This window comes from Pirellulaceae bacterium (genome assembly GCA_029243025.1).
Taxonomy (GTDB): Bacteria; Planctomycetota; Planctomycetia; order Pirellulales; family Pirellulaceae.
Genome location: JAQWSU010000032.1, coordinates 57,672 through 115,342, shown reverse-complemented (window position 1 = coordinate 115,342; position 57,671 = coordinate 57,672). Strand labels below are relative to the sequence as shown.

The window sequence follows — 57,671 nt, the reverse complement described above, 5'->3', positions numbered from 1 at the left end:
CCCTCGGTTTGAAGCCGATTGAGGAGCGTCACAAGGAATTGACGGTAGATCTCGCTGGACGCATCCATACCAATCTCGACACCCAAGCGTGTTTTGACTCGACCTGGTTGCCAATATTTTGCGAAAACCACAAGTTCATCCATGGCGTGATTACCCTGTCGAATGAGAGAGAAGTCGTCGCAACAGGACGCCATTGACGCGTCCCCGAAAACGGATTTTTCCGTCAATTTCGACCACGGGGACGCAACAATCAAAGCGTTGGCGCAATTCAGCGTCGTTATCAATATCGACCATCTTGGGGCGGATACCGTGCTGGAGAACCAGCCGTGCTGCGTCTTCACAGAGATGACAGCCTTGCCGCGTGTAGATGACAACTTCGTGTGAATTAACGCCGTTTGCCGGTCTTAAACTTTCTTTTAGCCTTCGTGCCAACTCAAAGATTCCTAGTAGTTTCATCGTGCTCGTCTCGACGAGAAGTGGTTCCTATCCGTCACACGAATGGCATGCGAGCGGATCACTCCGTTAGGGTAATGGGCTTTTTGCGAGCTTACTAGAGTGTGCCAACGGGCTTAGACTCGGCGGGCTGGCATGCGGCGTTCGCATTGGCCTGAGCAAGCTGCGAGTTGACCCGTGAGCCGGCCATTTTCTTGACTTAATCAGCGCAATTATCCTGTTTGCGAATCTTAACGTAGATGGGATTCTGATTCTTCCGGTTGCAAAATCCTCCTTGTCGAGTGTTAAGGCGGTTGTTCGTAAGGTGTTTGGGAATAGGTATTTAGTGTTGTTCACTTGAATTTTCAGCTGAGATCCCTCTAGCATGTAAGTGGTCTCAGTATTTCGAAATCGTTCTGTTTCATCGAAAGTTGAGCAAAGATCCTGTCTCGAGCCCTGCCATGACGAATCGAAACCCAAAGAAACCGACGAAGCGGATCGCACGTCCCACACAACACTTGGGGAGTTCGAAACGATATCGACATGGGGCAGCTTTGAGTCAGCGGACTCGTGGGATGGAGAAGAACGAGCAGTTTCCGTTTGCACCACCTGAAGACTGGTACGAAGTGGGAGATGTGCCAGGCCGTTCTTACGAACTCGTGATCCAGGCACCCGGCCCCGGATACCGGCACGTCGTTACCCCCGAGGAAATCAGAGATCGTTTGTCGGAGTTGCCCGATCAGATGCTAGAGCCGCTCGCTGTCATTCAGTTGAGCCGGATGACCCGAAAAAAGCAAAGTTTGCCTTGTTATGGCATGCAGTGGGGAAATGCGCTCTATCTTTATCCGATCGAGAATAGTTTGATTGAGTACTATTGCCGGCCTCCGAAGCCAGCTCAACGGACGGAGGCTCGCATGTTTGGGGGACGCTGGTATCAATCGGGGCCATCCGAGTGGCAATTGATTTGGAGCAAGGCTGCGGTAAAAGATTTTTATCTTAATAACATTTTGATTCACGAATTGGGCCATTTACTCGACAATCGAAATCGAAGCTACACCGATCGAGAACGTTACGCCGAGTGGTTTGCGATCGAACACGGTTACAAACAAAGTGATGGTTCCAAAAATGTCCGCCGCGTTAAGAACAAGCAGAAGCGAATTGTCAGACGTCATCATACGTCATGAAGTGGTTGATCGATCTCGACATCTTGCGAGATGTTTCCTTCGATTTGTGTTGCCGGCGTTGATTTTTTGTTGGGGCAGCAGCCCTGGCGTCCAACAGGGCATTCTTTCCGCTGCTGAAGCGGCTGATCAACCGAGTTGGGCACAGATACGCGCCGACTTGCGTCAAGCTGGCAAACTGTATCAGAGTGGTCAATTTCAAGATGCGGCTGATTTGGTGAAGGCCGTTCAGTCGCGATTAACGACCCTGTCGGCGACAACTGCCGCAGAGCAAGCTGAACAAAAAGCGGTCTATCGTTCACTTCAGAAAGCACAGACTTTGCTTGAACTGGAAGGGATTTCGCTGCCTCAAGTTGCAAAGCCTTCTACCGTCTCGCGATCTGGAATCAGTTATACGAAACAGATCGCACCTCTTCTGGAGAAGCGATGTGGTAGCTGTCACATCAACGATACAAAGGGTGAGTTGAGTATGGCGACTCACGCTGATTTGATGCGAGGAGGTTCTGCAGGGCGTGCCGTTCGGTCTCGCCGTGCGAATGCAAGTTTGATCGTTCGCCGAATTCGTGCAGGCGAGATGCCGCCGGATAATCCCAGTGTGACGAAGAGCGAGCTGAAACTGCTTTCATCGTGGATCAATCAGGGCGCGCGGTTCAATGGAAAGGTAGAGCAATCAAGGGTTAAGCCTGCTGACAAGACTGACCGTCCCTTGTCGCCGGAGATCGATGGTTCTGTGAGTTTTTCGAATCAGATTGCCCCATTACTTGCTGCACAATGCGTCGCCTGCCACGGTTCGAACAATCCACGTAATAATTTGAGCTTGAGCAGTTTTCGACGCATGGAACGCGGCGGGGATGGGGGACCACTTTGGGATTTGCAGAAGCCCGCCGACAGTTTGCTGGTCAAAAAGTTACGGGGAACTGCAGATGGGCAGCGGATGCCACTGAATCGGCCCGCATGGTCTGAAGCTCAAATTGCGACGGTACTCCGTTGGATATCCGAGGGAGCCCTGTTTGATGGCGATAGCCCAGCACAAAGCGTCGAGGATTTGGCTCTTGTGTCGAAATTACGGAATGCGACTGCAGCCGAATTGAGCTCAGAACGGGAGCGATTAGCAATCCAAAATTGGCAGTTGGTGTTTCCGTCCCATCGCCCCGATCTGGTCAAGTCGGAGCACTTCTTATTGGTGGGGGATGTCTCCGAAAAAAGGTTGACCAAAATTGCCGAGCTCGCGGAGAGTCTCCGAACGCGGATCGACCGCATTTTACAGCTTTCATCACAGGCTCAGGCAAGGAAGGGGCGAATTACGATCTTCCTCGTGCGAGATAGTTACGAATACAGTGAATTCGCTCAAATGGTAGAAAAAAGAGCGGTGCCGGTTTCCTGGAGGGGGCACGCAAGGACGGCCGGGCTCGATGCCTATGTCGTGCAGTTGCTACCGAAATCGGAGCAGCGAGACGGGCAATTCGATGCTGAACTGTGCCGAGGGATCGTCGGAGCCATGTTGCAATTGACCGGTGATTTGCCCGATTGGTTTATCGTGGGGGCAGCCAATGCGGTGGCAGCCAAGGTGGCTCCCCGATCGTCGTTGGCAAAACGTTTATCGCAGGAATTGCCGTCAGTTGTCGCGAGAATGGATTCCCCGGAGGAGTTGTTGAAGTCGAAATTATCTCCGGAATCTCAGGAAGTTGCTGCTGCTGGCTTGTTGCAAGCGATGCTTAAAAACGGTCGTCGATTCGGGCAAATGTTGCAGGATGTGGAAGGTGGTCAACCTTTCTCCGAGGCGATCTTGCAGCGTCTGGGGCAACCGATGGAAGCCATCGCTGAAAATTGGTGGAAGACGCTGGCGAATTGATCATGAACGCCAATCCGAATTCATCGGCGTCAATTTTCTACTCGGAAAATAGTTTTTTTGTCCATCTTGAAATGCTTGGCGAAGGCAATCATAATGCGTGCATCATGAGAAACTGCTTCCGATACTTTTGGTTTTTCTACTTTACGAGCCGTGGTCGTGGGCCCGGAGGCGCTTTGTAGAGATCCAATTGCATCCGAAGCGAAAAAGGCCCTGAGACCCAAAACGGATCTCAGGGCCTTTTTTGTTGCCGATGCGAATGCTGTGATCAGCCAAAACAACCCAAGACAATGATTCCGTTCATCCGATTCTTAGGTTTTCGTGTTAAACAGACGCGACCCGATCTCAGCCGACGTCGATGAATTATTTCGACTACCCTGACACAAAAAAAATACGGAGTTGATTCGATGATTGTTGTAATGAAACACGGAGCGTCGCAAAACGAAGTGGAACACATGGTGGAACGTGTCGAACAAATGGGTTTGAAAGCCCATGTGATTGTTGGCACGGAACGAACTGTGATTGCGGCCATTGGCGAAAAAAGAGAGGAGACGCGTCAGTCGCTGGAAAGTGGACCAGGCGTGTCGGAAGTCGTTCCCATTTTAGCTCCCTATAAGGTTGCTAGCGTCGAGGTTAAACCGGAGCCAACGACAATCAAGGTTGGCAGCTTGACCGTTGGCAATGGCAAGATTGGGATGATTGCCGGTCCCTGTAGTGTTGAATCGGAAGAACAAATTATTAAAACGGCCCATGCTGTTCGTGCGTCAGGGGCAACGGCACTGCGAGGTGGTGCTTTCAAACCACGAACAAGCCCCTACAGCTTTCAGGGCATGAAGGAAGAAGGGCTCAAGTTACTGGCTGCGGCGCGGGAAGAAACGGGCCTGGCTGTTGTCACGGAGGTGGTCTCGACAGATGATGTCGATTTGGTCGCACGATACGCCGATGTTCTGCAAATCGGTGCTCGGAACATGCAGAATTATCGATTGTTAGAGGCCGTAGGAAATTGTGATCGGGCCGTTTTGCTAAAACGAGGTGCAAGTGCCACACTTGACGAACTTCTGCTTGCCGCAGAATACGTGCTCAATGAGGGAAACTCAAACGTCATGCTTTGCGAACGGGGAATCCGAACTTTCGAAAGTCATACCCGGTTCACACTTCCATTAGCTTCCGTTATCTATCTGCATCAGAAGACACACTTGCCGATAGTGGTTGATCCTTCCCACGGTACGGGCCACGCGAGTATGGTGCCCGAAATGTCGGTTGCAAGCGTTGCTGCGGGAGCTGACGGGTTAATTGTTGAAGTGCATCCCGACCCGGAAAAGGCGCTGAGTGATGGATACCAATCCCTGACTTTCGAGCAATTCGAGGACACAATGCAGCGTTGTCGCCGAGTTGCTGAAGCGATGGGTAACTCGTTCTAATGCGTTTGAGTTGCAAGTCCAAATGAGTGGGATTGCAGCAAAAAATGCTGTGGTGGACGGTTCGTCTTGTTCATTTTCGCGTCGAGTGCATAATGCGACGCATGAACAGTCATACGCATCGTGCCTCCCAGCCAAATCTGCCCTTGATGCGAGATATTTCGTTCTGGGGCATGTCGATCACGCAGTTTCTCGGTGCGTTCAACGATAATCTGTACAAGCAGCTTGTGCTGCTACTTTCGATTCCGGTTGTGGTCTCATCGTTCCAACAGGATCAGCAGGATATTGCGACGATCGTGTTTTCGTTGCCATTTGTCCTGTTTTCGGGCTACGCCGGATACCTTTCGGATCGGTACAGTAAGAGACGAATCATCGTTGCCAGCAAAGTGGCCGAAATCGTCGCCATGTTGCTTGGGTTGCTTGCATTTATTCTCTATCGATCGAGCGGTTACCCCGGGTTGCTGGTTGTGCTCTTCTTAATGGGGACGCAGAGCGCTTTTTTCGGGCCAGGCAAATATGGCATCTTACCTGAATTGTTTCGGTATGAAGATTTGCCACGAGCGAATGGAATCATCCTGATGCTGACCTTCTTGGCGATTATCTTCGGGACTGTTTCAGCTGGATATCTGAAGTACTTGTTGGTTGACGTAAATCAGCCCCTGGCTGAACAGGCTCACCATTTGGCGATTGGTTCGGCTGCCTGTGTGGTGATTGCGGTGATCGGTACGGTCATCGTGTTTATTGTCCGAAAGGTACCAGCGGCAAAGTCTGATTTGAAATTCGTTTGGGCTTCCTTGTTTGTGCGGCGCGATACGTTGCAGATTTTGCGGGCAGATCGACCGCTGGTTGCTGCTCTGCTCGCGTCGAGCATGTTTTGGCTTGTCTCCGGGATTGCGATTCAAGCAGTCAATTCTTTAGGAATCGTGCAGTTGCGTTTGAACAGCATGCTGACCAGTGTCATGACAGCGATGGTGGGCCTGGGGATTTCCGTGGGGGCCGTCATTGCCGGGAAACTTTGCCAGGGACGTGCTAATCCCAAAGTCGTTCGAGTCGGACTCTGGGGGCTGGTGAGCTGTCTGGTTTTGCTTTCGATTTCCTGGCCGGTAGGCCCGGCTCAAGCAACGGGAGTCAAAACGCATGATCGTCAGTTAGGCTCCGCGGTCAGCATGCAATCGACCGCTGAAACGGCCGCTGCTGGCAGCAAGACAGGCTCAGCACCTGAGTATCATCATCTACTTGGCTTTCAAGGATCGCTGGTTGTGCTCGCCCTGTTGGGCGTGGCGGCTGGATTCTTTGCGATACCGGTGCAAGTCTTCATCCAGTCTCGGCCTCCAGACGAACAAAAAGGCAGAATGATTGCTGTGATGAATCAGGCCAACTTTCTGGCAATCTTGCTTTCCGGAGTTCTGTACGGGCTCTTCAGTCGATTCATCGTGGAGATGGAATGGCCTCGCAGTCCCCTGTTCGCGCTGATGGCCATTTTGATTTTTCCGGTGTTGTTGTTTTACCATCCGACTTTGAGCGATTCGGATGCGTAGACTGCGGGGGAATCGATGACGCTCTAAAGGATCCAGATGCCGAAGACCACGAGGCAGGCGGAAATGGCTAGCATCGGAACTTGGTATCTTCACACATTTTTGACGTAAGAGAGAAAGCACATGCTAGGAGCCTTGCTGGACCAACGGGAATATATTGATCGCTTACAGGAAGAATTGTCTCGCATCGATCAGGCCGCGATGCAACGCTGGTCAGATTTGACCTACGATGCCTGGGAGCAGGAACGTTTTGTTTACGTTTTTGGTAATGGTGGTTCGGCGACCACGGCGACCCATTTTTCTGAAGACCTTGGTAAGAGTAGCCTGCGGGAGAGCGACCTGCAGGACGAGTCTAAAAAGCGGCTCAAGATTATGAGTTTGACGGACAATGTTGGTTGGATGTTGGCTGTCGGCAATGACGTCGGATACGAAGACATTTTTGTGCAGCAGCTGATGAATTATGGGCAGGCTGGCGATCTCGTATTGGCAATCAGCGGTTCGGGAAACAGCCCAAATATTGTGAAAGCAGTCGATTGGGCAAATCGTCATGGTCTGACAACCTTTGGACTTTCAGGTTTCAATGGCGGCAAGTTGAAGCAAATGCAGACGGATGGTTTGCACGTTGCTTTGGATGATATGGGAATGGTGGAGAGTGTTCATTTGTGTTTATTTCATTGGGTCTTGAACGACGTGTTCGCTCGAATTAATCACGAAGGTAGACATGCTCAATGATTCTCGGGATTGAAATCGGTGGGACCAAGCTGCAGTTCGGCGTGGGCGATTTCCAGCCAGCTGATGCACAGCTTGTCGCGTTGGAACGTTGTTCGATTGACCGTGATGAAGGTGCCGAGGGAATACTTCGTCAAATCAAGATTTTGGCACCCAAGCTGATCGAGAAATATCAAGTCGCTGCTCTTGGGATTGGATTTGGAGGGCCGGTTAATTGGGAGCAACGGTCGACGATCACGAGTCATCAAGTCCAAGGCTGGGATCAATTTCCTCTTGGTGAGTGGTGCAACCAGCAGTTGGGGATGCTACCCGATATTGGTAACGACTGTGATGTGGCCGCCTTGGCCGAGGCCACGTTGGGGGCAGGGCGCGGTGCGCGTCGCGTGTTCTATGTGACGATCGGTACCGGGATCGGGGGAGGATTGGTGATCGACGGCCAGATTGATGGACAAGGACGACCGTCTGTCGCCGAAATTGGCCACCTGCGACCGGGCCTCGAAGCAGTCGAATTGGGGTGCACGGTGGAATCATTCGCAAGTGGTTTAGGGATCGAAACTCAAGCCCTACAGCTTCTATCCGATTCGCTCGCAGGCTCGGACCAGGAGCTTGCTGAGCTGCGAAGTTTGCAAATTGAGTCGCAGCTGTCCGCGAAGAATATCGCTTCGCTTGCCTTGGCTGGTAACGAATTGGCTGCCGGAGTATTGAACCAAGCTGCCCGCCATTTGGGTTGGGCGATCGCGCAAATGATTACGCTCGTCGCGCCTGAACGAGTCGTGATCGGCGGAGGGGTGGCCTTGATTGGCGAACCTTTGTTCGCACGTCTGCGATCACATGTGCAGCAGTATGTCTTTCCACCGTTGGCCGATTCCGTTTCATTGCTACCGGCCGCGCTTGGCGAAGAGACTGTCGTGCATGGTGCGATCCAGCTGGTTCGGGGTAGGCAATAGGCTTTTCAGGTGGCTATTGCTGGGCCTCTCGCTTCAGTTTTTCGATGACCTCGGGTAGCGGGTAATCGATGATGGCAAGCTCTTGCCCCGAGATTTCTCGAAGTCGCCGCCAGCCACGGCTGACCAGCTGCTCGCGTTGTTCAACGAATGCTGGGTCGAGTTGGCGTTTGTCGAAATCGCCCTCTACGAAAATCGAAGGGAATTCAGCGTCGACAATGAATTGGGCTAGGATCGGATTGCATCGCAAGTGACGTTCTTGCGACGTATGCAGCAGTTCTGGATCGATGTCGCCGATGACGAACAGCAAGTAAAGTTGGCTGTCGGTCACCTGACTAACATCATCACCGCAGACATCGCAGAGGTAACCTTCGTCGCACTTTGCCATTGGGTCCCACTCGTGAATTAATGCCTGTTGGTGTCGCGCCCGACACGGGAAACGTGCCATTCGCACGGTTTAGCACACGATGCACCTAGCCAGGACTTACAGCTGGAGTACGTCATTCATGGAATAAAAGCCCGGCTGCTGAGTGGCGACGAATTTTGCCGCTTCAAGAGCTCCGAGTGCGTAGCAATCTCGATTGGTCGCTTTCACCGACAACTCAACGGTCTCGCCGAGCAAGCCGAAGACAATCGTGTGCTCGCCCGGGTTGTCTCCGGTTCGCAGTGCGTGATAACCGATTTCGTGTTGAGGTCGGGCTCCCGGACGCCCCTCGCGACCATGCACATGCTGATTCTGTCCCATCTCTTCGGCGATCAATTCGCCAAATCGCAACGCGGTCCCGCTGGGCGAGTCTTCCTTGTAACGATGGTGTCGTTCAATGATTTCAACGTCCGCTCCCGGGCCATAGGAGGCAAGTTTCTGGGCGGCAATTGTGGCAAGTTTCATGGTTAGATTCACTGCCAAGCTCATATTGGGAGCCCGCACGATTGGAATGACCTTCCCTGCTGCATTGACTTGTTGATCGACCTCGGGTGAAAGGCCCGTCGTGGCAAGGACTAAGGCCACCGACTGTTCTTGGCATGCGGAAACAATGTCTGCAACGGCCTCGGCGGTCGAAAAATCGATGACGGCCTCGGCGGTCTCGGGTAGCTTGGAACTGATCGGTACGCCCAGCCTGCCGATCCCCGCCAGTTCACCTGCGTCTCGTCCTTGGTCCGGGTGTTCCGAGGATTCGAGCGCTCCCACAATTTGCATCGCACCGTCGTTGGCACCGAGGGCAATGAGTCGCCGCCCCATGCGTCCGGCGGCACCATGAATGACAACTCGAGTCGGTTCGTTTTGGCTGGCCATGAATCCTCCTGTGTGCGGCCGATGTCGACTTTGCCACTAACTGTAGAGCTGAATCGCTCGAATGATTTCATCCAAATCGTTTTGGACGGCAATAGCCCGATTTGCAAACGAAGCTCGTTGGACTCCACGGCTGCCCAGGATCTCATTGAACTTTGCCTGATCCGTCGTGTGATAAGCTACGGTCGCGGTGGGATCTTTCAATTGGTGCCCGGTCAGGATGCAGACCACGCGATCGTTGGCTGCAATCACACCCTCCTCACGCAAAAGTCGCGTACCCGCCACACTGGCCGCACTCGCCGGTTCACAACCGATACCGCCTGCGCCTACTTTTGCCTTTGCGTCAAGAATTTGCTGATCGGTCACGCGTCGAACCACGCCATCACAAAACTCTAACGCTCGAATGCATTTATTGAGATTTACCGGACGATTGATTTCAATCGCACTCGCAATGGTTGATGCTTTGCGCTGCTTCTGGTCCAGCTCGTCATAGTAGTGACACGCTACTTCCGCATTGCTGTTACCACCCCGCCAGCGCAAATCGCGATTCTCGTAAAGTTCGTAGAGCGTGTCGGCCCCCGCCGCATTGATGATTGCCAGTCTCGGGACGCGATCGATGAGGCCAAGCTCCTTCAGTTCCATGAACGCTTTGCCAAACGAACTCGAGTTTCCCAGGTTTCCGCCGGGAACAACAATCCAGTCTGGGATTTGCCAACCGAACGCTTCCAGCACCCGCAGCATGATCGTCTTCTGTCCCTCAAGACGAAACGGGTTGACGCTGTTGACCAAGTAGATCCCCAGACGCTTGGAGATTTCGCGAACACGTGCCATCGCATCGTCAAAATCGCCCGCGATCTGCACGGTGAGCGCTCCATATTCCAACGCTTGAGACAGCTTTCCGTAAGCGATTTTTCCAGACCCCACGAAGATGATTGCTTTCATCAGGCCGGTCACGGAGCAGTACATGGCAAGCGACGCACTCGTGTTCCCCGTCGATGCACAAGCTGCTTTTTCGGCGCCAATCATATGGGCGTGTGTGAACGCTGCCGACATTCCGTTGTCTTTGAAACTACCGGAAGGGTTCATTCCCTCGTATTGCAGGAACAGCGAACCGGGCTTCATCTGGGCGTATTCCGCCACGCCGTTTGCTTGCTGCAAAATCGTTTGCCCCTCTCCGACCGTGACGATCTTGTCGCCGGGGGCGAATGGCAAGAGATCACGGAAACGCCATACACCGCTGAAATTGAGCGGATTAGACCGTTTTGACCACTTCGATTCGAAATCCGACAGCTTCTTCGGGACGGGCAGTCGATCCCAGTCGTAGACCACATCGAGCAGATTTCCACAGCTCTCACAGGCGACGAGGACCTGCTCGACCCCGTAGGTCGCACCACAAGCGGGTGAAATGCAACGTTGGAAGGCAACATCGTTCGATGGCACGACGAATATCTAACGGTAAAGGAAGAAGGGGTGGGTTGGTGCGGTTCGCTCGGCGTAGTCTAGGACACGAATCTGAGCCCATCAAGGGCGAGCAGTCGCGACGGCCAACCGTTTGGGGCCACGCAACCGCCGTTTTTTCCAGTGAAATGAATCATTTCTGTTGGTAGACCGTTCTTTTTCGCTCGGATGGCGGTGTGCCGCCTGTCGGGCGGTCCGGACCAAATCGTCTCCTCGTCAAGCGGTGCTAACGCGCCAAGGTGAGCTGTCTTGGGGATTTGATCGGATGAGGTAAGTTATTTGATAATAAGCGATTACATCTGTTTCTTTGGCTCTGCCAAAGCTGCTGCGATATTTGACAGTTGAGATATTCCTTCTTAGAATGGAGTGGATAGAGGCAGGAAATGGCACCACAGGGCTTTGTTTTTGGAGCAGCGTCGATCGGCATGGTCAAACGGTTGATGAAAAAAGCGGATATGAAGGTCTACAAGGAGCGCCTCCTCGAACTCCGTGCTCGTTTACGGGGAGATGTTTCTGCGATGGCCGAAAAGACACTGCGCGACAGTGGCGGTGAGTCGAGTGTGCCGCTTCACATGGCGGACGTTGGCAGCGATAACTTCGAGCAGGAATTCACGCTCAGTTTGATGGCGAACGAAGGGGATACCCTGCAGCGGATCGAAGCCGCTCTTGAACGGATTGAAGACGGTGTCTATGGTTCCTGTGACGAGTGCGGGAGTGTGATCCCGAAAACGCGTCTCAACGCGATCCCATACACTCCTTTTTGCGTGAAATGTGCGGAAAAGCTTCAACGCTAGAAGAGTTGGCCACCTTGGAAAAGCAGCTTCTGCTGCTTGGTTAAGGCGCGGTCGGCGGGCCACCAATGATCGATACCAAGGATGCCAGCGATCGATTTGCCGTTCAAGTCGCACCGGTAAGACGTCTCTTGCTTTTTGCCGCCGTTGCTGGCCTGGGCTGTGCTCTTGACCTGTTCTCGAAACACTTGGTTTTTCAGTGGCGAGGAATGCCTGGCGAATTGCCCGTCTGGTGGCTCTATCCGGATCTGGTGGGGATCGAGACCTCTTTGAACACCGGGGCGCTTTTCGGACTCGGGCAAGACAAAGTGATCTTCTTAGCTGTTTTCTCGTTTGTGGCGCTGTTCTGCCTGCTGATTTGGTTCATCTGGGGAGGCGGTGGACGAGACTTGTTTTTGACGCTGATCCTTGCCTGCGTGACGGGCGGTATTCTCGGAAATCTTTACGATCGACTGGGATTGTGGGAGCCAACCTTTGCTGTTCCGGCAAATCAGCAGATGGCCGAGGAATTGGCTGAAGGGGGTGAGTTTGTCTACGCTCGCAACGCGGTACGCGATTGGATTCGTTTGAGCTATGGTCGTTTTGTTTGGCCAAACTTCAACGTTGCCGATTGTTTATTGGTGTGTGGAGCCGTTGCCCTGATTTGGCATTCGTTTCAGACCTCCAAGAATCAAAAATTGGGCTCTGTCTCGGTCGACTCGCCGAATTCTGAAGCCTGACGCTCGTCAGCTGCAAAGTGTAGATCTGAGATCGAAATTACGGGAGATCGATCCGTCCCAACGAGATCGCTCAACACGATCACGATTCGCCTGCAGGTCGGCTGGTAGTTTGCGTGGCCTTGGAGTTTTTGTGTGACTGGGAGGTTTGACAGGGGATTGTAGCCCGCCTATATTGTTTGCCGTCGCGTAGCCACTTCTAGACGGTTGGCTATGGGTCCCGCGTCGTGTGTTGGGGGCAGCTCGGAGGCTTGACCACGTTCTGTTGGTGTGATGTTAGGAATCGACTGATTGCCTCAGCAACCCCAAGAGGTGTCGTTTTCTGTCATCTGTTGATTGGCAGCATTTGAGCATTTTGTCAGAAAGCGGGGCGTGACGATGAAACTGTCACGTACAGTAGCGTACGCAATTCAAGCGACGCTCCAGCTAGCCGAGTCAGATAGCAAGAATCCAGTCCCCTGCAGCAGGTTGGCTGCCGAGGGCGCGATGCCGGAGCGATTCTTATTGCAGATTTTGAGAAATTTAGTCACTCATGGGATTCTGCAATCAACGCGGGGCGTCGAGGGAGGGTATACTCTGCTTCGAAGGCCGGACGATATTTCCGTCCTTGAAGTAATCGAGGCGATTGATGGGCCGTTGGGTTCGGAGGTTCCGGTTTCGGACGGGCTCAATTCGGAGTCCCAGGCGCGGCTTCAATTCGCGCTACGGCAGGTGACCCGAACTGCCCGGCAGCAACTCGAGGCGATTAAGTTATCGCAAATCGTTCGGTCGGAGCCGTCCGAAATAGCCACCTAAAAACATTTGCGCAATGGATGCCAACATGAGTGCGGAAGCGGCAATCTCTGCTCGCTTGCAATTCGCCCGTCTCGCGGCGAAACAAGCTGGTCGCTTGGTCATGGGACACTATGACCAAGATGTCGCGGTGGAACGAAAGTCCGACAACAGTCCCGTGACGATTGCCGATCGCGAGGCTGAACAGTTGATTCGTCGGCTGGTTGCTGAGGAGTTCCCAGACGACGGCGTACTGGGAGAGGAATTTGGCGAGCAGCCTGGCATCAGTGGCTTTCGGTGGATTCTGGATCCGATCGATGGCACCAAATCCTTCATCGCGGGTGTGCCGTTGTTCGGCACGATGGTCGGTGTCGAGTTTGAAGGGCAGTGCATCATTGGCGTTGTCGAGTTTCCAGCATTAGACCAGCGAATTTATGCGGCCCGTGGACAGCACGCTTGGTGGCAGATCGGCGAGCAGCGGGCAATGAAGACTCATGTTTCCGCAGTTGATCGACTCGCCGACGGTTTGTATGTAACCTCCGAGGTCCGCTCCTTTGCCGAGCGAGATGCAATGTTGGTGCATGAGCAGTTGGAAGCCGCTTCCTGGTACAGTCGCACTTGGGGCGACTGTTATGGCTACTATCTGTTGGTGACGGGCCGAGCTGTGGTCATGCTCGATCCGGTTGTCAGTCTGTGGGATACGGCCGCGTTATATCCCATTCTCAAGGAAGCAGGCGCCACCGTGACCGATTGGAAGGGCAATGATTCGTATACGTCAGGTGAGCTCTTGGCCACCAATGGTGCCGTCTTTGACGAGGTGCTCACGATCATTGCCAACGCCCGTTGATGCCTCCTGGAATACGGTGACCTGGAATAAGGTGTCGATCACAAGGCCAGCATGGATCTACTCTTGACGCTGAAGGTTCCCGTTGGGTTGTGTGCGATTTCTGTCTGGGGGAACGGTGGATCGACCGAATCGTGGTTGGCCGGGGATTTCGCCGCCATTTTTTCACGGAAAAGTGTCTGTAGTGAGTTCGTGTCTGGCAGTTGGTCGGGGAAACCGCCGAGGGGCGGGAGCCAAGAGGCTTTGCTACCTGCGGTTGCGACGACGGCCCTATCGGATATACTGGCGGCTTGGCTGATACAAGTAAGTGTTTAAGAGGAAATACCGATGGCTCGGGAGTGTCAGATCTGCGGAAAACGTGCCCAGATGGGGAATAGCGTGGAAACACGCGGTAAGGCCAAGTATCTGGGGGGGGTCGGTACGAAAGTGACGGGAATCACGCGTCGCAAATTCAAGCCTAATCTGCAAAAGGTGAAGGTGGCATTGAACGGCGGCGGAGCGAAGGCGATGCAAGTCTGTACGCAATGTTTGCGGAGCGGTGCTGTTCGAAAAGCTGTCAAGCGGGCTCCGTTTAAGCTAAATCCTGCCGAAACGAAATTGTCCGCCTCTTCTTAATTTTCTTTGGGAGCACGGCTCGCAGGTATTTGCCCGATCTCGAGTTGCAAGCATGAGTCTCACTCGCCAGGAAGTCGAAAAAGTGGCCCTCTTGGCTCGTCTCCAACTGACGGAAGACGAGTTAACGACGATGACCAGTCAACTGGGGCAGATTCTTGAATACGTCGACCAACTGGGGCAGCTTGACACGGAAGGTGTCGAGCCGATGGCCCACGCAATCGAGATGAGTAATGTGTTCGCGGAGGACGAAGTTCTCGCGAGTTTGCCGCGTGACGAGGTTTTAGCCAATGCACCCAAACGCGATGATGAGTGTTATCGCGTTCCGGCGGTCCTTGGTGATTGAGTTTCTTGGCCATGTCTATCACGAATCTTTCGGCCATCGACCTTCGCCAGCAAATTGCCGACCGTAAGCTATCCTCCGTCGAAGTCACGCAGGCATTTCTGGATCGCATTGCTCAAGTGGATGACCAGGTGAAAGCCTTTCTGCAGGTTGACGCCGAGCGGGCACTCGACCAAGCGCGTCAGGTCGATCGGCGGCTTGCGAATGGCGAGACGGTGGGTTGCCTGGGAGGGGTCCCTGTTGCGGTCAAGGATCTCCTTTGTACGCAAGGAAGTGTGACAAGTTGTGCGTCGAAAATGTTGAGTGAGTTTCGACCGCCCTACAACGCGACGGTCGTGCAGAAATTGGCCGACTCCGGTGGTGTTTTAATCGGTAAGACGAACTTGGACGAGTTCGCGATGGGCGGATCAACGGAGAGCTCGGCTTTCCATCAAACGTGTAATCCATGGGACACGTCACGCGTGCCTGGTGGTTCCAGCGGTGGCGCGGCAGCAACTGTTGCTGGGAGCATGGCGCCACTTTCTGTTGGTACGGATACGGGCGGATCAATTCGGCAGCCGTCTGCTTATTGTGGTGTTGTCGGGCTGAAGCCGACCTATGGCCGTGTCAGTCGCTATGGACTGGTCGCGTTTGCGAGTAGTCTTGATCAGATTGGCCCGCTGGCTTGGTCGGTAGAGGATGTTGCTCTCTTGTTGGAAGCGATTGCCGGCCACGACAAACGCGATTCGACATCGGCGCAGCGCACCGTACCGGCCTACACGCAAACCGTCAGTCAGCCGCTGAAGGGGCTACGATTAGGTTTTCCGAAAGAACATTTCGAAGCCGGGCTAGATGATCAAGTTGCTGCTCAAGTTAACGCCGCGATGGATGTTTATCGAAGTTTGGGCGCCGAGATCTGCGAGATTTCTCTGCCACACAGTCGATATGCCATTGCTGCGTACTATATCATCGCTCCGAGTGAAGCCTCGAGTAACTTGGCCCGATATGATGGAGCGCATTACGGCTTTCGAACGGATGAGCAAAAGATGTTGCGAGAGTTGAAGCAGCAACGTCGTGAACTCGAGGCAGCCGGCCAGCATGATGCGGCGGGTGATCTTGATTCTCCACTCGTTCGTATGTATCGCCGGACTCGGGCTGAGGGATTTGGTGCTGAGGTCAAACGCAGGATCATGTTGGGAACCTACGCCTTAAGTTCCGGCTATTACGATGCCTATTATCTCAAAGCCTTGAAAGTGCGACGACTCATCCGGCAGGACTTCGATCAAGTATTTGAGAAGGTTGATTTCATTATTGGTCCGGTGACGCCGACACCTGCTTTTAAATTGGGTGCCATGGCAAACGATCCACTGTCGCTTTATTTGCAGGATCTTTACACCGTCAGTGCCAATCTGGCCGGTATCACCAGTATCTCAGTGCCGTGTGGGTTTACGAACGAAAACTTGCCTGTCGGGCTGCAATTGCAGGCTCCTCCGTTTGAGGAAGAACGGTTATTGCAAGCAGCGAATATGTATCAACGCGAGACGGATTGGCATTCGCGGAGGCCCTCGTTGTCATGAGCGACCTTCCCTACGAAATCATTGTCGGGCTTGAAGTTCACGTCCAACTTGCGACGAAAACAAAATTATTCTGTCGCTGTAGCACTCAGTTCGGAGCTGATCCGAACACCCAAACTTGCCCGGTTTGCACAGGGACGCCCGGGGCACTGCCGGTTATGAATCGACACGCCTTTGAATTGTCTTTGGAAACTGCATTAGCGCTCAACTGCGACATCCCTCGATTCACAAAATGGGATCGCAAGCAGTATTACTATCCCGATTTACCTAAGGGATATCAGATCAGTCAGTTTGATCTGCCGATGTCTGAAAAGGGCTGGCTCGAAATTAGTGATCCCAAGGATGCTTTTGCGCCGAAAATAGTCCGAATCACTCGCGCTCATCTGGAAGAAGATGCTGGCAAGAGCATGCATGATGAGGCGGCTGGTAAAGCGGATACACGCATCGATCTAAATCGTACGGGTACTCCGCTGCTCGAAATTGTCAGTGAGCCCGACATGCGTTCGCCCATGGAGGCAAAGGCGTATTTGACCGAGTTGCGATTGTTGCTCACCTACCTCGGCGTGTCTGATTGCAACATGCAAGAAGGCAGTCTGCGGGTGGATGCCAATATCAATTTGGGGGTTGAAACATCCGAGGGTGAGATTCGTACACCCATCGTCGAAGTGAAAAACGTAAACAGTTTTCGCGCCGTCGAGCGGGCGCTCGCTTATGAAGCCGAGCGACAGTTTTCGGAATGGCAGGATTCGGGCCACAAGATCGGTGATGTCCCCAAACAGACTCGCGGGTGGGACGATCAGGCACAAGTCACGAGAGGCCAACGAAGTAAAGAGGAATCGAGCGATTATCGCTACTTTCCCGATCCGGATCTCGTTCCTATTGTCGTCACTGAGGAGCAGATAGCTGCCGTTCGGGCAAAACAATCCGAGCTGCCGGCCGCACTCCGAAAGCGAATGCAGGATGAGTATGCTCTCTCGCACTACGACGCCGACGTGATGGTTAACCACGGACGCGACTTAGTTGACTACTTCGTCTGTGTGGCCGACCGTTCGAACGATCCCAAGCGAGCGGCGAATTGGATGCACCAGGACGTCATGCGAACCTTGAATGAACAAGGAATCTCGATCGCAGATTTTCCAGTCTCCGCGGATTCGCTCGCCGAATTGTTGCTCTCCGTGAATAATGGCGAGTTGGATGGTAGCCGATCGAGGGATGTCTTTCAGCAGATGTTATCGGCGGGTCAGGATCGAGTCACTGCGATGAAATCGCTCGGAATCGAAAAAGTCGACGATTCGGTACTGGTCGATTTGTGCCGCTCTCTGCTGGAAGCAAATCCGAAGGTTGTTTCGGACGTTCAAGATGGAAAAATGCAGGCCGTCGGCGCACTGATCGGTCAGGCAAAAAAGAAAAATCCGAACGTGAATCCTGGCCAGGTGCGTGAAATCTGTCTGCAGTTGATCCAAGAAATGACATCCTGATTCCTCGTTGGAGTCTCATTTGATGTTGATCACATTGCTGACTGATTTCGGTGAGGGCAGCCAATACGTCGCCCAAATGAAGGGCGTGATTCTTGGTCTTCATTCAGAGGCGCGGATTGTGGATGTCAGTCATTCCGTGCCGCCGCAAGCAATCCGGCAAGCAGGCCGGCGACTCGACGCAATCGTCGATGCTTTTCCTGCCAACAGTTGCCATCTAGTCGTAGTGGATCCGGGAGTCGGAACAAAACGGCATGTGTTGCTGGCACATCTGCACGACCAGTTCTTTATCGCGCCCGACAATGGTGTGCTTACCGCTGTGATGGAACGCTGGCGACCTGATTGGGTTCGCGTTATTGATCAGCCGAGATTTTGGAGAAAGCCCGTTTCATCGACGTTTCATGGTCGAGATATCATGGCACCCGTCGCAGCCTATCTTGGGGAGGGCGTTCCCGCAGCAGAACTGGCTTCTGAGGTCGATGATTGGGTTAGCGACCCCAACTGTCAGCCCCGAGTGTCCACGAATCGAATTGAAGCGACGATTGTCGAAATTGATAGTTTCGGCAATCTGATCACAAATGTTGGCCAAGATTGCTTGCCCACCGATGGTCGGTCGATTTCTATCAGCTTGCTGGATGGGAGCAAAATCGAACGCGTCTCGACCTACGGTGATCGCGGGGTTGGCTGTCGGGTGGCGTTGATCGGTTCGGGGGGCGATCTCGAGATCGCGATCGTGAATGGGAACGCGGCCCGACTGCTGCAGGCAAAGCTAGGCGATTCCGTCCTGATTTCCTGGTGAGTTCCGTCTCAATGACTTCAGTGTCTTGTTTTTTGACTCCTTTCCAACTGTTTGCCCAGAAAACAGGATCGCTGACCTAAGCTTGGCTGTCTGGTAGCAACTCTTTACAATGAGCCGAGAGTTCACAAGCGGCAACCATGCACATGTGACGTCGGAGACAGGTATTTTGGGCGGATCACTGAAGGGTATTGTCGTAAGCATCACGGATGCAGGTGATGCCGTGACGGATATTTCGATCGATCAGTTGGCGGCTGTTCCCACAGACGATCGAGTTTCGATCATGTGTGATGGCCACGTGACGAGTCGCATTTTTCCAGCGGATCACCAGCAGGCCGAGATGACCTTTCTTGTCGTTCAAGGGGAATCCGGCTTTTTAGAGCTATTGCTGGTTGGTGATAGTGCCAGTGCATTTTTGGGGTTTAAGCCTGGCAGCGTGGTTGCCCTTAAGTGGTAGTCGCGGTCCATTCTTTCCGATGAGCCGTCTCGGCTCGTCATAATCTAATTACGATCAAAGTCTGCACAGCCGGTAGCCGATAAGAGCAGCAGATCCCCGGCTATCTCCCAATTGAGCCAGATGAATTATTTCCCAGGGGGGGAACAAGTGTCCGGAGCTGGTCCCAAGAGGACCGCCCGGACTACTTTTTTGCGCCCACATAGCTGGCATAGCAGCTGCGGGTCTCCCACAAATCGACTTGAACCACAGGGAAACCGTGTTCTCGGGCGAAATCAAAGATCAGTTTCGCGATGTTTTCAGCGGTCGGATTTTCATCGACCAGATACATCGGTTCGCCCAATTCTGTCAGAAATGGTATCGCTGGGTCATCTCGGTGGAGAATCATGCGGTGATCGAGGCTTTCGTCGATCCAGCGGCTGACAACCTGCTTGATTTCAGAAAAATCCAACACCATGCCCAGCGAGTCAAGCTTGTCGTTTTCGATTGAAATCACCGCCCGGCCATTATGGCCGTGGAGGTGCTTGCATTTGCCATCGTACTGAAGCAAGCGGTGTCCGTAGCAGAAATCGATTTGCCGCGTGACGCGAAACATTGTCTCTCCTTGTTTCCATTGTTTCGAATTTGAAACCTCCGTGGCAGCATGCAGTGGTAGCTGTGCGTCAGGAAGGCGACTCAAGATCTGAAACACGCTAGCGATTTGTGCGGATTGGAGCAAGTCTGGAGACGTTGGAACGGAGCCAGCAGGGGCGATCTTGAGGCATCGGGGCCAGATCACTACACTGCCGGCCTTCTTTGGCGTTTTCGCCGATCGGCTCCTTATCCTCAGCAGAGGTGGAGCATTCGGCGCAAGTCCCGCGGGGACTGGCGTTTCGGTAATTAAGTACTTGAATCGAGATCCTGTGCTTTTAGAATGGAACAGAAGAGTTCCTAGCTCGATTCACGACATCAAGGCCCCTGAGAATAGGTGACTTATGCGTGGGAAAATGTTGGGACTCCTCGGCGGTGTGTTGATAACGGGAATCGTCCTTGGGACAATGGCCGATCATCGCGACGTCCACGCGCAACGTGCGCGTGGTTCGGACTCGCGCGTGCAGTCCGGTGATGGTGTAACCGCGATCCACGGCACCACCGTTAACGGTCAACAGCTGATCGTTTTGATCGACGATCAGCAACAAACGATGGGCTCCTACTTTGTGGATGAAAAGTCGGGGCAGATATCGTTGCGTTGTATCCGGAATTTTGGCTGGGATTTACAGATGAGCGAGTTCAACGGAGCTGAGCCGTCACCTGAGCAAATCCAAGCTCTACTTAGATCGAGATAACTTTGACTGACGGGTGGCCAGAACTTTCCTCGTGGAAGCTTCGGGACGACGTCGGTGAAAGACGTATATCCTGGAGTCCTTGAATGGCCAAACTGATTCAACTAGAAGACGCCGCTAAGATGCTCGGTATGAGTGCCGACGATCTGACGGAGATGCGGAGCCGCAACGAGATTTTTGGGTATCGCGACGGCGCCACCTGGAAATTCAAAGAGACCGAGATTGAGCGAATCGCAGAAGAAAAAGGAATAACACTTGGCGCTGCGTCGTCCGACGAGCCTGCGGATGAATCAATTGACTTTGATTTGGGTGACGGTGCTGATTCCGATTCTATTCTTGTCAGTGACGAAGAACTTGGTCAGTCTGACGAATCGACGGCAAGTACGATCATTGGTGAAGCGGATGATTTACTTCCCGCTGAAAGTGATCTCCAACTGGATGAACCGGGGCAGGGAAGTTCGGCTCTGCGACTTGCGGGTGATTCCAATTCGAAATTGAGTGACGTCGAGTTGTCGATTCAAAGTTCGGATGTCTTGGATTCGGGAGATAAAGAAGCTGGGCCGTCCGACACCGCAAATATCGATGTAGCCTCCTCCTCGATTGGGGATGAGCTTTCGATGAACTCCGACAGCGGCTCTTTGGAGCTCTCGATGGACGAATTGTCCGATAGCGGAAGCGAACTAAAGCTTTCTGATGCTAAATCCGCTGGCAATAGTGGATTTGGCTCCGCGATCGACTTGGAATTAGATGATGATGATCTGGTACTCGGTAGCGGTTCCGGAAGCGATGTGACTTCTGCGTCGGCTGACAGCGGAATTAATCTTTCGAACCCTTCCGACAGTGGACTATCGCTGGAAGAGCCTGCCGAGCTCGCAGGTGGCTCCGGCGGCGAAATGCTGGAGCTTGGTGAAGGCGATATGCTCGAAGTCGATGGCATTGATGAGATCGAAGACGATTTGCAATCCGACGACGATTTTTTGCTGACGCCAACCGACGACAGTATGGATGAAGAGTCGGACAGTGGATCGCAGGTAATTGCACTGGATTCGGAGGAGTTCGACGACTCGGCCGCCCAAATGTTGGAAGACGAGGGGCCCGGGTTCGAGGAAGAAACGGTTGAGTTCACTGACGCCGATTCGGGTGATTCAGCCGGTTTTGTCGCCCCCGCGCCGGTGGCTGCAGCAACGAGTGAGTCGGAGGAGGCTCCTTATTCCATCTGGAACGTGCTCAGCCTATTTTTCATCGTTGCCATTCTTAGTTTTACCGGCATTCTGATGATGGATTTGATGAACAACATTTGGAGCTGGCAAGGGAATTACGAATTCAACAGCACGATTATGGATGGCATTCTAGCGATGTTGCCGGGCAGTAAGTAAAGGTGAACGGGGGGGATTTGCAGCTGTTGGCCACCTCCCAAACGGCCCCAGCGGGCCGAAACTGCGATCGGATTATCAGCTACCTGTACTTTTCAGCACATCGGGCGCTATAATCAGGTAGCTGAGTTGAGGGGCTCTTCAGGCAATCAGAGGCCATACCCCCCCCATTTGCCTGCTCCTCGCTCTTTATGTCTTCAAGATTCTCGCGGAAGAACAGGGCTTCGATGCGTTTACCGATCGGTTGGACGATGTGTCGGTTGTGTTTCGAATGGTTCGCTTTGTTGGCGCTGATCGGTTGCGGACAAGATGCAACCATCAGCCGCTATCAGGTGCCTCACGAGCCACGCAAACCGGCGGCTGATCTACCCCAGCAAACAGCCACAGCACGAGCGACTGCGCCGCAACGGACACTCGCAGCGATCGTGCCATACGATGGGAAGGCTTGGTTTTTCAAATCCCTGGGGCCGCCGGGGCAGATCGCCAAGATTGCGAACGATTTTGAAAGCGTGCTCAAGTCAGTAACTTTTGTCGACGGCAAGCCGCAGTGGCAACTCCCTGCCGGTTGGACCCAGTCGGCGGGCAATCAATTTCGTTTTGCCACGCTGAAAGCTGGTTCCATCGAGGTTGCGGTAAGCTCATTGCCGATGCCGCCTGAGGGGGACTTCCAGCAGTATCTGCTCGCGAATGTGAATCGCTGGCGAGGGCAAGTTTCGTTGCCGGATGTGACTGCGGCTGGGTTGTCGAAAGTGACGCGTGAGATTGCCTTGGCGAAGGGGGTCGCGACGCTCTTCGACTCGAACATGGGGGCGCCGTCGACGGGCGAAAAGATTTCTGTGGACGATGGTTCGGAGAGTAACCCGCAGGGGCCACGTGCGATCTCAGCGAACGGAATGAATTACGACGTGCCAGTGGGTTGGAAATCGGGCCCGCAGCGGCCGATGCGACTGGCGACTTTTCTTGTCAACAACGGTGGAGGAAAAGTCGAGATTACGTTGAGTCGCCTCGGTGTCAATCCGGGTTCGATGTTGGCCAACGTCAATCGTTGGAGGGCTCAAGTGGGCCTCAACGAGATCGATCAAGCCAAGTTAGATCAAGAAACGCAAACCCTGCAAGTTGACGGGGCGTCGTGCTCGTATTTCGAACTGAACAGTGACTCGGGCCAGGCGGTCGACGTTGTTGTTGTCAAACGTCCGGACTCGACACTCTTTATCAAGATGATGGGCGACCGTGACTTGGCATCGAAGGAACGAACAAAGTTTAAGCAGTTTGCCGAATCGTTTCGATTCACTCCGAAGTAGCATTTTTGAGAAAAGACAATGTCAACGATTCCTGCGTCACAGCCGAAGGTTCGGCACGCTGTTAGAACGGTAAGTCAGGCTGAAGCGCTGTTGTTCCGTTTTGTCGTCGCCCCGTTAGCGTCTCTGAAGCTCGCAGTTGTTTCTTTTGCTTTGGCAATCATCATTATTTTGATTGGAACCCTAGCGCAAGTCGACCGTGATATTTGGGAGGTAATGGAGCTTTACTTCAAGCCTTGGGTCATCCGGATTGACGCAGCCGTTTTCTACCCGCGGACTTGGTTCCCCGGGCTAGAACCCGCAACGGCCGTTCGCAGTTTTGCCTGCGTGACGCTCGGTGGAAGCATTGTGGCGGCGTTAATGACGCTCGCGAACGCGCAGCAAATCAAACGTGCTGGACTGATTGCCGCAATCATCATGGCGGTGGGTGTTGCGATTAGCGTTGCCACGCTGAAGACCGGAGGTTTTCTTTTTCCGGGCGGCGCCACCATCGGAGCCGTGATGTGTGTCAACTTACTGGCTGCCCACACGTTTCGCTTCAAAATACGAGCAAAGGGTAAGCAGTTTTGGATTGGTTTGGCCGTCATGCTGCTAGGTGTGGGGCTGACCTGGGTGGTGATCCGCGGAGGCCACAATTCTGACGGGTTTCAAGGTGAGCCACCGATCTCTTGGGCAAGCCTCTGGTTGTGCATCAAGATAGCGTTGGCCCTCTCGGCTGCTGGACTCATTGTGTATGCCCTTCTGCCCGGCAACGAATCGGCAGTTCAAAGAATTCGGCGTCGAATCTGCGGCGGGCTGGGGCTTGGACTTGCCGTGACATCACTCTGGTTGTGGGTCTCCGGGGACGGCAGCTACATGGGCGATTCCGGGATGCGTATTCTCTGGCAACTCATCCTTGGATTGTTTGCGGGAGCCGTATTGTACTTCGGCTGCTTGCCACTCTTTGGACGTCGCGCGGGGGTCGTGCTTCTGCACGGTGGGATTCTGCTGATGATGTTTGGGCAGTGGTTCGTCACGCAATATGATGTGGAAGAGCAAATGAGTATGGCCGAGGGCCAGGCACTCAATTACGGTCAAGATATTCGCAGCGTCGAACTGGCGATCATCGAACGCAACAGTGACAAATTTACAGGCCAAGACGACGTGATCACCATTCCGATCACTGAGAATGGGGAATCAACTGCCTTTTTGCAGAGCGGCAAAATTAAGGATCAGCAACTGCCATTTGACATTGAGGTAGTCGGCTACAAAAAGAGTTCTCGTGTGAAAATGAAGAATGCCGAGGACAAGTCACCCTCCGATCGAGGCCGCGGTGACATGTTCGTTGCTGCAGATGCTCAATCAGCTTCTGGCGCGGCGGGCGGTGACGTAAATATTGCGTCAGGCTATTTCCGCTTTGTCGGTAAAGATGGTGAGGAGTTAGGAACCGTACTGCTTTCGCAAGACCAACTCATGATGCGAGATGGCCAGACGATTGATTTCAGTACGGAAGAGATTGAAGTTGGTGGCAAAGCCTATGATGCTCAGCTGAGATTTGTCCGAAATTACAAGGACTACAAGGTCGAACTGCTTGATGTGAGTAAGGACGATTACATTGGAACGACGGTTCCTCGTAATTATTCTTCGGACATCCGGCTGACTGATGATTCGCGGGGTGTTGAACGCGAATTGACGATCTGGATGAACAATCCTTGGCGGTATGCGGGTGAAACTTTCTATCAAAGCGGCTGGCAAATGGATTCGTCGGGCAAGGAATACACGACGTTGCAGGTGGTGCGAAATCAAGGCTGGATGATTCCCTATGTCTCTTGCATGATCTGTCTTGTCGGCCTGCTCACTCACTTCTCAGGAGTGCTGGTCAGATTTCTCGATCGGCATACCCGTGTCGTGACGACAACCGCTCAAGCCGGCCGGTCGGGTGAGCGAGATCCAAGCGATGAACACAAAAAGCAGCCCGGATCCAGGCAGACTTCGAATCCTGTCCAGTGGATTGTTCCAACGCTCGTGGTTGCAACCGCGGCGGCCATTCTGATGATGACATTGCGCTCCCCGGAGCCAGAAGCAGGAGAGCCCAATGTTTATGCTTTTGGGAATCTCCCCATTGTCTACCAGGGGCGGGTTAAGCCGTACGATACTCTGGCGCGTAACAGCCTGCGAGTGATTGCCGATACCGAGAGTTTCAAAGGGGTGCTGCCTGCCAAGGAACTCGAAGAAAAATGGGATTCAATTGAGACCGCTCTGGTGGAAAAATGGCCTGAGCTCAAGGGGGTGGGTCTGTCTGATTATAGGACAGGTGACACGCTCGGTCTTGTCGAACTGATTACTGAAAAAACAGACGCTGATCAATATTCGGTGATGGAGTTTGTCGATAAGCAAACGACCGAGCGGCAACCAGCCACGCGTTGGTTGCTCGATGTGATTACCGGTTCCGAGAGTGCAATCCAGCATAAGGTGGTACGTATTTACCATCCCGAGGTGTTGGATTTGTTTGGTTTGCAACGTCGTAAGGGTTATCGGTATGCGATTGCGGAGCTAACTCCAAAAATCGGCGAGTTTGAACGGCAAGTGCAACAGGCTGGCGAAGTGGCGTCCAAAGATGCTGGTTCGCTGAGTGTGTTTCAGCGGAAGTTGATCGAGTTAGACCGGAAGCTGAAGCAATTTATGTTGCTTCGAACCGCATTTACGCCGCCAGTCTTACCGCCGTTGCCGACGGAAGCCGAATTTCAGCAAGATCGAAGCTTGGCACAAAATAAACTGCTTGCTTTTAAGCAAGCAGTTGCTGCCCATAACAACCGGCTCAAGAGCCTTCAACCACCTCTGTCCGTCGCGCCTGTCGATTCGAACGATCTTTGGCAGTCCTACTCGGGAGCGTGGCCAATGCAATTCTTGCAAACGCAGGTCCTTGGTAGGGAGCCGAGTGTGCCGTTCAAGGCAATGAATGAATTACTCGTTTCCTATGCGACCGCAGACGCTGCCGGATTTAACTCGGCTGTAAAAGAATATCGTCGACAATTGAAGGAGGATCCGCCGCAGGACTTGCAAGTGAAATCGTCCCTTCTGTCGGACTTTATTGCAAAGCGTTTCGGTTCCTTTTACGCGTTCGAAACAGCCTTCAACCAAGCAGCTCCGTTTCTGATCTGCGCAATTTTTTATGTGATCGCTTTCGTGCTGTTAGCTTTTGGCTGGCTCGGCTGTCGGACGACAATGAATCGCGCGGCGTTTTGGTTGCTGATTTTCACGTTCATTATTCACACGCTGGCGTTGGGAGCACGAATCTACATTTCCGGTCGTCCGCCTGTTACAAATTTGTACTCCTCGGCTGTCTTCATCGGCTGGGGCGCCGTTTTACTGGCTCTTCTGATGGAAGCCCTGTTCCGGAGTGGCATCGCGAGTGTGATTGCGGCTGTTTCCGGTTTTGCGACGCTCCTCATCGCACATAAGTTGGCCGGTGATGGGGATACATTTGAGGTCTTACAAGCTGTGTTGGACACCCAGTTTTGGTTGGCGACGCATGTTGTGACAATTACCTTTGGTTACGCGGCGACCTTCCTGGCAGGGTTGTTAGGGATTCTTTACATTCTTGGTGGGGTCATGACGCCGTCACTGACGAAAGCTCGGAGTGCCGAGATCGCGCGAATGATCTACGGAATCTTGTGTTTTGCAATTTTCTTCAGCTTCGTCGGTACCGTTTTAGGTGGGCTGTGGGCCGACGATTCGTGGGGCCGTTTTTGGGGCTGGGATCCAAAAGAAAACGGAGCCCTGATCATCGTGATCTGGAATGCGTTGATCCTGCATGCCCGTTGGGATGGGATGATCAAGGAACGCGGACTTGCCGTTCTCTCCGTTGTGGGCAATATCGTTACCGCCTGGTCTTGGTTTGGAGTAAATGAGCTGGGAGTTGGTTTGCACTCTTATGGCTTTACTGAGGGTCGACTCGTCGCGCTCGCGATCGTGGTCCTGGTTCACCTGCTGATTGTTGCCGTGGGTTGGTTACCCCTTACCGCTTGGTGGAGTTTTCGACGTAATGGCCCAATTCGACCCGCCTAAGCCCCTCAATCGAACTCAATGGTTTGGACGAGTTTCTCAGCTGTTTTCAAACGGTTGGCCGCTGACGCTCATTCCGATCGGATTGTTGAGTTTTGTATTCTATTTGGGCTGTGAAGAGATTGCCCGCCAACCGCCGGAGGCGCCAAAAACATCTGACAACAATCGTTTCAGCGAGAAGTTGTATTTGAATCCGCAACTTTTGGTCGAATCGTTTCTACTGACCGAAGACCATGGGCACCGTTGGCGTTTCAGTGAAGGCACTTTCGTTCTGGAGAGTTTAGGAAAGCCTTTGCCGGAAAAACTGAGCGTGCAATTGCTGGACGAACCTTCCGACGATTATCGCATTGCCGGTGATTGGAAATTGAATGCGACGCGAGATCGTCTGCTGTTGTCCGACCTATCGACAGATCTGGGAACACCCCGCGAATTGACTGAATTGCCGATCGCCACGATCGGCACCGATCGAATTGAGCTTGGTGGGGTCGACTATTTGTATTCCGAGTCATTGCCATTGCGAGAGATCTTACCGGAGCAGGTCTACACGGCCCGCGTGGTGGAATTTGAACGGGGGGATACCGTTCGAGTGCGCGATGAAGAAGGCGAGATCAAGCTGTTGCGTTTGTTCGGTGTTGCCTGTCCACGAGTCGGTCAGCCATTTGGTTCAGAAGCCGTCGAATTTGGCAACGAAAAAACAGCTGGCGCCGAGATCTACGTAAAAGTCTTTGGTGTCGACGAAAATGGGCGGCAGATTGCCCAAGTTTGGGTAGCACATCTTCGCTATTTGAATATGGAATTGCTCGACGCGGGATTGGCGTGGCACGATAAGCGGAGCGACGACGAGTGGATTTTTGCGACGGCGGAAGATGATGCCCGGCATCAGGGCAAAGGACTTTGGTCGAGATCAGTTCCTGTGCCGCCGTGGCGTTGGTCAGACGGAAAGAATCGCAATGATCCGCAAGCTCTAGACAAAAGCATCAACGGAAGCGATGACGACCATCATGGCGCCGACCGCTAATTTTCCGGCAGTACCCAAAATCCTTCCCATGAAAGCGGCTTGTCCGATTGCGATACCGTGTTCAAGGGAACGTCCCTTCCAGGACTCACCTGCGAGTGCTCCAGCAAAAGCGCCAATTGAGCCACCGAAAACAGCGGCAATCGCTGACCCGATGATCGGGACGGGGAGACCGATGATAGCGCCGCCAAGACTGCCGACGATCGCACCAGCAACCGACAGGATCACGCTGCGGCGACTGCCTCCTTGTTTGGCCGCTCCAGCCGCTCCAGTCACAGCTTCGATAATCTCGCCGACGACAGCGAGCGCAATCAGGATGCCAACCGTCGTCCAGCTCACGCCGTTTCCTGTGTCTGCCGGGAATAGCCAAGCGAAAATAGCCGTGAATCCAACGATTAGCCAATTTCCAGGCAGCGTGAGCAGGGTCAGGCACCAACTTGAAAGATTGGCAAGGATCAAAAGAACCACTGACAGGTAATAGACCCAAATTGCTCCCATTGTCTTATCCTGTTGCACTCACTCGACCGTGGTTTACCCCATTCTATCGATTGTTGTTCGTCGATCAGGGATCGATATTGCAGAACCCTTAAAAAATCTCGTGGCTTAGGCACGAGGGTGGAACTGACGATGCACTCGTTTCAATCTCGAGGCATCAACATGCGTATAGATTTGTGTCGTCGTAATGTTCGCGTGGCCCAATAACTCTTGAACTTGACGCAAGTCGGCGCCGCCTGCCAGCAGATGTGTCGCAAAGCTGTGCCTCATTGTGTGGGGGCTCACGCTAGGTGACGCTCCCACTCGCATGGCATACTTTTTGACGATTTCCCAAATGGCTTCACGGCGCAATCGTCGGCCTCGTCTTGACACAATGACCCAATTCGCAGGCGGTGCCATTTCGGTTAATTGAGGTCGTTCGGAGTTTAAGTAGTCTCGTACCACATCGACGGCTCGTTCGCCCAACGGGACCAGCCTCTGTTTATCACCCTTGCCTCGGCAGAGACAAAAACGTTCATCAAGATGCAGATCTTCCAATGTAAGATGAGAGAGTTCAGACGCCCGACAGCCGGTCGCGTACAGGAGTTCCAGAATGGCTCGGTCACGTCTCCAGTATTTGTCCAGTTTGCGGGGGGCTCTTAAGAATCGATCGACTTGAGTCGGCGATAAGACTTCAGGTACTCGCTGCCATAATTTTTGGGCCCCGAGCAATTCGGCCACATTGTCCTGCAGGACTCCTTCCAATTGCAAGTAGCGAAAGAAGACCTTGATTGCGACCAAATTACGAGAAATGCTCGCGGGAGCCAGGTCGCGCCGGTGGAGCCATTCCGCGTAATCGGACAGATCATCGATCGTTAATTGACGGACTGATTTGCCGTTTCGCCAGCTTTCAAACGCTTTCAGATCACGGCCGTAAGCCATGACTGTATTGTCGGATAAATGGCACTCGTTCCGCAAATAATGAATGAAAGAATCGATCCATTGTGTCCCTCTAGCAGCCGTTTCGCGACGCTTCAATGGCTTGATTAGCTTTCGGGGAGGCATGCAGCATCGCTCGGTTAGAATCGGTGGAATCGGAAGCGACCTTTATCTGACAATTTCGGCTGCCTAGCGACAGTTCTTGATCTGTTTTTCTGATTGAAACCCCAAGGCACGCTCCAAATTGCGGACGCAGCGGTTCGTATTGATTCCGAGGCCCACATAGTGTTTAGTGACGGGTGTTGGAGAATTGGAGGTATCGATTTGTCTGGATCTGAGGAAAAACGATGAGAATACTTGTAACGGGTGGGGCCGGTTATGTTGGCTCGCACACCGCTCGTCTGTTGGAGCAGTCGGGACATCAAGTCTGGGTCTTTGACAATCTCTTCGCGGGCCATCGCCAGGCCGTTACTCTCGGTCGCCTGATTGAAGGCGACTTGAATCAGCAGGTCGAAATCGAGTCAGCGTTAAAAGAGCACCAGATTGAAGCCGTCTTTCATTTTGCCGCATTCGCACTCGTTGGCGAATCGGTCGCACATCCCGATCGTTACTACCGAAACAATGTTGTTTGTACCCTGAATCTTTTAGAAGCGATGCGCGCGGTGGGTGTCACTCAAATTGTGTTTTCCAGCACCACAGCGACTTATGGGGTGCCGGATGCGATTCCGATAACCGAAGACGAGACACAGCAACCGATCAATCCCTATGGATTTACCAAGTTGGTGATTGAGCACGCTTTGGCCGACTATGCCCATGCCTATGGATTTGGCTATGCGGCGCTAAGATATTTCAATGCTGCTGGCGCTTCCCCGTGCGGTAAGATTGGTGAAGATCATGACCCTGAATCGCATTTGATCCCGATCGTGCTGCAGGTTGCACTGGGCCAACGCGAGCACATTTCGATTTTTGGTGCGGATTATCCAACCCCGGACGGAACCTGCATTCGCGACTACATTCACGTGGATGATCTCGCACAAGCCCATTTGAAGGCCCTTGAACGCCTCGAACCGTCAACAGGAATTCAATTGAATCTTGGTACAGGACGCGGCAACAGTGTTCGAGAAATTATTGATGCCTGTCGGCGCGTGACGGGCCATCCGATTCCAGAAGTCCGCGCCGAGCGGCGTCCAGGGGATCCACCCGAACTGGTCGCTAATTCCACACGAGCCATGAAATTACTCGGTTGGCAACCGGAATACACAGTGATTGAGCCAATTGTTGAAACGGCTTGGAACTGGCATCGGACTCACCCTCATGGCTTTGATGGTTAGTTGCGAGTATTCGGGTACGCAAGTCGCGAGCCCTTCATTTTGAAATCGGTTTTGTTCGAAGAAAAATTGCGATGCAAAATATTATCATCGAAAAACCTTACGAGTTTATACCGCCGCACCGCGGCTCGGGATGGCCGAATTTCATTCAGCGTTTTCGACTTATTGACATTTATCTTCGTCGCAGTCAGGGGATCTTGTCGTACGAAATTCGACAGGGGGAGCGTCTGCGAGCTTCGTTGAACGCTGGGCACGGTATCTTGCTGACCCCCAATCATTGCCGCCCCGCCGATCCGATTGCGATGGGCTGGTTGGCTCGAGACGTCAATACGCTTGTTTATGGAATGGCCAGCGCCCACTTGTTTCATCAGGATCGGTTTACGGGCTGGGCGATCCAAAAGATGGGGGGATTTAGTGTTTATCGTGAGGGGATGGACCGTCAGGCGATCAACACGTCGGTAGAAATACTTGCGAAGGCAGAACGTCCACTGATTATCTTTCCGGAAGGTGCCGTCACACGAACTAACGATAAGCTCAGCGCATTGCTCGATGGGGTGGCATTCATTGCCCGATCCGGCGCTAAAAAACGCAAAAAAATCGATCCTGATGGTAAAGTCGTGATCCATCCTGTTGCGATCAAATACCTGTTCAAAGGCGATCTGGAACAGGTACTTGGTCCTGTTTTGGCCGAGATCGAAAACCGACTCTCTTGGCGCACGCGAATTGCTGCCCCTTTATTTCACCGTATCCAATCCGTTGGATTCGCGCTGTTGACGCTCAAGGAGCTGGAATATTTTGGTTCTCCGCAAGTCGGGACGCTCACCGAACGATTGAACGGATTGATTAATCGGCTTTTGCACCCACTGGAAATGGAGTGGTTCAATGCAGAGCAGGAGGGGCCGGTGATTCCACGAATCAAGGCGTTGAGAATGAAGATCTTGCCGGATTTGAAGCAGGGTGATCTTTCGGAAGATGAACGCATTCGACGCTGGAATCAATTGTCTGACATTTACTTGTCGCAGCAGATATCTAGTTATCCACCGGATTACTTGACGGCTCAGCCGTCCGTCGATCGGCTGTTGGAAACGGTCGAAAGATATGAAGAGGATTTGACGGATGCCGTTCGCGTTCACAGTGATTTACATGCGGTGCTCGAGGTTGGCGAGGCGATCGAAGTGGACACTCAACGAGACCGTAAAGCGGAAGTCGATCCGATCATGGTCAATATTGAAGAATCGCTGCAGGAAATGCTTGATCGACTTGCTACCGAATCAAGGCCCTATGAGCAATAAGTCACCCGTTGGAAGATGAGTTGGTAGAATCAGGGTGCAGATTCCTGGAATTGATTTGAATGCAATGAAATGGCTTTGATTGAACTAGCAGACGTTCGCAAGATTTATCAACTTGGTGAGGTCCAGGTGTCCGCGCTGGCTGGCGTGACGCTGGATATTGAATCGGGGGAGTACCTCTCGTTAATTGGTCCATCCGGTTCGGGGAAATCCACCTTGATGAATACGCTGGGCTGCCTCGATCGTCCCACGGATGGAAGCTATAAGTTGGCCGGTGAGGAAGTCGTGACGATGTCTGCGGATGCTCGAGCTCGACTGCGCAATGACCGCATTGGATTTGTGTTCCAGAATTTCAACCTTTTGAATCGGACCTCGGCAGTTGAAAATGTGGAATTGCCCCTGATGTATTCCCAGCAAATCAGCCCGCGTCAAAGGCGTGAACGCGCGAAAGATTTGCTGGAATTGGTTGGATTGGCAGATCGCATGGGGCACCACCCGAGTCAGCTTTCCGGTGGGCAGCAGCAGCGCGTGGCGATTGCTCGAGCTCTGGTTAATCGGCCTTCCATCATCATGGCCGATGAGCCCACTGGAAATCTGGACACACGGACAAGTCGAGACATTATTAACCTGTTTCGGAAGCTGAATGCCGATGAAATCACTATCATTCTCGTGACGCACGACCAAGATGTTGCCAGGAATGCGGACCGGACGATCATGTTGCGCGATGGTCTGGTGGTCAGTGATTCCCGTAACTCATCCCATTCCGCAAGCTTTACGCAATCAGTTAGATCGGATGAAGGGTCCGAGCAATCTCAAGGTGAATGATCGAAAGATTGTGCGCCATCTGCAGGTTGGTCGAAGCTAACTCTGATGTCCAGATGCCCCCGTCTTTCGCTGCTGATCCTTCTCCTTTTGCTTGCCAACTCGGTTGGCCGCGTGGGGGTTGCGCAAAAGGCGATCATTGGGGTCCTACCGGAGTCCCAGCATCTCGAGATCCGAGACCCTGTCAAATTGCCGAGGGCCTATCTGCCACCTGGCGAGGAGCCAGCCACTGTCGGAGAAAATTCTCCTGAGCGGACTCCCGAGCAGATTTCGCTCGATGAAGCGATACGAATCGCATTGAAAAACGCGGATGTCATTCGCGTGCTCGCTGGCGTTGTGGCGACCAACAGTGGGCGGACTGTGTTCGATCCGGCGATTGCCAACACGGCAGTCGATCGGGCGCAAAGCCGATTCGACCCAACTTTTGATACGCGACAAGATTTTCTCCGCAACGAGAGGCCATTTGCGGAGCTCGCCCCGCTCGATCCGGGACGCGCTTTGTTTGATGCGACGCGGAATGATTTGTACGACATGACAGCAGGCATTACCAAGCGATCGTCAACGGGGGCTGAGACCAGCGTACGGATCGATACGGATCGTTCTCGCATCTCTCCTGTACCGGGAGTTCTCAACCCGCAGTCGCGTCCCACGTTGTCGATGGGGGCTCTCCAACCGTTGTTGCAGGGTGCCGGAGTCGATGTCAATCTTGTGCCGGTAGTGTTAGCTCGCATTGAAACCGATCGATCGTTTTTTAGTCTCAAAGACGCGCTGCAGGAACTCGTGCGGGGCGTGATTAGTGCCTACTGGCAACTGGTGGCCGCTCGGACCAATTTGTGGGCTTCCCAACAACAGCTGACACGGTCTGAATTTGCTCTGCGGCAAGCGGATGCCAATCTGCGAGTGGGCCGAGGGGATCAAGCACAGGCGTCGCAATCAAAGCTCGCCTATGAGAACTTTAGGGCTCAACTGATCTTAACTCGTGCAGCCGTGCTTGATCGAGAAGCCGCCCTCCGTTCGATTTTGGGACTTCCTCCCAATAGTCCTAACGAATTCATACCGACTACTCCGCCGTCGACAAGCAGGTTTGACTTTGATTGGCCGGCGCTTGTCGATCTGGCAGAGGAAAGTCGCCCCGATATTATTCAATTGAAGTTAGTCTTGGAGGCGGACTATCAGCAACTACTCCAAGCTCGTAATTTGGCGATGCCGCGACTTGATGCGTCTGCGATCTACCGGTGGAACGGTCTTGAGGGCGAACTCGTGACCACTGGCGAATTTGTCGGATCCGATTTCAATCAAGCGACGGACTGGCGTCTGGGGGTGGATTTTTCCGTTCCGCTCGGTCTGCGACAGGGCAGAGCCAACCTGCGTGAACGGCAATTACTGATTGCTCGGGATCGAGCCAATCTCGATCAAGCCTTGTTGGAAGTGTTGCAGGAACTTGCGGCGAATCTTCGAGATCTCGAATCTCAATACCAGCAGTACGAAGCTTTCGTTCGAACTCGGCAAGCGGCGACTGAGAATCTTCGACAGCAAGAGGCAGCTTACGCTTTACGGGGCGAACTCTTCGTGAATTTGTTATTGGCGATTTCGGATTGGGGGAACGCGGTCAGCAACGAAGCCCAAGCAGCAACTCAGTACAATACCGACTTGGCGACTTTGGAGAGGCTTTCCGGTACCATTTTGGAAGCGCACGGCATCTATTTTTATGAAGAGCGCTACCGTTCGCTCGGCCCTTTAGGCATCCTTGGCCCAGACCGTTATTATCCCCAAGATATGAAACCAGGGCCGAATAGAGATCGTTATTTGGCTGGGGATAGGCCGTCGGAGGAGTCGTTTGACCTGCAAACTCCGGCACGTGTACGAGATATGCGTCAACGTTTTCGTCAGCGTTTAAAAGAGCGCGAGGCAGAGCGTCTCAAATCGCCGCCTCCGCAGCCACCTGCGCCCGAGATCGAACGCTTACCGCCAACGTTGGATTTTCCTGATACGAATAGCGACGACTAAGCAGGACCCTATTCGTATCGCAATGCGTCTATTGGATCTAGGCGACTCGCGCGACGGGCAGGATAGTATCCGAAGAAGATCCCAACAAATGCGGCAAAGACAATGGCGGTGAGGGCTGCGGGAATTGAAATCACGATTGGCCAGTCGCTGCCCTCCGACCATTTATTGATCAAAATGGTCACGCCGGCGGAAGCTGAAACGCCCAAGAGCAGACCGATCACTCCGCCGATAGACGACAGGATCACCGACTCGACCAAGAACTGTCGCAAAATATCACGAGAACGTGCGCCCACTGCCATGCGAATACCGATTTCTCGCGTGCGTTCCGTGACCGATACCAACATGATATTCATGATGCCGACGCCTCCAACCAACAGCGAGATTCCCGCGATTGATGAGAGTAAAAGGGTCAGAGTGCTCGTGACTGTCCCGAGAATGTTGGCGATTTCGGTGGTGTTTTGCACGCCGAAATCCGGTTTTTCTTCAGGAGCAATTCGATGACGATCCATCAGAAGTTGCTCGATCTCAGAGGTTGCTTCCAGCATCACTTGTGCTGATTTTGCCGAGGTGATGATCCAGTTTACATCCTGGAAACTGGAACCCTGGATTCGTTTTCTTACCGTGGTGTACGGCATCAAGATCACATTATCTTGATCCTCCCCAACGATGTTAGCGCCTTTTGCTTCCAGCACGCCGATAATCCGAAAGGGGATGTTGCGAATCCGAATTGTCTCCCCAATCGGATTGACGGTTTGAAACAAACGAGCAACCAGGGTTTGGCCAATGACGCAAGTTTTGGCGGCGGCAGAGATGTCTCGTTGCGTAAAGAATCCACCGTACTGCAGTTGCCAATTTCGGACGGTCAAGTATTGCGGTCCGACCCCCACCATTTCTCGTGGCTGCCAATTCGTGTTGCCGTAGATGACTTGCCCAGCTGTGCCGACGACGGGGGAAGCGGCAGCGATGTTGCTGCATTCTTCCGAAATTGCCTTCGCGTCGTCAGCTGTCAGTGAAATGGAGCGGCCTTGTCGCACACCGGATCGTCGCTCAAATTCCGGAAAAACGACGATGACGTTCGTGCCAAGAGTCTCGAACTGTCCCTGAACGAGCGAACTGGCGCTTTGACCGATTGAAACCATGGTGGTGACTGCTGCGATGCCAATCACGACGCCCAAAATGGTGAGGCCAGCGCGCATTTTGTTTTTGCCCAACGCTCTCAGGGCGATTCGCGTTGTGGAAAACATACCCATAATGTTGCAATACTGTCTGAGAAGATACGAGCCTAACGGCTTCGCTTCTTGGTGTGGATGCCTGTTACGAGTTCCGTTCCAATCGGAAGGTCGCCCTCCAGAAGTTCGGCATATTTGTAATCGCTAATGCCCAACGTGACCGCAACGGCTTTCAGCTTTTCACCGTCCACGATCCAAACATGTCGCCGTTTGCGTTTCTTAGCGGCTTCGATAACATCCGTGGCACTTAAGTCGTCGACGACACTCTCTTGGTCTTCCTCTTCCGAACCTGTTAGCAGATTTTGATCTTCCTCCCGTACTAAGTCTGGTTTGGGGAAGAACCGTAATGCTGACCAAGGAATACGTACGACCGCTTTTCTCTCTTCGACCTGAAAGGTGAGATTCGCAGTCATTCCGGGCAATAATTTCAATTCGCGATTCGGTGCTGTGACGATCACGGGATAGGTGATCACCCCTTGGGTTTCGGTGGAACTCATTCGAATTTCGGCGATCTTTCCGTCGAACAATTCGTCACGGTAAGCATCCACCCGAAAGCGGACCGGTTCTGCGGATATCTTGGCTTGCTTGATCAAGCCAATATCGGCTTCATCGACCGCCGCGTAGATATGCATCTCCTCTTTCATCTCGATCCCCAATACGAACATCTCCGGGGTCTGGAAGGAGGCTGCAAGAGTCTGGCCAGGATCGATTTTTCGATCGATCACAATACCGTCGTAGGGCGCCTTGATGAATGTATATTCCAGGTTTGCTTGCGAAAGTTGCAAGAGTGATCGGCCCTGTTCGATTCCAGCATCTGCCTGCTTCAAGACTGCTTTGGCTAAGTCCAATTGGGCTTCCAGTGATTCTCGACTGAAACGGAGCCCATCCAGTTCCGTATCGGAAATAAAGTCCTCATCCTCTTCGAACAGCAGCATCGCTCGTTTTTCGTCAGCGATTGCTTGGCCCAACAAGGCTTTGACTCGTCGTACATCAGCTTGTCTTGATTCTTTGATTGCGATCTGTGAATTTAGACCAGCCTGATCTCTAGCGACCTGAGCCTCGAATGGCTCTGGATCAATTCGGGCCATCACAAAATCTTTTTTAATGGCCTGATTGAAGTCGGCGTTGATTTCGATGATCGGTCCTGAGACGACTGATCCAATCTGGACCGCGAGTTTCGGTTTGATCTCGCCCGTGGCATTAATAGATAATCGAATCGTACCGTTACCGATTTCCACCAACTTGAAATCAGGCTGACTGCGCTTCTTCAAATAGTCGGTGACCGGCTTGTAGGCGGCGGCAGCGATACCTCCAAGCACGGCAACGGTCAAAAGTAATCGAATGAGTATACGCATCAGCTTTGGGCGAGCAGACCGTGCTCGGTTCAAATCAGGGGCGATGTCGACAATGGGCCAGGGGATATTCTGTTCGAAGGCCCGGGAAGGAATTCGATGCTTCTTAGTTTATTCCCTCAGGCCCGTTGACGCTACTCGGATAAACTGGCTGAACCAGCAAGCAGAGGGTGCGCGCAACACTATCGAGGATGGAACTTCTTAACAACGAGGCCGGTCTTGAAGATACTCAGAAATTTCTTGCGGAGTTTCAAAAAAATATCGAGTTAGGAGGCGGGCGGCTCCTTGGGAGGTGTGAATTTGATTTTTTCAATCAGTTTCACAACGTTATCATCTTGGTCGATGTAACCTGAAACGGCCGTGACTGCATCGATCACGTAATTGTAGCGAAGCTGGTAATCAGCATCGATTTCGATTTCCGCGTCGCCCACACTGCCGGCGCCTGCGTCATCTCCGATCAGGCTGCGGATATGGGCATGTAATCCATCGAAGTCGGCAAAAACGCGGTCATTTAGTTGGATTCCGTCCGCGACCAGTAGGCCCTCGGGGTTGGCAAGCAAACGCAGTTTCAGGGGCGGCAGCAGAGAATCGTCGACTGCCCCGGTGTTCGGAGCCGCGAGGGGCATTTTGATGTTGAAATCACCTTCTTGCGCGACAATCTTAAAGGTCATGATGAAGAAAATTAGCAGGAGAAACACGATGTCAATCATCGGTGTCATCTGCAACTCAATGCGTTCACGAGCAATGGGATGTCGAAACTTCATCTGGTTTAGCTCCGCCGGTGCGCTAACGATCTTACTGTCACTGAATCTCTTCTTCGGCCCTTAGCGCAAAGATTTCAAACTTGGATTCTTGGCACGTTTTGATGACTTCCTGAACCTTGCCCATCGGTGCATTTGCGTCGGCTCGGATGATTACCGTTGCATCTTTTGGGTTCTGTTTTTGGAGTTTGAGAAACTCACCCTCTCGGATCATATAAGGTTTGAGACCCGTAAGGGGGACTTCTTCGCCACCAAGGATTACGTCCCCAGTTTCAGTGAGTTGAATAAAGATGGGATGCTCGAATGGTGTGTCCGGTGGTTTGGCTAATTCACTGGTGGGAAGTTGGATCAATTCGTTTTGGTCGGCCTCTGTGAAATTGATCAACACCATGAAAAAGGCGATTAATTGGAAGGTCATGTCGATCATGGGTGTCAGATCACCATCCGATCGATTTTCTCCGTGACTTTTTACTCGCATTTTGATTCTCCGACGAACAGCCTGTTACTTCTTGTTTTCATCAGCCGAAGCAAACCGACTCATTAAATTGTCGCTGAGAATGCCGACCTCGAGGACGAGGCGAGAAACACGATTTCGTAACAAGTTGTAAGCCGCAATGGCAGGGATGGCGATCAGGAGTCCGATCAGGGTAGTGAACAGAGCGGTTGAAATACCCTGTGCCAGTTCGGCTGGTTTCGGTGTTGTTGAAGTATTGGCGATCACCTGGAATGAGCTGATCATACCGTGCACTGTTCCAAACAAACCAATCATCGGGCTAATCGTCCCGATGAGCGACATGTAGCTCAGACGATGTTCTAGCTTCATGTTTTCTTCTTCGCCAACTTCCTGCATTGCCTCGATCGCTTGATTGTATCCCGAGGACAATTTAGCGAGCCCGGCCGAGAGTACCTGGCCGAGAAACGATTCATCGTTCTTCGCTAGTTCATAGGCTTCCTGATATTTTTGTTCGTTTAGATTCGCTTCAAACGATTCAACAAGGTCCAGCGGACACACACTGTCCCGTCGTGCGGTCAGTAAATTCATGACGATCAGAGCTACGAGTGTCGTGGACAGGAGTAGGAAGATCAGAGAGTAACCCCAGCCCAGTGCGGACAAAGCCCAGCCAAGATAGCTCGGAGGAGGTCCTGTTGTTTCCGAACCTGCGTCCTCAACGGCAGCGGCCTCTTCTTGTCCCCAAGCGGAAGAATGAAGGGAGTTGGTTGTTACGCCCGCCTGAATTGTCCAGAGAAAGCAAGCCGCGAACAGAAATAGCATGAGTCCATGACGTGTAGGGCGATGATTTAACATCTTACGAAGTCTCATCTTGACCTCCGGAAATTGTGGTAATTAGCGAACGAGGCAGTGGATTGAAGTGAAGAATCTTTGACCGAAGACGGTTTAGTCTGTCCATCAAGCGGTTCGTTTGGTTCGCTCCAATACACGCGACGCAATGGAAAGCCGGAGACCTCAAATACTCCGAGGGACGATCTCTTGAGCTTTGAGTCTTTCGGTTCCGTTGGGTGTTTCTCATATGACAGGTCTAGTTGTCTGTAATCTTTCCATTGTAATCGTCTGGAAAGGCGTGAGTAAGCCGACCTCAGGGCAACTTACGCTTCTGCATTAACGGGGCTCTGCGCGTTTCCCAGGTTTCATGGCTCGCCCAAGTCGCCGATGTGTCTGGATTCTGATCGAATTCGGTTAGCTGCGTTTTGCCCATCCGGTGGAGCCATAGCGAGACTTTAGCAAACTTCGAGCCTGAACTCCCCGATCGGGGCTGTTGACCTTTGGCCAAAGTTCACTGAGGTAAAACAACGCTTCGGCATGAGCATCCCGTTGATTGAAGAACATCAAGTCGACATGGAGGTAGGCGAGCACCGCATCCAAGGGACGATTTGCCTTGCGATAGGCTGCACCCTGAGCCAGGTAGGCTTGGGCGAAGAGCTGTGCATCCGCTGCGTCGTTTTTGGCAACCACATCTTCCAGCGTCTGAATCGCTTCGTCTGTTTTTCCCAGTTCCGCGATGGAAGCTGCTTTTCCTATCTGTGCAAAGGTCTGTTGACGCATCGACTCGGGATCATCGATTTGCGCCGACAAGGCTTGGTCGAACTTGGTGACGGCATCGTTGAATTTACCTTCAGCGCGCAATGCAGCTCCTTCGAGAACGGCGCTTTTGAGCTTGTATTCTGGCCACGGTGCTTTGGCGAGTTGTTTGTAGTACAGGTTGGCTTTGTCATAGCTGCCTATCATCAGCGCCAGATCACCTAACAATTCGACTGTTTCGTAAAAGTGGTAACTGTTCCGCGTGGTTTTGTTTTTTACGAACGCCAATAACAGGGAGATGGCATTATTGGGACTCCCCGTGCCGCGGAGTGCAAGATTTGCCATGGCGCTGGCTCGATAAAAAGCTGCTTCCTGTTTGAGAATGTCACTTGCCCCGCTCGGTATCCGCACGTCATCTAGGCTTTTTAATGCCTGTTCATATTGCCCGGAGTGAATTGACGCGCGGCCTTGTCGCAAAGGCGCCGGCTCGCCGGCCAATCCAATGCGGTCAATTTCGTTGACCGGAATAGTACGTTCACTGCCCGATGTTTCAACAATTACCTCATTTCGGTTGGCTGTTTTAATGTTGCCTAGCACCTTGGAGCCGCGCCGAGTTCGACGATTTAGCGTCACCGTATCTTGTGCTGAGAGTGTGGATACGAGCATCAGGCCAAGCAGTATTCCACTGACAATGCGTAATTGAGTTCGATACGACATAATGAAGGGGGGCGCCGAGAAAAGTAAGGTGGTTGATCGTAGCTACGAAGTTTTTAAGCCGGTTGGCGGATCGCCAAGAGCCTTCTGGATACGTTTCAGCAATTGGTCATATTTTGCTTTTTGAGCCGCTCCGCCGAGTTCTTGATAGAATCTCGCGGTTGCATTGATGTCGTTCTTGGCTTGCGCCAAGGTGGTGTCACGTTTTGCCTTTTTTTGTTGCAGAGCATACTGATAGCGGGATTCGGCTAGGTGGTATCGGCAGTCATGAAATAACTTGTTGAGTTTTTGGCTTGAGGCCACGAGTTTCGCAATCCGACCATAGCCCCAGATCAGGTTTTGATTTTTATCTGCTTTGGGTTGGTCGCCACGAATGGCTTTCAGATAGGCTTCAGGATTTCCCTTATCGCCCCATTCTTGCAGTGTGCGGGCCGCCTCAAACTGCACATAGACTTGCGTTTCTTGTTTTTCAAGAATCTTGGTTAGGATCTCCATCGCATTTCGGAAGTCTCCCATTTCACGATAAGCGACTGCTAATCGATTTTGCGTTTGTAAGCGACGTTGGGCCGACAGTTGAATCTTTCCCGCGTCCGCTTGGCTTAAGATCGATGTGTAGATGTCAGCGGCCTTGCTGAAAAAACTTTTCGACTCGTCGGAGACCTGACCGCCGGCACCGATCATTTCCCGCCCTAAGGTCAAGTAGGAGTCTGCGATCCAGTTGAGGATCGGGACTTCTCTTGTTGTGGCGGCTGCTTGATCGAGAAATTGTTGAAATGCTACGGACAAACTGCGACGTGATGTGGCATCTGCCTTGCTGATTTGATTTTGAAGATTTTTCGCCAACGTCACATAGATTCTCGACAGCCTTTGTTGTCCAGCCGGATCGTCGCCAAGCGTTTCTTTGAGAGAGTCCAGGGCCGCCAACGCCTTCTTCACGCCATCGTCGGCTTGCTCTGCATTCGCTAGGGAGGCAATGTGAGCCAGAATATCCAACACGTAAGCCCGCTCGACTAACGCAGGCGACGACGTGATGGCTGGATTTTTTTGATCGGCTAACGTTTTTGGGCCGAAGGAGCGATTCTCGAGTAACTCGAGTGAGGCAGTTGTGTTTCCTTGGTCTAAGTGATACTGGGCAAGCGACAGTGCGGCTGCGACCCGCGATACGGATGTCGAGTCATTGGCCGTATGCTTCAGTCCTTGGGTTAATAATTCGATCGCTTTGTCTCGAAGTCCGCCATCAAAACTGGTGTCTTGGAGTGATTGATTCCACAACGCCTGACCGATTGCCATTTCGGCAGCGCCTCGCTTCGGCGAGTCTGATGATATTTTTTGCAGATATTTTTCAGCTTGTTCCAGATCACCTGATTGAACGGCCAGAGTGACTAGCGTACTGAGTGCATCGAATGCCTCCGGCTGACCGCTCCAGCGTGTTGCGATGAAATTGGCACAATCAACGATTCGATCGGACAGTTGGCGGGCAACCGGATCGCTGCCGTCTCCGTAAAGTTTCACCAACGAGGCCAAAGCGACGGATGCCGCTCGACGCCCTTCGGCGGAAGCTGGAAAGCGGCGAGCAAGGAAGTCCCCCAGCACGGCCGCGGAATAATAGTTTCCTTGGTAGTAGTGGAGAGTGCAGAGGTAGTAACGCACGGTGTTCAGGTCTTCCACCGGAACTTCCGCATCTGCCAATTGATAAGCCTGTTTGAATAGGGTGAGGGAGCGACCCTCACCTTCGGTCAGTTGCTGCTTGGCTTCTGCTAACCGCTCTTCAACTTCCTGGCGGTTCTCCGGCTCTTTAATCTGTGGCAAGCGACGCTGCAGTAGGGTGATGGTGCCCACAGCCAGTTGTCGCTCGTTGAGTGCTTTTTTAGCGGCTTCAAAGGCCGCATCGAAGTTGGTGAACTCTGATTCGACAACGGTTTTGTTTTTGGTCGGAGCTCCCAGTTGAGCCAGCAGTTCATGGGCTTGCGATTGCGTCACCCCTTTTTGCTTTGCCACTTCGATAGCAAGTCGACGTGCGTCTGAGAGCAGATCGGCCTTCGAACGCCCCTTCTTATCCTGCGCTTCGGCGATGTAGGCTTCGGCCAAGAGTAGCTTGACACGTAACCAATCCGAGGCCTGACGTTCATTTGGTCGCTCTTTCGCCAGCCAAGGTTGGCTCCGCTTAATGGCCTCTTGGGGCTGGTTGATGTCGGCATGGAGCCAACATGCCATGGCCCCTGCCAGAGCTTTTGTCTTCAACGCTCGCAATGCGGTTTCATCAGCCGGCAGGTCTAGCAAGTCTTTGTAATAGGTCAGGGCCTCCTTAGGAGCTGAGGCTTGATCGCGACAGCGAGCCTGAAAAAGCACCGCGGACAGGCCGGCCAAACGTCGCCGATATTTGGTGGCGACGACTCCAAAGGCATCTTCGGCCGCTTTCAATCCGTTTTTGCGCTGTTTGCTATCCTTGGGATAAGTTTGGGCTTTTTCAAACAGCACCATGGCTGAAATAAATTGAGCCTGGACATAATCGCTGCGAAGTTGATCGCGTAGTTTGACTTCGGCTTCGTCTTTTTCAGGATCTAAGGCCTTAGGAAATCCTTCCAGCCGTTTACGAATCTTTTTCTTGTTGCTGACAAAAAGCGTGTTAGCTCGAGTAAACAGATTGCGGGCTCCTTTGCGAAGCTCCGCCTGTTGTTCTGGTCCGGCCGATGGTCGATCCGCCTGCGTCAACCGGATCCGGGCACGTTCCACTAAGATGTCGCCCAATTTGCCGCTGGCAGCCAGTGATAGAGCGTGTTGCGGTGCCTCTTTGGTAAAAGCTTCAAACTCCGCTTGTGCTTGGTCAAGGTAACGTTCCTTGCCCGCCAATTGCCGTTGAGCCAGTGCGGCTGAAATAAGTGTGATCCCCTTTTCGTAGCGAAGGGTGACCACCGTTTCTGCGGGAAGTGAATCCGAGGATGAGACACGATTCAAATAGGCGATAGCAAGATCAAAGTAACCGCGCTCTCGCAGGGCTGCGAGGAATTGTGACACGGGTTCCTCGCCAACCGCGTTGCGAGTCCCCAATGAGAAAAGTGTTGCAATGAGCAGAAGCATTGCACTGTATCGAACAATGGTAGCTCGCCAAAATTTTATCGATGCCATCCGGTTCCCTAAACAGAGCCTAGACATGTTACGATGGGTGAAGTTACTTGATGTTTCACCTTATTAACCGATGCAGAATTCAGTCTTTAGGAACTCAGCACGACGAAATTTAGCGTGGCAGGGGTGCCAGCCGGGTTCCGGCGCTGGCTGGCAGGAAGCCCTGCTGCCTAACTCCAACTTATTTGGTTTTGACAATTTAAGCAAATCCCAAGCAACATTGAATTTGGGATCTAGCAGTTCTAAATTCCTACAAGTCATTTGATCAGCACGATGGGCTCTCACGACGTCAAAGGTTAAGTTTTCACAACCTTCCACTCTCCAGTAGAACGCATTGACACGCCCTTGGCACGAGGTCGTGACGAGGATTCCTCATGTTTCAAGATCGAGGTCAACGGCGCCAGGTGAAATTGGCTGCTGATTCGGCCGCCAAGTCGGCTCAAAATCGACTTGTGACCTTGTTTTTCATGTTGGCGATGGTCTTGGTCATGATGCAACAGGCGGCTCAACCCCGCACTTGGGGCTGGCTGTGGGGAATGGGAAGTTCTGGGGCTGGAGAGTCCTCCGAGCTGTCAGGAACCGGTCGCCCGCTCGCTTCTGACCCGATCCCTGATCGTTTTCTGTCGCCATTGGAGAGCCCTGTTCCAGATGAGTCTCAATTTGAAGCGGACCGGGCCGATCTTTCGGTTGACCCCCAGCGGCTCGCGACCATTCAGGATGACACCTATTTCCGGCAAAAGGAGGCGCCAGCTTGGTTCTATCTCTACCAGCGACTGCAAGAGACTCCATTGGAAGTGGTGGATGCGATCGGACGAGATCGGCAGCTCAGTCGGCTGCAAATCTATCGGCAAACCGACTCGTATCGTGGGCAGCTGGTTCGGCTGCAGGGTATCGTCCGACGAGCATTCCGAGTGCCGGCTGTTGAAAATGATTTGGGGATTGAATCTCATTGGCAGCTCTGGATGTTTGAAAATCGAGAGGCGAATGACCCGATTGTTGTTTACGCCTTAGAGATGCCCCCAGGGTTTCCGGAAGGAATCGAACTTGAAGAAGATGTATGGCTGACGGGATATGTCTACAAACGTTGGTCCTATCCGGCGAAAGGTGGGTTGATGGTGGCACCGGTCGTATTGGCCAAAAGGGCTCATTGGTTGCCTGCCGCTTCAAGCAACATTTCTTCGGAAAATGTGGAATGGTCTGACCTTGGTTGGACCGTCGCCATGGTGGTGCTTGCCGCCATTCTGATCGCCCGTATCCTGATGCGTTTGTCTCCTCTCACGGTAAAGCGACACCGCCAGAAGGTAACGGTCGACCAAGCTCCTGTCAGCTTTGATTTTTTGAGTGAAAATGAGGCCGAGGACAAACGATGAATTCGTTTTTGTGTCGCCGTTTCTTAGTTATCGTTTGGTTGTCGCTCCTCGCCTCTTCCGTCTTCTTCACGACGTCAGAGCTTTTTTCGCAGTCATCTGCCCAAGGGCCCGCGGAGATCTTGCAGCTATTCGGGATGGACAAGAGCACGCTGCGACAGTTTGTTGACGGAACCGAATTGAGTTCGGACGAACATGAACCGTTGATTCGTTTACTATCTTTGCTGCCTCGCTTTGACCGACTTGATCTTTCTCGCTGGAGCCGTCCGGTTGAAACAGGGGCAACGATTGCGAATGATCCGGCTGTTGCTCGAGGTGAATTCTTTCGACTACGCGGCTGGGTCTGTGGGATAGAGGAGATTGAATTACCGAGTGAGTCGTCGCGCCGATTCGACTTTGACCGTTTTTATCAACTGGAGGTCCGCTTATCTTCTGAGGAGCGTAGCGTGCTCGTCTGTTGCCGCAATGTGCCCGCTGCCTGGCGACTTCCCGCAGCGAGGAGTGTCGAAATACCGATGAGCTGTGAGGCGATGTTCGTGAAAAATGGCCTCGGCGAAACGGGCTCTGAACAACTTGTGTTCGTTACCGATCATGTCGCTTGGCATCCATTTGAGCCCGATGCTCAACTTGGAGTTTCTGCTGGACAGGCTTTGTTGGGACAAGCCGGGATGGATGTCAGCCTGTTTGCTGATTTGTCGCAGGCCAAGCCGATTGGCCATACCGATCGGGATTGTTTTTACGAGATGCTGTGGGCCGTTGGGCGACTCGATCCCAGTGCGATGCGGCAAGTTGCACAGGTTGGTTTTGATATTGGCCAACTCCTGCAGCATCCGCGGCAGGAGGCCGGAGAATTTTACCTGCTACAAGGAGTCGCTCGCCGAGCTTTTCGAGTGCAAGTCGATGATCCTGATATCCGCGAGAGATTTGGTCTCGATCACTATTATGAGGTCGATTTATTTCTAACCCTGCCACGCACCCTGAAGCTCGTCGATCCGAGCGACGGTGAGGCACGTTACTACCAGACTTATCCCGTGACCTGCTGCGTTCGGCAGCTTCCGGAAGGAATGCCCGAAGGAAGTGAGATCCGACAGGAGATTACCGTTTGCGCTAGCTATCTGAAGTTGTGGTCGTACAAGAGTCGTTTTGCCGCCGGCCGAGCGGCGACAAAGGCCGGTCAGAAACGACGACAAGTCAGTCCACTGTTTATCGCTCGTACGGTCCAACCGGTTCGTCCGACTTACCAACGCACCGCCTGGCCTGAAGTTGCCCTCGTAATCGGCTTTCTCTTTTCCATGGTCGTGATCGGTGCCAGCGGTTGGTACTATGCCCGCTCCGATCGGGCATTTGTCAATTGGCGCCACCGTCGGCCCGATCGGTTGCCCGACCGATTTGACGACGGATTTGATGACGACGCGGTTTAGACGACGCGATCAGAGGTTGGGGTTTGCTTGATTCCAATCGCTGAGTGGCGGTAAGATTCCCATCTCAATGACTTCGTCTCGCAACTTAGCCAGGTGACCATAGGATGCCTTGAGTTCCGCGATTTCGTCGTCCGTGCCAACTGGCATTTGGAAGGTGACGCCTTGCGAGTCGACATTGGTTTCCATGGCCATCATGATTTGTGACAAATTATCAAGATTGACGTAAACACCGACAGGCCAGGGATAGGTCTCGTCCGACATCGCACAACGAATCATCAAAAGCGATTGGTGCGAAGGACTTTGGAACGAACTGCGACCTCGTAATTGGATGATCCGTTTTCCACCTTGGCAGACTCGCTGTTTGATTTCAGACCAAGCATCATGGGTTAAAGCATCCGTGCCAATTAAATCGACAAGTGGTTTGCCATCGATTTTCGCTGTGCTGGCAAAGACTGCCATCTGCTCGCCATGGCCCCCGTAGGTTCGACAACCTGTTACGTTATTTTGCGGAATTTTGAAATGTTGGCTCAACGCGGTTTGCAGTCGCGTGCTGTCGAGAGCGGCTAAGGTGGCGACACGAGAGGGGCTCAGGCCAGAATGGACCAGAGTGGTCAAACCGGTGATGTCTGCAGGGTTGAAGATCACGACGACGAGCTTTACGTTGGGGCAGTACTGTTTGATGTCTTTGCCCAATTGAGCTGCGATTTCGGCGTTACCTTTGAGCAAGTCTTCCCGAGTCATCCCGTCTTTTCGGGGAGCACCGCCCGATGAGACGATGTAATCGGCTCCCGTCAGGGCTTCCTTGATGTCACTTGTCCAGGTCACATTCGCACCCGGAAATGCACAGTGGTACATCTCTTCGGCTGCACCTTCCATGCCCGCCGCAAACGGATCAAATCCACATACGTTTGGTGTCAAACCCATCGTGAGTGCCGACTGCATCATGTTGGAGCCGATTGCCCCGGCGGCGCCGAGAATCACCAGTTTGTCTTGCGATAGGTAACCCATAGTACGATGTGTCTCCGAAATAGCATTGGCCTGTAAAGGTGTGATTTGGTCGGTGTGTGGGCTCACTCCAATTCCCGCCGGCAGGACTGGGGCGACAGAAAGAAGGAAGCGAACTCCCAAAATCATACCGCCATCCATGGAGGCTCGGAAGCGGGGGCACCTTCATTCGACTTGTGTTCGCTTAGGCGGGCGATGCGGCTAAATGGTTGATCAGAAATGGGGCGATCGTCGATTTAAGCGTCATCCTCAGTAGGCGAGGGCCGAGGGGAAAGGCAAGCTTGCACGACGGTTGGGGCACCTCTCGGCTGCAAACAAGTTCGAGGCGATCCGTCCTCGTGGATCTTACGATCGCTTTGCGTGATGCTTGTGCTAGCTGGCTTTCAGGACATGTTGCGGGCTCGTTTAAGCCATCCAGCGAAAAGATCTCTTGCCTCTTCGGAGGCTCGCCGCTATTTTTCGCCGTAACTAGTAAGCCGCTGAAGCAGGTTTGATGGGGTCAAACGGTCTCACCTTGATTTTGCAGGCGGTTCAATCGGAGGATTCCATGTCAAATATTTGGCAAAACCGTTTTTACACAATTGCAGTTTCCTTGGTATCGGCCGTACTGCTGGTATCTTCTGCGGGATGCGTTGGTCTGTTGGCAAACTTGATGAATGCTGCCAACGGCAACCTTGCTCCAGCTGCCTACACGGGTCTCGAAGGCAAGCGGGTGGCTGTGGTCTGTGTCTCGAATTCGGAAATGTTTGGACCCACCGAGGCCTCGATGAACCTGGCCAAACGAGTGGGAGTTCTGATTCGAAAGAATGTGGAAGAGATTAAGTTGGTGTCACCCCAAGAGATCGCCAATTGGATTGACCGCAATGATTGGGATCATCTCGATTACACCGAAGTTGGGCGCGGTGTGACCGCGGATATGGTGGTCGCCGTTGATTTGGACAGTTTTAGTCTTCACGATGGCAAGACGCTCTACAAGGGTCGAGCGAATTTAAAGGTGGTGGTCTACGACATGAATCAAGGTGGTAAGAAGGTCTTCACCGCAACACCGCCGCAGATTCAATTCCCAAGTAATTCCGGCTATCACACCACCGACATATCTGAAGCCGAGTTCAGTAAACAGTTCGTGACTCTGGTTGCTAAACGAGTGGCACGAAACTTCTATCCATTTGACGTCGCCGAGGATTATGCGGCAGATGTATCACTGATTCGATCGTAATTCGCTGAAAAACAGGCTATTGAACAATTCGCTTGACGAGACCCAAGCGAATCATGGCCCGAAGCGTCTCTTAGAGTTTGGGAAGCGGTCGGCGGGGTGCAGGCCGTTTGAGCATCCGACGTTTTTCATCGGTTGCCGGTCGAGGTTGATTGTTGTTGTTTCCGGCGACCGCATTTCTAGGTGGATTGACAGGTGTGTGGCTATCCTGCCAAGACCAGCTCATCGGCAAGTCCAGTTCGCGTTGAGCGAGTGCTGACCAGGGAGTCCCCGCGTGTTCTTGGGTGACTCGTGTTAAGTATTCGTGTGCCTTATCGGCTTGCTTTTTGAGTTGGCTACCAACGGTGATCTCTTCAGCGGGAACCAATCGCCAGGTGTTGTTTTTTGCATCAGTAAACTTGAGTCCGCGCTTCGCCTTGGCCAACATTGCGTTGTAAGTTTCGGTGCGCACCTTGGTGGCCAGCACTCGTCCCATCGCCAGATCGTAGCCCGCTTGCCAACGTGGCACGGTTTCGTCTTCACGCGCCGATTCGCCTCGCTTCAGCGTTTCGTAGATTGCCTGGACCGTTGGCTCTAATTTCGCCGCGCCTTTTTGTGCTTCGGTAAGTTCGCCAGCAAAAGCCGCTTCGCTACGGACCAGAAATCTGACACGAGGTTCTTCCATCGGTGTCAGCCAGGAACGTTCAGCGGCCTCGAGCAACGCCGCTCGGGCGCCATTTTGTCGTACACGACGTCTGTATTCCTTGGCAGAGACGTATTCGGGGCGATAACGACGCATCGTCTGATCGTCAAAAAATCGTTTGATGTGGGCGGAGTAGGCCGATGTCTGGCCGCGGCTTACGTTTTTGGTCGCGTTTCGATTTGGGTGGACGGTAAAGTAGATGCCACCCGTTTCGTAGCACAAGCGAGTGAGAGCAAACGGTCCAAAGCCGGAATCGATTGGCACTTGATCTTCGCGCTGACTGGCAAAGTGAATTTTGACTCGCTCGGGTAGCAATGACTCAGGCCCCTGATCAACTCGGCCCCATTGTGGCGATTGATCAAATTTCGGGTCCGGATCAACCCACTTCATCAGGGTTTCCCTCCTCCCAAATGGTGCTGGTACGCCAACGACGTAGACCGGGATCGCCAAGCGACGACACTGATTCACGGTCTTATCCAACTCGGTTTGATCGTCTCCGGCTTCGTCCGAAAAGACAACGAACATTACGTTGCGACGCGGATCTCGTGTCTCGGGGTCTCGCTCTCGGTACTTTTTAAAGCGGCCAACGGCCGTTTGGATGGCGGTGAAAACGCGTTCCATGCCCGAGTTGTCTTGTTTGATGTCCGAGACCGCGTTTCGGATTTCATCAAGATCATCCGTCGGCTTCTTGAACGGAAAATCAATCTGTTCGCCGAAGGCCACCACGGATGTTAAAAGAGGCTTCGCATCATGACGAGCGAAGGCTTCATTGCCGCTGGCTTCAATGGTTCCCAGTTCTTCATACACACGGTTGAAACGTCGATGGACTTCTTCTCGCTGGCTCGACAGACTACCCGATTGGTCAAAAAACCAAACAACTAACGTCTTGCGCTCTTCCAGTGACATCAGAATTTCATGGGTGATTCGGTCGATCGCACCATCAGCCCCTGTCATGCCAACGCCGGCTGCGCCTTTGATCGAGTGGTTGAGATTGAATTCAGGGCCCGTCGCCGCGTGAATTACTTGCCGCAATTCGACAGTGCCGATTTCTTGTTGATCCATCTCAAGGCCGGCAAGTAACGGGACGTCAGGAGTCTTTAGCTCGCCGGACACGTCGTCAACGGGCCCCCCCATCGCACTGCTGCCAATCACATCGAGCGGTTCGGGATCGAAATGGAACTCCGTTTGAGTGAGCTCGTCAATTTGAGGATCACTCGCGGGTGGAGCGGTTAGAACCAGATCCGGTAAGTGCTTGACTGCTTGAGTCGAGATCAGGCTGATCAAGATCAGGAAGGACAGGTGCACCAGGAAACTGACGACCCAGGCTGAGGAATCCACCTGCCTGCCTCGTCCATCCAAACGAGGTTGCTCTTCATCGGCTCGATTACGATTAAAAATTCCCAATTCTCGATCCTAGCCCTACTGGATAGCGAAACTAGTCCTCTTCATCGCCGATCCTTCGCGAAGAGTGTGCAGCGAATTCGTGCTCGCTTGGTACTCTGGGACGTCAGCCATCTTCCGCTACGGCCCAATGCCTATTTTGAGTTAGTCCGTCGGAACGGGCAAGCGCGAAGTTTCGGCGCAATCAAACAACTTTTCTCTTTCATCCTCACTAACGCAGGAAAAGGCTCTTTGTACTCACATGTTAATTCCTTTTACTCCTACTCTCGCGGGGGATTCGACGTTTGCCCTCGGAAGGAGAGGGATGATACGATAAAGGCTGGTCAGACCACCACTCAGCGAAAATTCGGCATTGTCGAGCGAAAACCCAGTCGGGACAGTCTTCTCGACCTGTAATCGGAGGCTTGGAAAAGATGCCTATCTCTCTCTTCAAACAGTTTAGGCGATTGTGGATCGCCGGCCTCTTGTTGGTCTTTCTTGTGACGCTCCCGGTGATGGCTCAAAAGCAAAAGTCGAAGAAACCGAAGATCGCGCCGCCCGAAAATGTAACGTTGACAACTAAGGATTTCGTGTCGTTGCACTGTGTTTATTACCCTGGAAATCAAGGAAAAAAGACCGTTCCCGTCATTCTCGTGCATGGCTGGGAAGGTCCGCGCGGCGAGGGGAGCAGCCGGGATTGTCAAGAACTGGCGCTTCGTCTGCAAAAGGATGGACATGCCGTCATGGTGCCTGATTTGCGGGGCCACGGTTCCAGCACGATTCGCCGCCTACCGAACGGGCAGGACAAAGTGATTGAACGTGATCAGCTGAGGCCGCAGGATTTCCGCGAGATGCAGCTAGACGTCGAGGCGGTGAAAAAATTTCTCATCAAAAAAAATAACGAAGGCGAGCTGAACATCGAACTTCTCTGCGTGATCGGTTTTGACATGGGCGCCGTTGTAGGTATCAATTGGGTCAATTACGACTGGAGTGTGCCTCCCTTACCTACCTTGAAACAGGGGCAGGACGTCAAAGCTTTTGTGTTAGTTTCTCCTCCTCAGGCCCATCGGGGGGTGCCCATTAACCGAGCTTTTGAGAATGAAGATGTACGAGGCAATCTTTCGGCGATGATCATCTACGGTCGTCAGGCAGGCCGAACGGCCGCCGCAGGAAAGCGAATCTACAATTCATTAAAACGTTCGCATCGTTCCTTGCCTGCGGATCCAGAAGAGGCTGCGCGGGTCAAGGATTTGTATCTATTTGACCTCAACACGAGTCTCCAGGGAAGCAAGCTGTTGGCGAGTCGATCTCTTCGGGTGGCCGATTTGATTTCGGAGTTTGTTAAGGTTCGCTTGGTGGATCGTGCCGATCAATATCCATGGCGCGATCGAAGTGTACCCTGAGCCCATTCCGATTGGGGCGATCGGGCGGATCTTTAAACTCCGTTTGGTTCACCGTGGTGGGATCTTGAGTTCCATGCCGATCGGCAATAGTTCGGGGTCAGACAAGGTATCTTCGTTGATTGCGTAGATTTCGGGGTATCGCGATTCGTCGCCAAGATAACGGTTGGCAAGTCGTTGCAGGTTATCTCCGTCGGTGATGCGATGATTCCGGTATTTCAATGCCGAATCATCTCGTCTTGTGCGGGTTACTTGTGAAACAGATTGGCTCGCGACTTGAGTTGGCTTGGTATCGGGCCAGGCGGTGAAGGAAGTCGTGTTCGTCGACGGGTTGCCAAACGTCATGGCTGTTTCGGTTGTTGCCGGACTCAACCCAACGATCCGAGCTTGGGTCGTGGAGCGGGCGCGAGGTTGTGACCGTTCGGTTTTTCTCGGCGGCACCTTGGTGTGATTTGCTCGGAGAGTCGCACGTCGTTTCGTTGAGTCCTGTGCTGAGGACGTTTGTTCCACGCGCAAGACCAGCTGATCACGTTGTTGTTCGATGGATGGGGATGTTCGGTTGTTTCGGGAGTCCACTGACCAGACAGCCAAGATAACGATACTGATCAGTACGACGGGAGAGCGAAGCAGATTGGGCATTCAGAGGCCTTTCAATCGAGATGCGTCACTATCCTCCATGATCTCAAAACTCGGGGCGGTCCATAATTCGCCAAATTCAGCATCGACTTGACGGCCGAGCGAGCAGGAGCCAATTTCATCGGAATGGCTGGGTCGACGAGTGATCCGGAGCAGATTGACGGATCAGCGAGACGTTGATGAATAGGAAGAGAACGCGGATCCCTGTTGTTTCGCAGGACCCGCATTCGTGCTGATTTTTACCGATTTTGCGACCTATGCCGCGACCTTTTGTTTCTTTCCCGTAGGCTTCTTTCCAGCACCACTCATCCACAGCAGCATGGGGGAGGCGACGAAAATCGAGCTGTAGGTACCGACGATTACGCCCACCAGCAAGGCGTAGGCGAACGCGTGAATGCCCTGCCCGCCAATCACATACAGGATTAGCACGGCGATCAGCGTTGTCAGCGAGGTCAACACGGTACGACTTAAGGTCTGATTGATACTCAGGTTGATCATGTCGGCGGTCAGAAACTGACTTTTTCCACGCGATTCACGAATTCGGTCGAAGACAACGATCGTATCATTAAGTGAATAACCAATGATTGTTAGGAAAGCAGCCACGACTGGTAAGCTGATTTTGAACTCGTCGATGAGCAAAAATCCGAATACCTTGGAGAGCCAAAGCGACAGTGCGATGGCGCCCAAGGTTACAAGAACGTCGTGGATCAGGGCAACTACGGCGGCCAGGCCGTAGACGACGCGTTGGAATCGGATCCAGATGTAGAGGATGATTCCCAACAAACTGGCGATTACCGCGGCAATCGCCATCCGAGTCTTATCGCCAGCAATGGCGGTTCCGATTTGATTGGCAGCCAGCCAGACTGGCGTGGAGTTCATGCGGGTTTTTAGGGCTGAAAGGATCCGACCGGCATCCTCGATTCCGCATGACATTTTTAGCGTCCACTCGATGTAACCCTGGCTGCTTTGGCCATCCCATTCGGGATTCGTCAGCACGATGCCGGGTTCACGAACAGAAAGTTCTTTTGCTGTCTCTCGAATGATCATCTCAATCGTTTCGGCATTGATCTTTTCATCAAAGTTCAAGGTCGATTGAGAACCGAGTTGGTTCCATTCTTTTTCGCTAATCTCTGGACTAGGATCACTTGAATCGGTTGCTTCCGATTTGCCGCCATTTGGATCGGATTTTTCTTCCTTGGCAGTGTCTCCAGCCGCAGTTGACGATTCGTCGGAGTTTTCCGAGTCCTTGTCGTCGTCTTGGGTGATTGGATTGCCCAGCGTATCAATGTCGGGAGCCTGATTCGATTCTGGAGCAGGTTTCACGGGCGGCGTGTAGCTGAAGTTGTGCATTTTTAAGATAGAGACGCCCTGATCATCCCGCAGTTGCGCGATCAGAGCATTTTGGACTGTCACAATCGTTGTCTCAGTTTGGTCTTTTGAGTCGCTTTCGGTGGGTGCCGGCGTGTCGGCAGCTGTTGGAAGTGATGTATCGATACGATAGATACTTCCAGTGGGAAGCTTTTCCGATTTCACTTCAGTAACGGTGACGGTTTCCACGATTCCCTTATCCCGAAGGCCATTGATAAGGTTTCGCATCTTGCCGATTTCTTGGGGAGTCTCTAATTGAACTTGGACTGAAGTCCCACCGAGAAAATCGATGTCGAAGATTTGTGGGCCACGGGCCACCACACCCGCAAGTCCTGTCAGGATGACGACGATGGAACAAGCAGCAGCCAAGTGCCGTTTGCCCATCAAATTCCAGTTGGGCGTCGTCAGGATCTGAAGCATCGTAAGCTTTTTGATCCAGCGAGTTCGTTCGGCGATGTCAAATACGACTCGCGAGCAGAAGATCGCGGTAAACAAACACATCAGAATACCGAAGATCAACGTGACCGCAAAAGCTCGTAGTTGTTCGCTGCCAATGATGTAGAGAACGAGGGCAGTGATTAATGTCGTGACATTGGCATCGACAATCGTTCGGGTGGCTCGCCCAAAACCGTTTCGAATTGCCATCCTTAATGCAGCACCGCTGCGTAATTCCTCGCGAATTCGTTCGAAGATAAGAACATTCGCGTCGACCGACATGCCAACGGTCAGGACCAAACCTGCCATGCCAGGTAGCGAAAAGGCAGCACCGACGAAGATCATCAGAGCCAACACCAACGCCAAGTTCAACAGCAGCGCGAGGCAGGAGACAAGCCCAGCAAAGTGATAGTAGAAAATCATGAAGACGAGGACGGAGACCAAGGACACACCAATGGCTCGCTTGCCTTGTTCAATGGTATCCTCGCCGAGTAACGGACTAATTTCATTCTGGCTCAGAGGCTCGCTGCGGAGGACGGCCGGAAGTCGACCGGCTCGCAACACGTTCACGAGTAAATCGACCTCTTCCTTGGTGAACGAGCCCTCGATGATGCCGCGTCCGCTGATTTTTTCATTAATTCTGGGAGCCGAGATAAGCTCACCATCCATGACGATTCCCAGGAGTGAAAAGCTATTGGTATTTTCGTCAGGAGAGTATTTTGCGGTCAGGTTTCCCATCAGTCTCGAACCGGCGCCGGTCATATCGAAATAGACGCAGGGATTCATGTCGTTGTAGCCGGATCGAACGCCAGCTAAATGTTTCCCCTCGAGTGCGGGAGTCCGCTCCACGACCATCAAAACTTCTTTGCGTCCGCGAACGATGCGGGTTTTGCCATTGGGTGGATCGATTCGATAGATGGGCTCTTCGCCCTCGGCAACGGGTTGCGTCGGGTCGATGCTGAGCCTGGCCCATTGACCAATCACGACGCCGTTATCATTGAGGACTTGGTATTGTCCAGCTTGGCTAGGGGCGTCGGCCATTCGGCAGAGATATGAGTCTTGGTCTTGGTCGGCCACGATCATGAATTTGAGGAATCCACCGGTCGTGATCAGCTTTTGAACCTGCTTGGCTTCTTCTTGTGTCACATCGGGAATGATGATCTCAACTTGATTGTCACCGTAGCGTCGTACGACAATTTCTTGAACTCCGCCCGGATTAATTCGACGGCTTAATGCCTGAATCAAAGCATTCATGTCGACGGAATCGTTCGCCACGTTTTGCTGGTCGTCTGCGTCTGCGTCTTCGTCTTCGTCGCTTCGCTGGTTCGTCGCATTTTGCCTGGTTTTCTCTTGATCCACCTCGTAGACCAGGATGATTCCACCTTTGAGGTCAATGCCCTGCTTGGGTGGCCAGCTGGTATACAAGATCAGAGCAGCGATGCCGATGACTGCGACGATCAAAGAAACCTTCCAACCGGTTTCCGGCATTCGCAATGACTTTCGGACATAGGTGCCCAAAAATGCGGCTAAGATCGCGATGATGATTAAGGCGAAAGGCACGACGTATGGCGATGATACCGATTCCATCTCTTGGATTCCTAAGTGTTCAAATGGACGAAGCTTCTAATCGAGTCCTACCCCTAACGTCAGCTTTCCGTTTCCGCGTTAGTAGTGTCCGTCGTGATGACGCGACTGATTGAATTTCGTTGAACTCGTAACCGGGTATTGTTGCTCTCATCGACTTTGACTGTTACCTCGTCAGAATCCTTTGGAGCATTCACGATGGTTCCATAAATACCGCTGGTCATGACCACGCGATCATTTTTTTTGAGATTCTGAAGCATCAGCTTCATCTCGTCCGCTTTTTGTTTTTGGGGTCGGATCATAATAAACCAGAACAAGACACCGATTAAAATCCAGGGAGCGAACGCCCAAAGCAAATCGGTTGTATCTGTCGGATTTGCTGCTCCATCGGCGGGAGCTTCGGCGAGTAAGATGCAGAAGGTGTTCAGGTCAAACATGTTTTTGCGGCCGAGCCCTTTCAGCATTTGGGACTCAGCGGTTGTAAGCCGGATGAGATTGGGTTCAGGATTCAAAAGCAGTTGAAAACAGCAGCATTTGAAAGTCGAATGAGCCGACTTTCTATGTTGTAGCTCTCTCCCGCAAACAGAAACAGCCCGACTGACGCTTAGTCGGGCCGCCCCTACATTTCTATAGGCGAATCTATGGTAAACCCTTACGGGGTAAGCGGCAATAGTCAATTGACCTCCATGACAAACATCTCTTCGGTAGAAAGCTCAGCCTTGGCAAACGGCGCAGTTTTCGTCGCTCGGGTATGCGTGATGCGCGTGAATGCGGTGTGATGTGGAGCTTTGGGCAGCGCGATTTTGTAAACAAACCGCGCTGCCCGGTCATGAAGAGGCTGTGGAGCCCTTGTCTCTCAG

General features: G+C 52.8%; 50 protein-coding genes (1 of these 50 only partly in view). 30 read left to right on the top strand and 20 right to left on the bottom strand.

All coding sequences use genetic code 11. The features are described from left to right. A protein-coding gene (locus tag P8N76_14985; GenBank protein MDG2382972.1) for a TIGR04282 family arsenosugar biosynthesis glycosyltransferase crosses the window boundary here: on the bottom strand, positions 1 to 143 show its 5' portion. The gene continues 541 nt to the left of window position 1, outside the view; only the first 143 of its 684 coding nucleotides appear in the window; it begins with the start codon at positions 141 to 143; the stop codon falls past the left edge of the window. Between the two features lie 7 nt (positions 144 to 150). Then, the gene (locus tag P8N76_14980; protein MDG2382971.1) at positions 151 to 456 is read right to left on the bottom strand and encodes a glutaredoxin family protein; all 306 of its coding nucleotides are present in this window, start codon (positions 454 to 456) and stop codon (positions 151 to 153) included. A gap of 437 nt (positions 457 to 893) precedes the next feature. On the opposite strand from P8N76_14980, the gene P8N76_14975 reads away from it, so the two are divergent. The 6 genes from P8N76_14975 to P8N76_14950 all read left to right on the top strand — a co-directional run bounded on the left by P8N76_14975 (position 894) and on the right by P8N76_14950 (position 8,091). Further along, a complete protein-coding gene (locus tag P8N76_14975; protein MDG2382970.1) occupies positions 894 to 1,616 on the top strand; it encodes a hypothetical protein in 723 nt (240 codons plus the stop codon). Then, the gene (locus tag P8N76_14970) at positions 1,591 to 3,465 is read left to right on the top strand and encodes a hypothetical protein (GenBank protein ID MDG2382969.1); all 1,875 of its coding nucleotides are present in this window, start codon (positions 1,591 to 1,593) and stop codon (positions 3,463 to 3,465) included. The genes P8N76_14975 and P8N76_14970 overlap by 26 nt, the downstream gene beginning before the upstream one ends. 404 nt (positions 3,466 to 3,869) lie before the next feature. Beyond that, complete coding sequence (gene aroF / locus P8N76_14965) at positions 3,870 to 4,883, top strand: 3-deoxy-7-phosphoheptulonate synthase (GenBank protein ID MDG2382968.1); 1,014 nt, start codon at positions 3,870 to 3,872, stop codon at positions 4,881 to 4,883. Positions 4,884 to 4,975: 92 nt separating this feature from the next. Beyond that, positions 4,976 to 6,418: an MFS transporter gene (locus P8N76_14960; protein MDG2382967.1), complete on the top strand. Its 1,443-nt coding sequence runs from the start codon at positions 4,976 to 4,978 to the stop codon at positions 6,416 to 6,418. Positions 6,419 to 6,538: 120 nt separating this feature from the next. Beyond that, positions 6,539 to 7,147 carry an SIS domain-containing protein gene (locus P8N76_14955; protein MDG2382966.1) on the top strand — a complete coding sequence of 203 codons (609 nt, stop codon included), beginning with the start codon at positions 6,539 to 6,541 and terminating at the stop codon, positions 7,145 to 7,147. Then, positions 7,144 to 8,091 carry an ROK family protein gene (locus P8N76_14950; protein MDG2382965.1) on the top strand — a complete coding sequence of 316 codons (948 nt, stop codon included), beginning with the start codon at positions 7,144 to 7,146 and terminating at the stop codon, positions 8,089 to 8,091. Before P8N76_14955 ends, P8N76_14950 begins: the two co-directional genes overlap by 4 nt. A 13-nt stretch (positions 8,092 to 8,104) precedes the next feature. Here P8N76_14950 and P8N76_14945 read toward each other — a convergent pair whose 3' ends face one another. The 3 genes from P8N76_14945 to thrC all read right to left on the bottom strand — a co-directional run bounded on the left by P8N76_14945 (position 8,105) and on the right by thrC (position 10,819). Beyond that, the gene (locus tag P8N76_14945; protein ID MDG2382964.1) at positions 8,105 to 8,476 is read right to left on the bottom strand and encodes a hypothetical protein; all 372 of its coding nucleotides are present in this window, start codon (positions 8,474 to 8,476) and stop codon (positions 8,105 to 8,107) included. A gap of 96 nt (positions 8,477 to 8,572) precedes the next feature. After that, positions 8,573 to 9,382, bottom strand: a complete 810-nt coding sequence (gene dapB / locus P8N76_14940) for a 4-hydroxy-tetrahydrodipicolinate reductase (protein MDG2382963.1) — start codon at positions 9,380 to 9,382, stop codon at positions 8,573 to 8,575. Positions 9,383 to 9,418: 36 nt separating this feature from the next. Further along, a complete protein-coding gene (gene thrC, locus P8N76_14935; protein MDG2382962.1) occupies positions 9,419 to 10,819 on the bottom strand; it encodes a threonine synthase in 1,401 nt (466 codons plus the stop codon). A 401-nt stretch (positions 10,820 to 11,220) separates the two neighbouring features. Here thrC and P8N76_14930 point away from each other — a divergent pair, with 401 nt between their 5' ends. The 11 genes from P8N76_14930 to P8N76_14880 all read left to right on the top strand — a co-directional run bounded on the left by P8N76_14930 (position 11,221) and on the right by P8N76_14880 (position 19,195). Then, entirely contained in the window at positions 11,221 to 11,631 is a 411-nt protein-coding gene (locus P8N76_14930) for a TraR/DksA family transcriptional regulator (protein ID MDG2382961.1), read from the top strand. A gap of 65 nt (positions 11,632 to 11,696) precedes the next feature. Further along, positions 11,697 to 12,347 carry a signal peptidase II gene (locus P8N76_14925; GenBank protein ID MDG2382960.1) on the top strand — a complete coding sequence of 217 codons (651 nt, stop codon included), beginning with the start codon at positions 11,697 to 11,699 and terminating at the stop codon, positions 12,345 to 12,347. 375 nt (positions 12,348 to 12,722) lie between these two features. Next, on the top strand, positions 12,723 to 13,139 hold the full coding sequence (locus P8N76_14920; protein MDG2382959.1) for an Rrf2 family transcriptional regulator: 417 nt from the start codon (positions 12,723 to 12,725) through the stop codon (positions 13,137 to 13,139). Positions 13,140 to 13,164: 25 nt separating this feature from the next. Further along, positions 13,165 to 13,962 carry an inositol monophosphatase family protein gene (locus P8N76_14915; protein MDG2382958.1) on the top strand — a complete coding sequence of 266 codons (798 nt, stop codon included), beginning with the start codon at positions 13,165 to 13,167 and terminating at the stop codon, positions 13,960 to 13,962. A 51-nt stretch (positions 13,963 to 14,013) separates the two neighbouring features. Beyond that, positions 14,014 to 14,274 carry a hypothetical protein gene (locus P8N76_14910; GenBank protein MDG2382957.1) on the top strand — a complete coding sequence of 87 codons (261 nt, stop codon included), beginning with the start codon at positions 14,014 to 14,016 and terminating at the stop codon, positions 14,272 to 14,274. A gap of 12 nt (positions 14,275 to 14,286) precedes the next feature. Further along, positions 14,287 to 14,574 (top strand): 50S ribosomal protein L28, encoded by a 288-nt coding sequence (rpmB, locus tag P8N76_14905; protein MDG2382956.1) that lies wholly within the window; start codon positions 14,287 to 14,289, stop codon positions 14,572 to 14,574. A gap of 52 nt (positions 14,575 to 14,626) precedes the next feature. Continuing rightward, entirely contained in the window at positions 14,627 to 14,917 is a 291-nt protein-coding gene (gatC, locus tag P8N76_14900) for an Asp-tRNA(Asn)/Glu-tRNA(Gln) amidotransferase subunit GatC (GenBank protein ID MDG2382955.1), read from the top strand. 11 nt (positions 14,918 to 14,928) lie between these two features. After that, entirely contained in the window at positions 14,929 to 16,470 is a 1,542-nt protein-coding gene (locus P8N76_14895) for an Asp-tRNA(Asn)/Glu-tRNA(Gln) amidotransferase subunit GatA (GenBank protein ID MDG2382954.1), read from the top strand. After that, positions 16,467 to 17,945, top strand: coding sequence for an Asp-tRNA(Asn)/Glu-tRNA(Gln) amidotransferase subunit GatB (gene gatB, locus P8N76_14890; protein ID MDG2382953.1), 1,479 nt, complete (start codon positions 16,467 to 16,469; stop codon positions 17,943 to 17,945). The genes P8N76_14895 and gatB overlap by 4 nt, the downstream gene beginning before the upstream one ends. 22 nt (positions 17,946 to 17,967) lie before the next feature. Then, positions 17,968 to 18,741 (top strand): SAM-dependent chlorinase/fluorinase, encoded by a 774-nt coding sequence (locus P8N76_14885; protein MDG2382952.1) that lies wholly within the window; start codon positions 17,968 to 17,970, stop codon positions 18,739 to 18,741. 109 nt (positions 18,742 to 18,850) lie between these two features. Further along, positions 18,851 to 19,195 (top strand): adenosylmethionine-8-amino-7-oxononanoate aminotransferase, encoded by a 345-nt coding sequence (locus P8N76_14880; GenBank protein MDG2382951.1) that lies wholly within the window; start codon positions 18,851 to 18,853, stop codon positions 19,193 to 19,195. A gap of 181 nt (positions 19,196 to 19,376) precedes the next feature. Here the strand turns inward: P8N76_14880 and P8N76_14875 are convergent, their stop codons facing one another. Beyond that, positions 19,377 to 19,787, bottom strand: a complete 411-nt coding sequence (locus P8N76_14875; GenBank protein ID MDG2382950.1) for a 6-carboxytetrahydropterin synthase — start codon at positions 19,785 to 19,787, stop codon at positions 19,377 to 19,379. A 391-nt stretch (positions 19,788 to 20,178) separates the two neighbouring features. On the opposite strand from P8N76_14875, the gene P8N76_14870 reads away from it, so the two are divergent. From P8N76_14870 to P8N76_14850, 5 genes are all read left to right on the top strand, one after another. Next, complete coding sequence (locus tag P8N76_14870) at positions 20,179 to 20,517, top strand: hypothetical protein (GenBank protein MDG2382949.1); 339 nt, start codon at positions 20,179 to 20,181, stop codon at positions 20,515 to 20,517. A gap of 83 nt (positions 20,518 to 20,600) precedes the next feature. Further along, positions 20,601 to 21,890, top strand: coding sequence for a hypothetical protein (locus P8N76_14865; protein ID MDG2382948.1), 1,290 nt, complete (start codon positions 20,601 to 20,603; stop codon positions 21,888 to 21,890). A 224-nt stretch (positions 21,891 to 22,114) separates the two neighbouring features. Continuing rightward, the gene (locus tag P8N76_14860; protein ID MDG2382947.1) at positions 22,115 to 23,188 is read left to right on the top strand and encodes a hypothetical protein; all 1,074 of its coding nucleotides are present in this window, start codon (positions 22,115 to 22,117) and stop codon (positions 23,186 to 23,188) included. 18 nt (positions 23,189 to 23,206) lie between these two features. Beyond that, positions 23,207 to 27,232: a cytochrome c biogenesis protein CcsA gene (gene ccsA, locus P8N76_14855; protein MDG2382946.1), complete on the top strand. Its 4,026-nt coding sequence runs from the start codon at positions 23,207 to 23,209 to the stop codon at positions 27,230 to 27,232. Beyond that, positions 27,210 to 28,247: a thermonuclease family protein gene (locus P8N76_14850; protein ID MDG2382945.1), complete on the top strand. Its 1,038-nt coding sequence runs from the start codon at positions 27,210 to 27,212 to the stop codon at positions 28,245 to 28,247. Before ccsA ends, P8N76_14850 begins: the two co-directional genes overlap by 23 nt. Here P8N76_14850 and P8N76_14845 read toward each other — a convergent pair. After that, positions 28,194 to 28,742 carry a DUF456 domain-containing protein gene (locus P8N76_14845; protein ID MDG2382944.1) on the bottom strand — a complete coding sequence of 183 codons (549 nt, stop codon included), beginning with the start codon at positions 28,740 to 28,742 and terminating at the stop codon, positions 28,194 to 28,196. The two genes, P8N76_14850 and P8N76_14845, sit on opposite strands and share 54 nt — an antisense overlap. A 105-nt stretch (positions 28,743 to 28,847) precedes the next feature. Further along, positions 28,848 to 29,783: a site-specific tyrosine recombinase XerD gene (xerD, locus tag P8N76_14840; GenBank protein ID MDG2382943.1), complete on the bottom strand. Its 936-nt coding sequence runs from the start codon at positions 29,781 to 29,783 to the stop codon at positions 28,848 to 28,850. A 221-nt stretch (positions 29,784 to 30,004) separates the two neighbouring features. On the opposite strand from xerD, the gene galE reads away from it, so the two are divergent. The 4 genes from galE to P8N76_14820 all read left to right on the top strand — a co-directional run bounded on the left by galE (position 30,005) and on the right by P8N76_14820 (position 35,103). Then, positions 30,005 to 30,988: a UDP-glucose 4-epimerase GalE gene (galE, locus tag P8N76_14835; GenBank protein ID MDG2382942.1), complete on the top strand. Its 984-nt coding sequence runs from the start codon at positions 30,005 to 30,007 to the stop codon at positions 30,986 to 30,988. Positions 30,989 to 31,059: 71 nt separating this feature from the next. Continuing rightward, the gene (locus P8N76_14830) at positions 31,060 to 32,277 is read left to right on the top strand and encodes a 1-acyl-sn-glycerol-3-phosphate acyltransferase (GenBank protein ID MDG2382941.1); all 1,218 of its coding nucleotides are present in this window, start codon (positions 31,060 to 31,062) and stop codon (positions 32,275 to 32,277) included. Between the two features lie 69 nt (positions 32,278 to 32,346). Beyond that, positions 32,347 to 33,099: an ABC transporter ATP-binding protein gene (locus tag P8N76_14825; GenBank protein ID MDG2382940.1), complete on the top strand. Its 753-nt coding sequence runs from the start codon at positions 32,347 to 32,349 to the stop codon at positions 33,097 to 33,099. 45 nt (positions 33,100 to 33,144) lie between these two features. Continuing rightward, on the top strand, positions 33,145 to 35,103 hold the full coding sequence (locus tag P8N76_14820; GenBank protein ID MDG2382939.1) for a TolC family protein: 1,959 nt from the start codon (positions 33,145 to 33,147) through the stop codon (positions 35,101 to 35,103). Positions 35,104 to 35,111: 8 nt separating this feature from the next. Here the strand turns inward: P8N76_14820 and P8N76_14815 are convergent, their stop codons facing one another. The 7 genes from P8N76_14815 to P8N76_14785 all read right to left on the bottom strand — a co-directional run bounded on the left by P8N76_14815 (position 35,112) and on the right by P8N76_14785 (position 44,275). Continuing rightward, entirely contained in the window at positions 35,112 to 36,299 is a 1,188-nt protein-coding gene (locus P8N76_14815; GenBank protein MDG2382938.1) for an ABC transporter permease, read from the bottom strand. An 86-nt stretch (positions 36,300 to 36,385) separates the two neighbouring features. After that, positions 36,386 to 37,687, bottom strand: a complete 1,302-nt coding sequence (locus P8N76_14810; protein ID MDG2382937.1) for an HlyD family efflux transporter periplasmic adaptor subunit — start codon at positions 37,685 to 37,687, stop codon at positions 36,386 to 36,388. 263 nt (positions 37,688 to 37,950) lie between these two features. Continuing rightward, on the bottom strand, positions 37,951 to 38,448 hold the full coding sequence (locus P8N76_14805; protein ID MDG2382936.1) for a biopolymer transporter ExbD: 498 nt from the start codon (positions 38,446 to 38,448) through the stop codon (positions 37,951 to 37,953). A gap of 37 nt (positions 38,449 to 38,485) precedes the next feature. After that, complete coding sequence (locus P8N76_14800; GenBank protein MDG2382935.1) at positions 38,486 to 38,923, bottom strand: biopolymer transporter ExbD; 438 nt, start codon at positions 38,921 to 38,923, stop codon at positions 38,486 to 38,488. 24 nt (positions 38,924 to 38,947) lie between these two features. After that, on the bottom strand, positions 38,948 to 39,766 hold the full coding sequence (locus tag P8N76_14795; GenBank protein MDG2382934.1) for a MotA/TolQ/ExbB proton channel family protein: 819 nt from the start codon (positions 39,764 to 39,766) through the stop codon (positions 38,948 to 38,950). Between the two features lie 375 nt (positions 39,767 to 40,141). Continuing rightward, complete coding sequence (locus P8N76_14790; GenBank protein ID MDG2382933.1) at positions 40,142 to 41,200, bottom strand: hypothetical protein; 1,059 nt, start codon at positions 41,198 to 41,200, stop codon at positions 40,142 to 40,144. Positions 41,201 to 41,242: 42 nt separating this feature from the next. Continuing rightward, on the bottom strand, positions 41,243 to 44,275 hold the full coding sequence (locus P8N76_14785; protein MDG2382932.1) for a hypothetical protein: 3,033 nt from the start codon (positions 44,273 to 44,275) through the stop codon (positions 41,243 to 41,245). 419 nt (positions 44,276 to 44,694) lie between these two features. Between P8N76_14785 and P8N76_14780 the strand changes: the two genes are divergently transcribed. After that, the gene (locus P8N76_14780; protein MDG2382931.1) at positions 44,695 to 45,690 is read left to right on the top strand and encodes a hypothetical protein; all 996 of its coding nucleotides are present in this window, start codon (positions 44,695 to 44,697) and stop codon (positions 45,688 to 45,690) included. Continuing rightward, positions 45,687 to 47,108, top strand: a complete 1,422-nt coding sequence (locus P8N76_14775; GenBank protein ID MDG2382930.1) for a hypothetical protein — start codon at positions 45,687 to 45,689, stop codon at positions 47,106 to 47,108. The genes P8N76_14780 and P8N76_14775 overlap by 4 nt, the downstream gene beginning before the upstream one ends. 9 nt (positions 47,109 to 47,117) lie before the next feature. Here P8N76_14775 and P8N76_14770 read toward each other — a convergent pair whose 3' ends face one another. Next, positions 47,118 to 48,116 carry a hypothetical protein gene (locus P8N76_14770; protein ID MDG2382929.1) on the bottom strand — a complete coding sequence of 333 codons (999 nt, stop codon included), beginning with the start codon at positions 48,114 to 48,116 and terminating at the stop codon, positions 47,118 to 47,120. A gap of 544 nt (positions 48,117 to 48,660) precedes the next feature. Between P8N76_14770 and P8N76_14765 the strand changes: the two genes are divergently transcribed. Continuing rightward, positions 48,661 to 49,329, top strand: a complete 669-nt coding sequence (locus tag P8N76_14765; GenBank protein MDG2382928.1) for a hypothetical protein — start codon at positions 48,661 to 48,663, stop codon at positions 49,327 to 49,329. Between the two features lie 70 nt (positions 49,330 to 49,399). On the opposite strand, the gene P8N76_14760 is transcribed toward P8N76_14765, so the two are convergent. Next, positions 49,400 to 51,412 carry a VWA domain-containing protein gene (locus tag P8N76_14760; protein MDG2382927.1) on the bottom strand — a complete coding sequence of 671 codons (2,013 nt, stop codon included), beginning with the start codon at positions 51,410 to 51,412 and terminating at the stop codon, positions 49,400 to 49,402. A 410-nt stretch (positions 51,413 to 51,822) separates the two neighbouring features. Here P8N76_14760 and P8N76_14755 point away from each other — a divergent pair, with 410 nt between their 5' ends. Continuing rightward, positions 51,823 to 52,791, top strand: a complete 969-nt coding sequence (locus tag P8N76_14755) for an alpha/beta fold hydrolase (protein MDG2382926.1) — start codon at positions 51,823 to 51,825, stop codon at positions 52,789 to 52,791. Positions 52,792 to 52,839: 48 nt separating this feature from the next. Here P8N76_14755 and P8N76_14750 read toward each other — a convergent pair whose 3' ends face one another. The 3 genes from P8N76_14750 to yajC form a co-directional block, all read right to left on the bottom strand. Further along, positions 52,840 to 53,427, bottom strand: a complete 588-nt coding sequence (locus tag P8N76_14750; GenBank protein ID MDG2382925.1) for a LysM peptidoglycan-binding domain-containing protein — start codon at positions 53,425 to 53,427, stop codon at positions 52,840 to 52,842. 252 nt (positions 53,428 to 53,679) lie between these two features. Next, entirely contained in the window at positions 53,680 to 56,814 is a 3,135-nt protein-coding gene (secD, locus tag P8N76_14745) for a protein translocase subunit SecD (protein ID MDG2382924.1), read from the bottom strand. Between the two features lie 59 nt (positions 56,815 to 56,873). Next, positions 56,874 to 57,275 (bottom strand): preprotein translocase subunit YajC, encoded by a 402-nt coding sequence (yajC, locus tag P8N76_14740; protein MDG2382923.1) that lies wholly within the window; start codon positions 57,273 to 57,275, stop codon positions 56,874 to 56,876. Between the last annotated feature and the right edge of the window lie 396 nt (positions 57,276 to 57,671).

Bases quoted from the DNA above. Each gene is read 5' to 3' on its own strand.
- P8N76_14980 (MDG2382971.1), bottom strand. From the start codon at position 456: ATGAAACTACTAGGAATCTTTGAGTTGGCACGAAGGCTAAAAGAAAGT.
- P8N76_14975 (MDG2382970.1), top strand. From the start codon at position 894: ATGACGAATCGAAACCCAAAGAAACCGACGAAGCGGATCGCACGTCCC.
- aroF (MDG2382968.1), top strand. From the start codon at position 3,870: ATGATTGTTGTAATGAAACACGGAGCGTCGCAAAACGAAGTGGAACAC.
- P8N76_14960 (MDG2382967.1), top strand. From the start codon at position 4,976: ATGCGACGCATGAACAGTCATACGCATCGTGCCTCCCAGCCAAATCTG.
- P8N76_14955 (MDG2382966.1), top strand. From the start codon at position 6,539: ATGCTAGGAGCCTTGCTGGACCAACGGGAATATATTGATCGCTTACAG.
- P8N76_14950 (MDG2382965.1), top strand. From the start codon at position 7,144: ATGATTCTCGGGATTGAAATCGGTGGGACCAAGCTGCAGTTCGGCGTG.
- P8N76_14945 (MDG2382964.1), bottom strand. From the start codon at position 8,476: ATGGCAAAGTGCGACGAAGGTTACCTCTGCGATGTCTGCGGTGATGAT.
- dapB (MDG2382963.1), bottom strand. From the start codon at position 9,382: ATGGCCAGCCAAAACGAACCGACTCGAGTTGTCATTCATGGTGCCGCC.
- P8N76_14930 (MDG2382961.1), top strand. From the start codon at position 11,221: ATGGCACCACAGGGCTTTGTTTTTGGAGCAGCGTCGATCGGCATGGTC.
- P8N76_14925 (MDG2382960.1), top strand. From the start codon at position 11,697: ATGATCGATACCAAGGATGCCAGCGATCGATTTGCCGTTCAAGTCGCA.
- P8N76_14920 (MDG2382959.1), top strand. From the start codon at position 12,723: ATGAAACTGTCACGTACAGTAGCGTACGCAATTCAAGCGACGCTCCAG.
- P8N76_14915 (MDG2382958.1), top strand. From the start codon at position 13,165: ATGAGTGCGGAAGCGGCAATCTCTGCTCGCTTGCAATTCGCCCGTCTC.
- P8N76_14910 (MDG2382957.1), top strand. From the start codon at position 14,014: ATGGATCTACTCTTGACGCTGAAGGTTCCCGTTGGGTTGTGTGCGATT.
- rpmB (MDG2382956.1), top strand. From the start codon at position 14,287: ATGGCTCGGGAGTGTCAGATCTGCGGAAAACGTGCCCAGATGGGGAAT.
- gatC (MDG2382955.1), top strand. From the start codon at position 14,627: ATGAGTCTCACTCGCCAGGAAGTCGAAAAAGTGGCCCTCTTGGCTCGT.
- P8N76_14895 (MDG2382954.1), top strand. From the start codon at position 14,929: ATGTCTATCACGAATCTTTCGGCCATCGACCTTCGCCAGCAAATTGCC.
- gatB (MDG2382953.1), top strand. From the start codon at position 16,467: ATGAGCGACCTTCCCTACGAAATCATTGTCGGGCTTGAAGTTCACGTC.
- P8N76_14885 (MDG2382952.1), top strand. From the start codon at position 17,968: ATGTTGATCACATTGCTGACTGATTTCGGTGAGGGCAGCCAATACGTC.
- P8N76_14880 (MDG2382951.1), top strand. From the start codon at position 18,851: ATGAGCCGAGAGTTCACAAGCGGCAACCATGCACATGTGACGTCGGAG.
- P8N76_14875 (MDG2382950.1), bottom strand. From the start codon at position 19,787: ATGTTTCGCGTCACGCGGCAAATCGATTTCTGCTACGGACACCGCTTG.
- P8N76_14870 (MDG2382949.1), top strand. From the start codon at position 20,179: ATGTTGGGACTCCTCGGCGGTGTGTTGATAACGGGAATCGTCCTTGGG.
- P8N76_14865 (MDG2382948.1), top strand. From the start codon at position 20,601: ATGGCCAAACTGATTCAACTAGAAGACGCCGCTAAGATGCTCGGTATG.
- P8N76_14860 (MDG2382947.1), top strand. From the start codon at position 22,115: ATGCGTTTACCGATCGGTTGGACGATGTGTCGGTTGTGTTTCGAATGG.
- ccsA (MDG2382946.1), top strand. From the start codon at position 23,207: ATGTCAACGATTCCTGCGTCACAGCCGAAGGTTCGGCACGCTGTTAGA.
- P8N76_14850 (MDG2382945.1), top strand. From the start codon at position 27,210: ATGGCCCAATTCGACCCGCCTAAGCCCCTCAATCGAACTCAATGGTTT.
- P8N76_14845 (MDG2382944.1), bottom strand. From the start codon at position 28,742: ATGGGAGCAATTTGGGTCTATTACCTGTCAGTGGTTCTTTTGATCCTT.
- xerD (MDG2382943.1), bottom strand. From the start codon at position 29,783: ATGCCTCCCCGAAAGCTAATCAAGCCATTGAAGCGTCGCGAAACGGCT.
- galE (MDG2382942.1), top strand. From the start codon at position 30,005: ATGAGAATACTTGTAACGGGTGGGGCCGGTTATGTTGGCTCGCACACC.
- P8N76_14830 (MDG2382941.1), top strand. From the start codon at position 31,060: ATGCAAAATATTATCATCGAAAAACCTTACGAGTTTATACCGCCGCAC.
- P8N76_14825 (MDG2382940.1), top strand. From the start codon at position 32,347: ATGGCTTTGATTGAACTAGCAGACGTTCGCAAGATTTATCAACTTGGT.
- P8N76_14820 (MDG2382939.1), top strand. From the start codon at position 33,145: ATGTCCAGATGCCCCCGTCTTTCGCTGCTGATCCTTCTCCTTTTGCTT.
- P8N76_14815 (MDG2382938.1), bottom strand. From the start codon at position 36,299: ATGCGCGCTGGCCTCACCATTTTGGGCGTCGTGATTGGCATCGCAGCA.
- P8N76_14810 (MDG2382937.1), bottom strand. From the start codon at position 37,687: ATGCGTATACTCATTCGATTACTTTTGACCGTTGCCGTGCTTGGAGGT.
- P8N76_14805 (MDG2382936.1), bottom strand. From the start codon at position 38,448: ATGAAGTTTCGACATCCCATTGCTCGTGAACGCATTGAGTTGCAGATG.
- P8N76_14800 (MDG2382935.1), bottom strand. From the start codon at position 38,923: ATGCGAGTAAAAAGTCACGGAGAAAATCGATCGGATGGTGATCTGACA.
- P8N76_14795 (MDG2382934.1), bottom strand. From the start codon at position 39,766: ATGAGACTTCGTAAGATGTTAAATCATCGCCCTACACGTCATGGACTC.
- P8N76_14790 (MDG2382933.1), bottom strand. From the start codon at position 41,200: ATGTCGTATCGAACTCAATTACGCATTGTCAGTGGAATACTGCTTGGC.
- P8N76_14785 (MDG2382932.1), bottom strand. From the start codon at position 44,275: ATGCTTCTGCTCATTGCAACACTTTTCTCATTGGGGACTCGCAACGCG.
- P8N76_14780 (MDG2382931.1), top strand. From the start codon at position 44,695: ATGTTTCAAGATCGAGGTCAACGGCGCCAGGTGAAATTGGCTGCTGAT.
- P8N76_14775 (MDG2382930.1), top strand. From the start codon at position 45,687: ATGAATTCGTTTTTGTGTCGCCGTTTCTTAGTTATCGTTTGGTTGTCG.
- P8N76_14770 (MDG2382929.1), bottom strand. From the start codon at position 48,116: ATGGGTTACCTATCGCAAGACAAACTGGTGATTCTCGGCGCCGCCGGG.
- P8N76_14765 (MDG2382928.1), top strand. From the start codon at position 48,661: ATGTCAAATATTTGGCAAAACCGTTTTTACACAATTGCAGTTTCCTTG.
- P8N76_14755 (MDG2382926.1), top strand. From the start codon at position 51,823: ATGCCTATCTCTCTCTTCAAACAGTTTAGGCGATTGTGGATCGCCGGC.
- P8N76_14750 (MDG2382925.1), bottom strand. From the start codon at position 53,427: ATGCCCAATCTGCTTCGCTCTCCCGTCGTACTGATCAGTATCGTTATC.
- secD (MDG2382924.1), bottom strand. From the start codon at position 56,814: ATGGAATCGGTATCATCGCCATACGTCGTGCCTTTCGCCTTAATCATC.
- yajC (MDG2382923.1), bottom strand. From the start codon at position 57,275: ATGCTGAAAGGGCTCGGCCGCAAAAACATGTTTGACCTGAACACCTTC.